57 protein-coding genes and 1 riboswitch (1 of these 58 cut by a window edge) are annotated in these 56797 nt (G+C 67.9%); of the genes, 26 read left to right on the forward strand and 31 right to left on the reverse strand.

The genetic code is table 11. The annotated features are described in order from the left end of the window. Positions 1–157 precede the first annotated feature (157 nt). The 7 genes from A5790_RS14805 to A5790_RS14835 form a co-directional block, all read right to left on the reverse strand. Positions 158–607 carry a septum formation family protein gene (locus A5790_RS14805; RefSeq protein WP_156656405.1) on the reverse strand — a complete coding sequence of 150 codons (450 nt, stop codon included), beginning with the start codon at positions 605–607 and terminating at the stop codon, positions 158–160. Further along, positions 597–1220: an alpha/beta family hydrolase gene (locus A5790_RS14810; RefSeq protein ID WP_066845532.1), complete on the reverse strand. Its 624-nt coding sequence runs from the start codon at positions 1218–1220 to the stop codon at positions 597–599. The genes A5790_RS14805 and A5790_RS14810 overlap by 11 nt, the downstream gene beginning before the upstream one ends. Next, a complete protein-coding gene (gene thiD, locus A5790_RS14815) occupies positions 1217–2053 on the reverse strand; it encodes a bifunctional hydroxymethylpyrimidine kinase/phosphomethylpyrimidine kinase (RefSeq protein WP_066845535.1) in 837 nt (278 codons plus the stop codon). The genes A5790_RS14810 and thiD overlap by 4 nt, the downstream gene beginning before the upstream one ends. Beyond that, positions 2050–3693 (reverse strand): phosphomethylpyrimidine synthase ThiC, encoded by a 1644-nt coding sequence (gene thiC / locus A5790_RS14820; RefSeq protein ID WP_066845538.1) that lies wholly within the window; start codon positions 3691–3693, stop codon positions 2050–2052. Before thiC ends, thiD begins: the two co-directional genes overlap by 4 nt. After that, a riboswitch (TPP riboswitch) is annotated at positions 3687–3795 on the reverse strand. Its footprint overlaps the gene before it by 7 nt. Before the next feature lie 73 nt (positions 3796–3868). Further along, the gene (locus A5790_RS14825; RefSeq protein WP_066845541.1) at positions 3869–4684 is read right to left on the reverse strand and encodes an exodeoxyribonuclease III; all 816 of its coding nucleotides are present in this window, start codon (positions 4682–4684) and stop codon (positions 3869–3871) included. A gap of 3 nt (positions 4685–4687) precedes the next feature. Beyond that, on the reverse strand, positions 4688–5581 hold the full coding sequence (locus A5790_RS14830; RefSeq protein WP_066845544.1) for a GNAT family N-acetyltransferase: 894 nt from the start codon (positions 5579–5581) through the stop codon (positions 4688–4690). Positions 5582–5583: 2 nt separating this feature from the next. Continuing rightward, positions 5584–6177, reverse strand: coding sequence for a peptide deformylase (locus A5790_RS14835; RefSeq protein ID WP_066845546.1), 594 nt, complete (start codon positions 6175–6177; stop codon positions 5584–5586). Between the two features lie 137 nt (positions 6178–6314). On the opposite strand from A5790_RS14835, the gene A5790_RS14840 reads away from it, so the two are divergent. The 5 genes from A5790_RS14840 to A5790_RS14860 are packed head-to-tail and all read left to right on the forward strand — an operon-like array spanning position 6315 to position 9619. Next, entirely contained in the window at positions 6315–6623 is a 309-nt protein-coding gene (locus tag A5790_RS14840) for a DUF3263 domain-containing protein (RefSeq protein ID WP_064351385.1), read from the forward strand. 40 nt (positions 6624–6663) lie between these two features. Continuing rightward, a complete protein-coding gene (locus A5790_RS14845; protein ID WP_066845548.1) occupies positions 6664–7122 on the forward strand; it encodes a LytR C-terminal domain-containing protein in 459 nt (152 codons plus the stop codon). A gap of 10 nt (positions 7123–7132) precedes the next feature. Beyond that, complete coding sequence (locus A5790_RS14850; protein WP_066845551.1) at positions 7133–7867, forward strand: superoxide dismutase family protein; 735 nt, start codon at positions 7133–7135, stop codon at positions 7865–7867. Beyond that, positions 7848–8981: a glutamate--cysteine ligase gene (locus A5790_RS14855; RefSeq protein ID WP_066845685.1), complete on the forward strand. Its 1134-nt coding sequence runs from the start codon at positions 7848–7850 to the stop codon at positions 8979–8981. The genes A5790_RS14850 and A5790_RS14855 overlap by 20 nt, the downstream gene beginning before the upstream one ends. Before the next feature lie 2 nt (positions 8982–8983). After that, positions 8984–9619, forward strand: a complete 636-nt coding sequence (locus A5790_RS14860) for an LON peptidase substrate-binding domain-containing protein (protein WP_156656406.1) — start codon at positions 8984–8986, stop codon at positions 9617–9619. 47 nt (positions 9620–9666) lie between these two features. Here A5790_RS14860 and A5790_RS14865 read toward each other — a convergent pair whose 3' ends face one another. The 10 genes from A5790_RS14865 to A5790_RS14910 all read right to left on the reverse strand — a co-directional run bounded on the left by A5790_RS14865 (position 9667) and on the right by A5790_RS14910 (position 18991). Continuing rightward, the gene (locus A5790_RS14865) at positions 9667–10572 is read right to left on the reverse strand and encodes an SAM-dependent methyltransferase (protein ID WP_066845555.1); all 906 of its coding nucleotides are present in this window, start codon (positions 10570–10572) and stop codon (positions 9667–9669) included. Next, entirely contained in the window at positions 10559–10921 is a 363-nt protein-coding gene (gene mnhG, locus A5790_RS14870) for a monovalent cation/H(+) antiporter subunit G (RefSeq protein ID WP_064399765.1), read from the reverse strand. Before mnhG ends, A5790_RS14865 begins: the two co-directional genes overlap by 14 nt. Then, positions 10918–11205: a monovalent cation/H+ antiporter complex subunit F gene (locus A5790_RS14875; protein ID WP_064399764.1), complete on the reverse strand. Its 288-nt coding sequence runs from the start codon at positions 11203–11205 to the stop codon at positions 10918–10920. The genes mnhG and A5790_RS14875 overlap by 4 nt, the downstream gene beginning before the upstream one ends. A gap of 31 nt (positions 11206–11236) precedes the next feature. Then, positions 11237–11773, reverse strand: a complete 537-nt coding sequence (locus A5790_RS14880; RefSeq protein WP_066845558.1) for a Na+/H+ antiporter subunit E — start codon at positions 11771–11773, stop codon at positions 11237–11239. 60 nt (positions 11774–11833) lie between these two features. Beyond that, positions 11834–13429 carry a Na+/H+ antiporter subunit D gene (locus tag A5790_RS14885; protein ID WP_066845560.1) on the reverse strand — a complete coding sequence of 532 codons (1596 nt, stop codon included), beginning with the start codon at positions 13427–13429 and terminating at the stop codon, positions 11834–11836. 31 nt (positions 13430–13460) lie between these two features. Further along, positions 13461–13931, reverse strand: a complete 471-nt coding sequence (locus A5790_RS14890; RefSeq protein ID WP_064425396.1) for a Na(+)/H(+) antiporter subunit C — start codon at positions 13929–13931, stop codon at positions 13461–13463. Beyond that, positions 13928–16816, reverse strand: coding sequence for a Na+/H+ antiporter subunit A (locus A5790_RS14895; protein ID WP_066845690.1), 2889 nt, complete (start codon positions 16814–16816; stop codon positions 13928–13930). Before A5790_RS14895 ends, A5790_RS14890 begins: the two co-directional genes overlap by 4 nt. 178 nt (positions 16817–16994) lie before the next feature. After that, positions 16995–18281 (reverse strand): SLC13 family permease, encoded by a 1287-nt coding sequence (locus A5790_RS14900; protein ID WP_066845562.1) that lies wholly within the window; start codon positions 18279–18281, stop codon positions 16995–16997. Between the two features lie 12 nt (positions 18282–18293). Beyond that, positions 18294–18797, reverse strand: a complete 504-nt coding sequence (locus A5790_RS14905; protein WP_231984696.1) for a CBS domain-containing protein — start codon at positions 18795–18797, stop codon at positions 18294–18296. Then, on the reverse strand, positions 18794–18991 hold the full coding sequence (locus A5790_RS14910) for a hypothetical protein (protein WP_066845564.1): 198 nt from the start codon (positions 18989–18991) through the stop codon (positions 18794–18796). The genes A5790_RS14905 and A5790_RS14910 overlap by 4 nt, the downstream gene beginning before the upstream one ends. Positions 18992–19152: 161 nt before the next feature. Here A5790_RS14910 and A5790_RS14915 point away from each other — a divergent pair, with 161 nt between their 5' ends. Next, positions 19153–20124 carry a histidine kinase gene (locus A5790_RS14915; RefSeq protein ID WP_066845566.1) on the forward strand — a complete coding sequence of 324 codons (972 nt, stop codon included), beginning with the start codon at positions 19153–19155 and terminating at the stop codon, positions 20122–20124. After that, positions 20124–20780, forward strand: coding sequence for a response regulator transcription factor (locus A5790_RS14920; protein WP_066845695.1), 657 nt, complete (start codon positions 20124–20126; stop codon positions 20778–20780). The genes A5790_RS14915 and A5790_RS14920 overlap by 1 nt, the downstream gene beginning before the upstream one ends. Here the strand turns inward: A5790_RS14920 and A5790_RS14925 are convergent. The 6 genes from A5790_RS14925 to A5790_RS14950 form a co-directional block, all read right to left on the reverse strand. Next, entirely contained in the window at positions 20747–21214 is a 468-nt protein-coding gene (locus A5790_RS14925; protein ID WP_066845569.1) for a DUF1707 domain-containing protein, read from the reverse strand. The two genes, A5790_RS14920 and A5790_RS14925, sit on opposite strands and share 34 nt — an antisense overlap. Before the next feature lie 292 nt (positions 21215–21506). Then, on the reverse strand, positions 21507–23723 hold the full coding sequence (locus A5790_RS14930; RefSeq protein ID WP_066845572.1) for an AAA family ATPase: 2217 nt from the start codon (positions 23721–23723) through the stop codon (positions 21507–21509). Further along, positions 23716–24576, reverse strand: coding sequence for a phosphatidylcholine/phosphatidylserine synthase (locus A5790_RS14935; RefSeq protein WP_066845574.1), 861 nt, complete (start codon positions 24574–24576; stop codon positions 23716–23718). Before A5790_RS14935 ends, A5790_RS14930 begins: the two co-directional genes overlap by 8 nt. Next, complete coding sequence (locus A5790_RS14940; RefSeq protein WP_066845577.1) at positions 24573–25301, reverse strand: phosphatidylserine decarboxylase; 729 nt, start codon at positions 25299–25301, stop codon at positions 24573–24575. Before A5790_RS14940 ends, A5790_RS14935 begins: the two co-directional genes overlap by 4 nt. A gap of 172 nt (positions 25302–25473) precedes the next feature. Beyond that, the gene (glp, locus tag A5790_RS14945; RefSeq protein WP_066845583.1) at positions 25474–26727 is read right to left on the reverse strand and encodes a gephyrin-like molybdotransferase Glp; all 1254 of its coding nucleotides are present in this window, start codon (positions 26725–26727) and stop codon (positions 25474–25476) included. Next, positions 26727–27638 carry an SDR family NAD(P)-dependent oxidoreductase gene (locus A5790_RS14950; protein ID WP_066845698.1) on the reverse strand — a complete coding sequence of 304 codons (912 nt, stop codon included), beginning with the start codon at positions 27636–27638 and terminating at the stop codon, positions 26727–26729. Before A5790_RS14950 ends, glp begins: the two co-directional genes overlap by 1 nt. A 56-nt stretch (positions 27639–27694) precedes the next feature. On the opposite strand from A5790_RS14950, the gene A5790_RS14955 reads away from it, so the two are divergent. Next, positions 27695–28189, forward strand: coding sequence for a PH domain-containing protein (locus tag A5790_RS14955; protein ID WP_066845586.1), 495 nt, complete (start codon positions 27695–27697; stop codon positions 28187–28189). A gap of 56 nt (positions 28190–28245) precedes the next feature. Next, entirely contained in the window at positions 28246–29649 is a 1404-nt protein-coding gene (locus tag A5790_RS14960; protein WP_082961730.1) for a PH domain-containing protein, read from the forward strand. Here the strand turns inward: A5790_RS14960 and A5790_RS14965 are convergent. Then, positions 29559–30986, reverse strand: a complete 1428-nt coding sequence (locus tag A5790_RS14965; protein WP_156656407.1) for an NAD(P)/FAD-dependent oxidoreductase — start codon at positions 30984–30986, stop codon at positions 29559–29561. The genes A5790_RS14960 and A5790_RS14965 overlap by 91 nt on opposite strands. 154 nt (positions 30987–31140) lie before the next feature. On the opposite strand from A5790_RS14965, the gene A5790_RS14970 reads away from it, so the two are divergent. From A5790_RS14970 to A5790_RS14980, 3 genes are read left to right on the forward strand one after another with little or no spacing between them, the layout of a single operon-like run. Beyond that, the gene (locus A5790_RS14970) at positions 31141–31956 is read left to right on the forward strand and encodes an HAD-IIA family hydrolase (protein ID WP_066845595.1); all 816 of its coding nucleotides are present in this window, start codon (positions 31141–31143) and stop codon (positions 31954–31956) included. Positions 31957–31965: 9 nt separating this feature from the next. After that, positions 31966–32232 carry an addiction module protein gene (locus A5790_RS14975; RefSeq protein WP_066845598.1) on the forward strand — a complete coding sequence of 89 codons (267 nt, stop codon included), beginning with the start codon at positions 31966–31968 and terminating at the stop codon, positions 32230–32232. Positions 32233–32268: 36 nt separating this feature from the next. Next, complete coding sequence (locus tag A5790_RS14980; protein WP_066845601.1) at positions 32269–32775, forward strand: polyketide cyclase; 507 nt, start codon at positions 32269–32271, stop codon at positions 32773–32775. Here A5790_RS14980 and A5790_RS14985 read toward each other — a convergent pair. Continuing rightward, complete coding sequence (locus A5790_RS14985) at positions 32772–34469, reverse strand: DEAD/DEAH box helicase (protein ID WP_066845604.1); 1698 nt, start codon at positions 34467–34469, stop codon at positions 32772–32774. The two genes, A5790_RS14980 and A5790_RS14985, sit on opposite strands and share 4 nt — an antisense overlap. A gap of 220 nt (positions 34470–34689) precedes the next feature. Between A5790_RS14985 and A5790_RS14990 the strand changes: the two genes are divergently transcribed. From A5790_RS14990 to groL, 3 genes are all read left to right on the forward strand, one after another. After that, positions 34690–37227, forward strand: coding sequence for an excinuclease ABC subunit UvrA (locus A5790_RS14990; protein WP_066845608.1), 2538 nt, complete (start codon positions 34690–34692; stop codon positions 37225–37227). A gap of 101 nt (positions 37228–37328) precedes the next feature. Next, a complete protein-coding gene (locus A5790_RS14995) occupies positions 37329–37892 on the forward strand; it encodes a TetR/AcrR family transcriptional regulator (RefSeq protein ID WP_066845700.1) in 564 nt (187 codons plus the stop codon). Between the two features lie 190 nt (positions 37893–38082). Next, positions 38083–39708, forward strand: coding sequence for a chaperonin GroEL (groL, locus tag A5790_RS15000; protein ID WP_066845611.1), 1626 nt, complete (start codon positions 38083–38085; stop codon positions 39706–39708). Between the two features lie 138 nt (positions 39709–39846). Here groL and A5790_RS15005 read toward each other — a convergent pair whose 3' ends face one another. After that, positions 39847–40221: a hypothetical protein gene (locus tag A5790_RS15005; protein ID WP_066845614.1), complete on the reverse strand. Its 375-nt coding sequence runs from the start codon at positions 40219–40221 to the stop codon at positions 39847–39849. Positions 40222–40264: 43 nt separating this feature from the next. Here A5790_RS15005 and A5790_RS15010 point away from each other — a divergent pair, with 43 nt between their 5' ends. Then, entirely contained in the window at positions 40265–41089 is an 825-nt protein-coding gene (locus A5790_RS15010; protein WP_066845617.1) for an SDR family oxidoreductase, read from the forward strand. Here A5790_RS15010 and A5790_RS15015 read toward each other — a convergent pair. Next, entirely contained in the window at positions 41078–41635 is a 558-nt protein-coding gene (locus A5790_RS15015) for a carboxymuconolactone decarboxylase family protein (RefSeq protein WP_066845620.1), read from the reverse strand. The two genes, A5790_RS15010 and A5790_RS15015, sit on opposite strands and share 12 nt — an antisense overlap. Continuing rightward, positions 41632–43356: an amidohydrolase family protein gene (locus tag A5790_RS15020; protein ID WP_066845623.1), complete on the reverse strand. Its 1725-nt coding sequence runs from the start codon at positions 43354–43356 to the stop codon at positions 41632–41634. Before A5790_RS15020 ends, A5790_RS15015 begins: the two co-directional genes overlap by 4 nt. Positions 43357–43378: 22 nt before the next feature. On the opposite strand from A5790_RS15020, the gene A5790_RS15025 reads away from it, so the two are divergent. The 7 genes from A5790_RS15025 to A5790_RS15055 all read left to right on the forward strand — a co-directional run bounded on the left by A5790_RS15025 (position 43379) and on the right by A5790_RS15055 (position 49006). After that, on the forward strand, positions 43379–43768 hold the full coding sequence (locus A5790_RS15025; RefSeq protein ID WP_066845626.1) for a VOC family protein: 390 nt from the start codon (positions 43379–43381) through the stop codon (positions 43766–43768). 17 nt (positions 43769–43785) lie between these two features. Beyond that, on the forward strand, positions 43786–44301 hold the full coding sequence (locus A5790_RS15030) for a mycothiol transferase (protein WP_066845629.1): 516 nt from the start codon (positions 43786–43788) through the stop codon (positions 44299–44301). Then, the gene (locus A5790_RS15035; RefSeq protein ID WP_082961731.1) at positions 44298–44858 is read left to right on the forward strand and encodes a phosphoesterase PA-phosphatase; all 561 of its coding nucleotides are present in this window, start codon (positions 44298–44300) and stop codon (positions 44856–44858) included. The genes A5790_RS15030 and A5790_RS15035 overlap by 4 nt, the downstream gene beginning before the upstream one ends. A gap of 25 nt (positions 44859–44883) precedes the next feature. Continuing rightward, positions 44884–45462, forward strand: coding sequence for a TetR family transcriptional regulator (locus A5790_RS15040; protein ID WP_066845631.1), 579 nt, complete (start codon positions 44884–44886; stop codon positions 45460–45462). A gap of 69 nt (positions 45463–45531) precedes the next feature. Then, complete coding sequence (locus A5790_RS15045) at positions 45532–47049, forward strand: aldehyde dehydrogenase family protein (RefSeq protein ID WP_066845634.1); 1518 nt, start codon at positions 45532–45534, stop codon at positions 47047–47049. Positions 47050–47139: 90 nt separating this feature from the next. Next, the gene (locus A5790_RS15050) at positions 47140–47985 is read left to right on the forward strand and encodes a hypothetical protein (RefSeq protein ID WP_066845704.1); all 846 of its coding nucleotides are present in this window, start codon (positions 47140–47142) and stop codon (positions 47983–47985) included. Positions 47986–48013: 28 nt separating this feature from the next. Beyond that, entirely contained in the window at positions 48014–49006 is a 993-nt protein-coding gene (locus A5790_RS15055) for a DUF2889 domain-containing protein (protein ID WP_066845636.1), read from the forward strand. Here A5790_RS15055 and A5790_RS15060 read toward each other — a convergent pair. Next, complete coding sequence (locus tag A5790_RS15060) at positions 48986–49900, reverse strand: crotonase/enoyl-CoA hydratase family protein (protein ID WP_066845640.1); 915 nt, start codon at positions 49898–49900, stop codon at positions 48986–48988. The two genes, A5790_RS15055 and A5790_RS15060, sit on opposite strands and share 21 nt — an antisense overlap. 155 nt (positions 49901–50055) lie before the next feature. On the opposite strand from A5790_RS15060, the gene A5790_RS15065 reads away from it, so the two are divergent. Then, on the forward strand, positions 50056–50988 hold the full coding sequence (locus tag A5790_RS15065; protein ID WP_066845643.1) for an EfeM/EfeO family lipoprotein: 933 nt from the start codon (positions 50056–50058) through the stop codon (positions 50986–50988). Continuing rightward, entirely contained in the window at positions 50985–52241 is a 1257-nt protein-coding gene (locus A5790_RS15070) for a Dyp-type peroxidase (RefSeq protein ID WP_066845646.1), read from the forward strand. Before A5790_RS15065 ends, A5790_RS15070 begins: the two co-directional genes overlap by 4 nt. Here A5790_RS15070 and A5790_RS15075 read toward each other — a convergent pair. After that, positions 52234–54240: a prolyl oligopeptidase family protein gene (locus A5790_RS15075; protein WP_066845649.1), complete on the reverse strand. Its 2007-nt coding sequence runs from the start codon at positions 54238–54240 to the stop codon at positions 52234–52236. The genes A5790_RS15070 and A5790_RS15075 overlap by 8 nt on opposite strands. A gap of 236 nt (positions 54241–54476) precedes the next feature. On the opposite strand from A5790_RS15075, the gene A5790_RS15080 reads away from it, so the two are divergent. Further along, positions 54477–55352, forward strand: a complete 876-nt coding sequence (locus tag A5790_RS15080) for a phytanoyl-CoA dioxygenase family protein (RefSeq protein WP_066845652.1) — start codon at positions 54477–54479, stop codon at positions 55350–55352. Here A5790_RS15080 and A5790_RS15085 read toward each other — a convergent pair. Then, positions 55342–56797, reverse strand: partial view of an MFS transporter gene (locus A5790_RS15085; RefSeq protein WP_197696797.1) — the 3' portion only. It continues 35 nt past the right edge of the window; 1456 of the gene's 1491 nt are visible here — the last part of the coding sequence; the start codon falls outside the window, past its right edge — the gene reads right to left on this strand; the stop codon is at positions 55342–55344. The genes A5790_RS15080 and A5790_RS15085 overlap by 11 nt on opposite strands.

Genomic DNA, 56797 nt, shown 5'->3' on the forward strand with positions numbered 1-56797 from the left:
AAGAGACAGGGTGGGGGGGGGTGGCGGCGGCGGGTACGCGGACCCCGGCGGCGGATACGGATCGGGCGGCTGCCCGCCGTAGGACGGCGGTGGTCCGTACGGCGGGGGAGGACCCGGCGGCGTTGTCACGCGGCAACCGTATCGCGGTCACCGCCTTCTAGCTGCGGATCGAACCCCAGCGCTCGTTCTTGGCCATCGCGACGCAGACCACCGACCGCGCCCCCTCCGACCATGCCTGCGCACTCGGATAACCGATCGCGAGCCGAAAGGTCGGCCCCTCGGGGATATTCGGCGCGTAGTCGAAGAACTTCCCACTGCACTGATCGCCGATCCTTCTCAAGGCGTCCTCGCCGGGATACTCCGGCGCATCGGGCGCGCGCAGGACCGCGAACACCTCCCCGTAGTGGGGACCGTCGCAGTCCACTCGCTTTACTTCCTGCGGCAGAACGTCGGACTCACGCGTGCGCACACAATCTCCGAGCCGTAGGAGATCGGCGCGCACCGTCGTCGTCATGCGTGGTTCGACGATATAGAACCAACCGATCGCCGCCAGGGCCCCGACGCCGATCACGACAACCGCGACGATCACCCAGTGCCTAGGACGCACCCGTCAACCGTAATGCCGCATCCACAGCCAGCGCAGGCACATTGAGTGTCTTGGAGGCCAGATCGTGGCGGGCGCCGGTGATCTCGACGACCTCGGCGGGCGCGCCGATCAGGGCGGCGGCGGACCGGAGTTCGTCGATCGATCCGAACGGGTCGGCGGTGCCGTGCGTGAACACCGTCGGTACGTCGATGCGCGGAAGATGTTCGGTGCGTGCGCGTTCCGGCTTTCCGGGCGGATGAAGTGGATACGAGAACAGTGTCAGAACGTCGATGCCGGCCGCCCCGTCGGCCACCGCCATTGATGTCATCCGCCCACCGTAGGAGTGCCCGCCCGCGATGACGGGGCCGTCGGCGAGCATGCGGGCGACGTCGATGGCTTCGATCACTCCCTCCTGGTCGACCTTGGCGGATCCAGACGGCGGGCCCTTGGGCCGGCGGCGCCGGTAGGGCAGGTTGTAGCGCACCGCAAGCCAACCGCGACCCGCCCACTCGTCACAGAGCCTCTTGAGTAGCGGCGCGTCCCTGCTGCCGCCGGCGCCGTGGGTGAGGACGACGACACCGGCGGGGTCGGCGTCGGGTTCGTGGGCAACACCCGCGATCGGTTCGAGGTTCACTCGGTGAGCCTGAACAGCGCCGACACCGGGCCGTGACCGCGTCCCAACGGGTAAGCGGCACGCAGACATTCGGTGACCCAGCGTTTACCGAACGCGACCGCGTCGGGTACCGAATAGCCGTGCGCCAGCGCGCTGGCGATGGCCGCGGCCAACGTGTCACCGGCGCCGTGGTCGTGGCCGGTGTCGATACGCGAGGCGTCGAATTCGTGGAACTCGGTGCCGTCGAACAGCAGATCGGGACTCTGCGCCGACGCCCGCAGGTGGCCTCCCTTGACCAGTGCCCACTGCGGCCCGAGGGCGTGCAGCGCGCGGGCCGCCTCCCGCTGGGATGAGGGGTCGATGACCTCGATATCGGTGAGCAGGCGCACCTCGTCGAGGTTCGGTGTCACCAATGTCGCCAACGGGAACAGTTGTGCCCGCAGTGAATCCAGCGCACTGGGATGCAAAAGGGGATCACCGTGCATGGAGGCGCACACAGGGTCGACGACCAAGGGCACCGAACCGGCCATGCCCTGCGCGCGCCAGGTTTCGGCGACGGTGTCGATGATCTGCGACGACGCCAGCATCCCCGTCTTGGCCGCCTGCACGCCGATGTCGGAGGCCACCGCTTCGATCTGCCCCGCGATGACGTCGAGGGGAATCTCGTGAAAACCCTTGACCCCGACCGAGTTCTGAACCGTGACGGCGGTGACCGCAACCAGGCCGTGAACCCCGAGCAGAGCGAACGTGCGCATGTCGGCCTGGATTCCCGCGCCTCCGCCAGAATCGGATCCGGCGATCGTCATCACCCGCACCGGGGTGGTACGAGGAGGCGGCAGTGGTAGGTAGCTCATGCCAGCGGCAGGTACACGCGGTTGCCGTGTTCGGCGAATTCGCGTGACTTCTCGGCCATCCCCATCTCCATCGCGGCTTCGATCGCCTCCTCGCTGTCGAGCCCGTGCTTGGCAGCATAGTCGCGGACGTCCTGCGTGATGCGCATGGAACAGAACTTCGGCCCGCACATCGAGCAGAAGTGTGCGGTCTTGGCCGGTTCGGCGGGCAGCGTCTCGTCGTGGAACGCGCGCGCGGTGTCGGGATCCAGCGACAGTGCGAACTGGTCGTGCCAGCGGAACTCGAAGCGTGCGCGGGACAGCGCGTCATCGCGTTCCTGAGCGTGGGGGTGGCCCTTGGCGAGATCAGCGGCGTGCGCGGCGATCTTGTAGGCGATGACGCCATCCTTGACATCTTTGCGGTCGGGTAGGCCGAGGTGTTCCTTCGGCGTCACGTAACAGAGCATCGCGGTGCCGGCCTGCGCGATGATCGCCGCGCCGATGGCGCTGGTGATGTGGTCATAGGCCGGTGCGATGTCGGTCGCCAGCGGACCCAGCGTGTAGAACGGCGCCTCCTCGCACCACTCCTCCTCGAGCCGGACATTCTCGACGATCTTGTGCAGCGGTACGTGGCCCGGCCCCTCGATCATCACCTGTACACCATGCGATTTCGCGATCTTCGTGAGCTCACCGAGCGTACGCAGCTCGGCGAACTGGGCGGCGTCGTTGGCGTCGGCGATCGAACCGGGCCGCAGGCCGTCGCCGAGTGAGAACGTCACGTCGTAGCGCTGCAGGATCTCGCACAGCTCATCGAAGTGGGTGTACAGGAACGATTCCCGGTGGTGCGCCAGGCACCACGCGGCCATGATGGAACCGCCGCGACTGACGATTCCGGTAACACGCTTGGCCGTCAGCGGAACGTAACGCAGCAGTACGCCGGCATGCACGGTCATGTAGTCCACACCCTGCTCGCACTGTTCGATCACGGTGTCGCGGTACAGTTCCCACGTCAGAGCGGCCGGGTCGCCGTTGACCTTCTCCAGGGCCTGGTAGATCGGAACCGTGCCGACCGGCACCGGCGAGTTGCGCAGGATCCACTCCCGAGTCGTGTGAATGTCGCGGCCGGTGGACAGGTCCATGATCGTGTCGGCGCCCCACCGGGTGGCCCACACCATCTTGTCGACCTCCTCGGCGATGGAGCTGGTGACGGCCGAATTGCCGATGTTGGCATTGACTTTCACCGCGAACGCCTTGCCGATGATCATCGGCTCGGTCTCGGGGTGATTGTGGTTCGCGGGTATGACGGCCCTGCCCGCCGCGACCTCGTCGCGGACCAGCTCGCCAGGAACTCGCTCACGTGCGGCGATGAACGCCATCTCGGCGGTGATCTCGCCGGCACGGGCCCGCTGCAGCTGCGTCCCGCGGTCGCGGACGACGCCCGGCCGCGCAGGCAAGCCCGCCTGCAGATCGAGGGTCGCCGTCGGGTCGGTATACGGACCCGACGTGTCGTAGAGGTCGAGGTGCTCACCGTTGGTCAGGTGCACCCGGCGCGACGGCACCTTGGCGCCGGGCACCTCGTCGAGCTCTCGATACACCTTCGTGCTGCCCTGGATCGGGCCGGTGGTCACGGACGGATTGACAGGACTGTTCGCGACATGCGTCATTCGAGCTATCTCCCTACGCCGGCATTACCCGGTCAGGTTCGTACGGTCGACGGGCCCACCCGTCCTCTCAGCGCGCTGGTGCGCGCTCCCGTGTGTGGACGCCTGCCACGCTAGCGCAGACGCGGAGGAATCGGGAAGGGGCGACGAGAGAATCGTCGGAACTGGACCGTCGCGGTCACCCCAGTTCGATCAACACCGGGGCGTGATCGCTGGGCGCTCCGATGCGGTCCTTGCCGCTCTTGCGTTCATCGCGGACGATCTCGGCGTGCGTGACGCGGTCGGCGAGCGCGGGTGAGCCGAGGATGAAATCGATGCGCATACCGCGGTTCTTCGGGAACCGCAGCTGTGTGTAGTCCCAATAGGTGTAGACCCCCGGTCCGGGAGTGAACGGCCGCACCACATCGGCGAAACCCGCTTCCACCACCGCGTTGAACGCCTCACGTTCTGGCGCGGTGACGTGGGTGCTGCCCTGGTAGAACTCGACGCTCCAGACGTCCTCGTCGGTCGGCGCGATGTTCCAGTCCCCGACGAGCGCGATCTGCGCGGCTGGGTCATCGGACAACCACTTCTGTGCCGTATTGCGGAGCGCAGCAAGCCATTCCAGCTTGTACGCGTAGTGCGGTGAGCCGACGAACCGGCCGTTCGGCACGTACAGGCTCCACACCCGGACTCCGTTGCAGGTGGCGCCGAGGGCGCGGGCTTCGGCGGCCGCCTCCACGTCGGGCTTGTCGCTCCAGGTCGGCTGATCGTCGAAGCCCACCTGCACGTCCTCGATCCCGACGCGGGACGCGATCGCCACGCCGTTCCACTGGTTGAAGCCGCAGTGGGTCACCTCATAGCCGGCGGCCAGGAAAGGCATGACCGGGAATTGCTCGTCGTTGCACTTGGTCTCCTGCATCGCCAGCACGTCGACCTCGGCTCGCTCGAGCCAGTCGGTGACCCGTTCGACCCGAGCCCGAATCGAGTTGACGTTCCAGGTCGCGATCCGCATGGCTTACAGGCTACGAGCGTCGACATAGCGGCTGCGGTGCTGCGTCTGGAAACCCATCGACCTGTAGAGGCCGAGGGCCACCGCGTTGTCGACCAGCACCTGCGCGTAGCCGCCGGTCGCACCCCGCTGGGTCCCCCACCCCAACAGCGTCGAACACAGTGCGCGCGCCAGACCCTCACCGCGGGTCCGCTCGTCGACCCGCACCGCCGACAGCCCGACCCAGCGCCGGCCGCACGGGGCCGTGGTCACCGCGGCCCTGCCGACGGCCGCACCGGGGATCGTCGCGAATGCGACCTCACCGTCGATGACGGCGGTCAGCACGTCGACAGGCACGGAGCGGCGGTACAGGTGCAGCCATCCGGCGTCGGGCGCCTCGGTCACCGTCACGCGTTCGTCGACCACCTGGTCGCTCAAATCGCTTGTCATGAACTCGGTCTCGAGGTGCGGCGGCTTTTCGATCGGATGGAGCAGCCGATCGGGTATGGAAAGCCACGGCGTCAGTCCCCGCTCGCCGTACCAGCTGACGATCGCCGGAACGGCCCTGGCGTCGGCGTCAAAGCCCAGTGGGACAGCGGAATTGCCGCGGTGTGTGTGGCCTCCCGCGGCGCGCAGCAGCCAACCGCCCAGCCATTCCTGTTCGACACCCGGCCACGCCAGTGCCGCCGCGTGTTCGACGTTGCGGATGTCGGCGGTACGTACGGGTGCCGCGGGCAGCTCCTTGATGGCGACGACATCGTCGACGTCGACCCGTACGACGACCCCCCGTTTCGTCCGAATCTCCAGTGCGGCACCGCTGTCGACGACGTGGCCGACCACGTCGGTCAGCGGCGGTGTCGAACCGGCCGGCCGCCGGTAGCGCACCGTCACGCGCGTGCCGATCGCGGGCAGCCCGGGCACGTTCAGTGACCGAACGGATCGGGGTCCTTACCGGGCATCCACGACAACCCCGGCACCCCCCAGCCGTGCGACTTCAGCGCACGCTTGGCGCTGCGCGCATGCCTGCCGACCAGGCGGTCCAGGTAAAGGAAGCCGTCGAGGTGACCCGTTTCGTGCTGCAGCATCCGGGCGAACAGGTCGGTGCCCTCGAGGATGATCGGATTGCCTTCGGCGTCCAGCCCAGTGACCCTCGCCCAGTCGGCCCGCCCCGTCGGGAACGACTCGCCGGGCACCGAAAGGCAACCCTCGTCGTCGTCGTCCGGATCGGGCATGGTCTCGGGAACCTCGGAGGTCTCCAACACCGGGTTGACGACCACACCGCGGCGGCGGGTGATGCGGCCGCGCACCTCGGCGCAGTCGTAGACGAACACCCGCTTGGACACGCCGATCTGGTTCGCGGCCAAGCCAACCCCGTTCGCCGCGTCCATCGTGTCGAACAGGTCGGCGATCAACTCCGCGAGATCGGCGGGCAGCGAACCGTCCTCGCCGACCGGCACCGGCTCGGTGGCTGTGTGCAGGACGGGATCTCCCACGATGCGGATCGGAACGACTGCCATGGTCGAAAATCTTAGGTCGGCAATCCTTGCTGCCCGACTCGCGGGCATGTCGAACCGCTCATCAGCCCATCACGTGGTTGAATGAGCGCCGAACCACAGCGATGTCATTCAAGTTGTCGGAAGGGTCCAAGAGCCAGATGGACGGCGCGATCGCGCGGACTGAACAATCCGGAGACAACTCTGAACTCTCCGACGGGCTGACTCGGCGCGAGCACGACATTCTCGCGTTCGAGCGGCAGTGGTGGAAATACGCGGGCTCCAAGGAAGACGCCATCAAGGAGTTGTTCTCCATGTCGGCCACCCGCTACTACCAGGTGCTGAACGCGCTCGTCGACCGACCTGAGGCGCTCGCCGCCGATCCGATGCTGGTCAAACGGTTGCGGCGACTGAGGGCCAGCAGGCAGAAGGCGCGGGCGGCACGCCGTCTCGGCTTCGACGTCACCTGAGTTTCCCGGGCCGCGGGGCCCGCTCGATAAGGTGGGCGCAATGAACCAGCGAGATTCGTCGGGGCTGCCCCTGCGCGCCATGGTGATGGTGCTGCTCTTCCTGGGCGTCGTTTTCCTATTGGTGGCGTTCCAGGCAATGGGTTCTGACAGCGACGAGGAGGACGCGCCGCCGCTGGCGACCGCGACCACGACCACCGCGACCACGACGTCGCAGGCACCGGCACCCGCCGATGCCGAGGTCCGGGTCTTCAACATCTCCACCGTTGCGGGCGCGGCCGAGGGGACTGCCGGACGGTTGCGCGAGGCCGGCTGGAACGTCACCGAGACCGGCAACCTCGAACTGGCGGACGTGGCGGCCACCACCGTGTACTTCAGCGACGCGCCCGGCGAGCAGGAGGCCGCAGAAGAGGTGGGACGTCTCCTGGAGGCACCCGTCGAACCGCGATTGCCCGCACTCGCCGAACAACCGCCCGGCGTCATTGTGGTGGTCACCGGTTAGGCTCGTGCACATGTTCAAGACCGTCGCCGCCGCTGCCTTGTTCGCCGTTCCCGCACTCGCCTTGAGCGCCTGCGCGGCGCCCGAGGAGCCCAGCAACGTGCAGGGCACCCCGCCATCCGTCTGGACCGGATCTCCGCCTCCCTCGGCCCCGCCCGGTGAGGGCGGTGGTCACGGCGGTGGGCAGACAGAAGGCCAAGGCCAAGGTCAAGGCGAAGGGCAGGGCGCAGGCGAGACGCTCACCGCCGAATTGAAGCTCGCGGACGGCACACCGGTGGCGACCGCCGACATCCAGTTCAGTGGCGGCTACGCGACGATCAGCGTCGAGACCACCACGCCCGGGAGGCTGACGCCCGGCTTCCATGGCATGCACATCCATCAGGTCGGCAAGTGCGAGGCCAACTCGGTCGCGCCCACCGGTGGCGCGCCGGGCAACTTCAACTCGGCGGGCGGACACTTCCAGGTGCCCGGCCACAGCGGGCATCCCGCGAGCGGTGACCTGACGTCGCTGCAGGTCCGCGAGGACGGTTCGGCCAGGGTCCTGACGACGACCGACGCGTTCACCGCCGAAGAACTCACGTCGGGCGCGGGCACCGCGATCATCATCCACGAGAAGGCGGACAACTTCGCCAACATTCCGCCGGAGCGCTACCAGCAGGTCAACGGTGACCCGCCGCCGGATGCGACCACTCTGGCGACCGGTGACGCCGGATCGCGGGTGGCATGCGGTGTTATCCGTACCGGCTAACAGCCACATCGATTTCGTCGGCTCGCCCCGACCGACGGTCGGGGTCGAGTGGGAGTTCGCGCTTGTCGACGCGACGACGCGGGACCTGAGCAACGAGGCCACCGCGGTCATCGAGGAGCTCGGCGAGAACAACCCGCGAGTGCACAAGGAGCTGCTGCGCAACACCGTAGAGATCGTCACGGGCATCTGCGATTCGGTGCCCGAGGCGATGAACGATCTGCGTTCGACGCTGGTGACCGCCCGCGAGATCGTCCGGGGTCGCGGGATGGAGTTGTTCTGCGCGGGCACGCACCCGTTCGCGAAGTGGTCGCCGGGCAGCCTGACCGACGCCCCCCGCTATGCCGAGCTGATCAAGCGCACCCAGTGGTGGGGCAGGCAGATGCTGATCTGGGGTGTGCACGTGCACGTCGGGGTCCGCTCCGCGCACAAGGTGATGCCGATCAACACCTCGCTGCTCAACCACTACCCGCATCTGTTGGCCCTGTCGGCGTCGTCCCCGTTCTGGGACGGTGAGGACACCGGCTATGCGTCCAACCGGGCGATGATGTTTCAGCAGCTGCCGACTGCCGGGCTGCCGTTCCACTTTCAGTCGTGGGCGGAGTGGGAGCGTTTCGTCTACGACCAGAAGAAGACCGGCATCATCGACCACATGAACGAAATCCGTTGGGATGTCCGGCCTTCGCCGCATATCGGGACGGTGGAGATCCGGATATTCGACGGTGTCTCCAATCTGCGCGAGTTGGGTGCGCTGGTGGCGTTGACACATTGTCTGGTCGTCGACCTCGACCGGCGGCTCGACGCCGGTGAGTCGCTGCCCACCATGCCGCCGTGGCACGTGCAGGAGAACAAGTGGCGCGCTGCGCGTTACGGCCTCGACGCCATCATCATCCAGGATGCCAACAGCAACGAACGGTTGGTGACCGAGGACCTCGACGAGCTGCTCAACCGTCTCGAACCGGTGGCCGCGTCGCTGCACTGTGCCGACGAACTACGGCACGTCGCCGACATCTACGGGGGCGGCGGGTCGTATCAACGTCAACGCCGCGTCGCCGAGGAGCACGACGGCGACCTGCGCGCCGTCGTCGACGCCCTGGTCGCCGAACTGGAGCTGTAGACGTGGCGGCCATCCCGATGTTCCCGCTGCAGGTGGCGATGCTGCCCGGCGAGGAGCTTCCGTTGCGGATCTTCGAACCTCGTTACAGCGCACTGGTTTCGGATTGTCTGGCCACCGAGGACCCGGCGTTCGGCGTCGTGTTGATCACGGCGGGCAGGGAAGTGGGCGGTGGGGACGTCCGCAGCGACGTCGGCGCGCTGGCACACATCGGCGAGGTCGCCGATTTCGGTGACGGCCGCTACCGCCTCAAATGCGCGGTTGGCGAACGTATTCGGGTCATCGAGTGGCAGCCCGACGATCCGTATCCACGCGCAGCGGTAGAACCGTGGCCCGATCAGCCGGGTGAGCCCGTCGAGGCGGACGCGATCCGCGACGTGGAGGACCGCATGGTCGCGCTGTTCGAACGCATCGCCGCCGCACGCGGGGCCGAGGTCAACGGCCGCGAATTCGTGGCGGGTGCGGACGCGTCCGGCGATGCCGGTAAGTGGTTGTACACGTTGACCTCTCGCCTGCCGATGGGGCAGGCCGACCGCTACGCGGTGCTGGCTGCGCCGACCGTCGCCGAGCGGCTGGCTGCGCTGAGCGACGCCGTCGAGACCGTGACCGCAATGGTCGAGTTCCAGCTGTCGGGGGAGTAGCGGGATCCGGGTCCGAAAGATCGGCTCACGTCCGGCGACAGCGGTTGTCAGCAGGTCCGTTGTCCCTCGACGAATACCGTCCGCGGAGTTGTGTCGTCGGGTTCGCCCGCGGCGCACCGGCCGTAGCGTTCCATCAGGTCCGCGGCAGCGATCGAGGCGACGTCCCAACCGTGGTCGGTGAGCCAGTCGGTCACCTCGGTGCGTTCCTCGGTGTACCAGAGGTCCTGTACGTCGAACGCGTCGTCGCTACCGTCGTTGCCGGCCTGCCTGCGGTACTCGGCCAGTTTCTCGCGGCGACTGGCCAGGTACTCCGGATCGAAGAAGTCCGCCCCGAACGACTCGACGGCGATGCGGCTGCCTTGCGCGCTGAGCTTGTGGATCCGTTCGAACAACACGTCTTGTCCGCGTGCGGGCAGATAGGGGAGAAGCCCCTCGGCGGCCCACGCGGTCGGCTCGCTCGCGTCGAACCCCGCGTCCCGCAGAGCCCGCGGCCAATCCTCGCGCAAGTCGATCGGCACCGGGATGTACTCGGCGGCCGGCTGAACTTCGTGTCGACGCAACGTGTCGACCTTGAACGTCAGCACCCGGGGCTGGTCGATCTCGTAGACGACGGTGCCACCGATCCACGGCAAGCGCCAGGCCCGCGCGTCGAGCCCGGCCGCCAGAATCACCACCTGGTCGATGCCGTTGGCGCCCGCGGCGATGAAGAACTCGTCGAACCATTTGGTGCGCGACGCCGCGTAGCCGCCGATCGAGCGGATGCGTTCGGCCATGTGGGCAGAGGGCGGTTGCCAACCCTGTTCCACTGCCGCGTCGACGAACATCTGGGCGTACGGATCGGTGAACAGCGGGCAGTCGGTGTTCTGCTCCAGCGCACGAGACCAGGCCACCCCGAGCGCCGTCGCGCCCACACTCTCGGTGATGCCCCAGCTGTCGTCGTCAGTCCTGGCCATCGGCGCCGCTTTCCGTGTGGTCGGCGAACTCGTCAATCTCGTCCGCGGTCAACAGATCGTCTCGGACGTTCTGTTCCCGATACGCGAGCTGACCAACCCGGTTCGCCACCACCGGTGCGGTGATCACCGTGAACAAGCCGGTGAGTACGAGCATGCCGATATCGGCGTTGCCGCGCAGCCGTATCCCGGCGCCGATGATCACCAGCAGGAGCCCGAGTACCTGCGGCTTGGACGCCGCGTGCATGCGCGTTAACGTGTCAGGGAAGCGGACGATGCCGATCGCGGCGGTCAGCGCGAGCGACGAGCCGCCCAGCACCAGCACGCTCGTGAGGATGTCGAGTCCCGTCATCCTCGCCCTCCGATGGTGCGGGACTTGTCGACGTCGGGGACGCGGAATCGGGCGACGCTGACCGTGCCGACGAAGCTGATCAAAGCCAATGCGGCCATGCCGTAGGTGACGGTGCTGTCCAGGCTGTAGGCGCTCCAGATGCCGATTCCGCACATCGCCACGGCGATGAGCGTGTCGACGGCGACCAGGCGGTCCAGTGTGCTCGGCCCGGCAAGGAGACGGAACATCGTGATCGCGGCGGCGGCGGTCATCATCACCGCGGCGATGACCCAGACGGTGATCATGCGCGCTCCGCCTTCGTATTTCGCTGGGGGCTCATGCTTCGTGCTCCTCGTGCTCGTGCGCGGGGCGCCAGTCCTCGGGACGCTCGAATGTCGCGACCAGCAGCCGTTCGATCACAGCCACCTGGTGGTAGAACGCTTGCAGTGCGCGGTCGGAGCCGACATCGATGACATGCATGTAGAGCAGCCGGCGGGTCTGGTCGATCTCGAGCACGATCGATCCGGGAATCAGGTTGAAGATGACGACCGCCAGCGACAGCACGAGGTCCGACTTCACCGAAAGCTGCGCGCGCAGCACCGCTGACAGTGGTGGTCGGGGTTTCAACGACAGCACCGCGACCTGGACCGAGGACAGCACCAAACGGTAGGCGACCGTGAGGATGAGGCGGATCAGCGACAGCACGTGCACCTTGCCTTCGACCGGCACGGCGGGCAGGGGCAGCAGCCATGTGATCAACGCCGCAACGGCCGCTCCCGAGAGCACATTCGCCGCGGAGAAGTTGCCCCACAGCAGGATCCAGACGAACACCAGCCAGCAGAAGATCCAGACGCGCAGCGCAACGCTTCTCATCGGTGTCCTCTGCTCTTCGCGCAAGCGCTCATCGGTGTTCTCTGCTCTTCGCGCAAGCGCTCATCGCGGCCCCACCACGGCAGTGATGTACTCGCTCCGGTCGAGCACCTCGTTGGAAGCCCTTTCGCTGTAAGCGAATATCGGTCCGGCGAGCACCGTCAGCGCGAGCCCGGCCGCGATCAGCGCACCCGTGGGCCCGACCATCCCCGCCGGCATGTGGCCGACGTGGTCGCGGTCGACGAACTGGATGTCCTCGGGTTCGTCGAGCAACGCCGACGGCAGCGCCGCGGACAGATGCCCTTCGGGCGCGTCCTCGCGCGAGCGCCAGAACGCCTTCGTCCACACCCGCACGACCACGTACAGCGTCAGCAAGCTCGTCACCACACCGCCGGCCACCAGCGTCCAGGCCAGTACCGAGCCGTCCTGCGCGCCGGCCTCGAGCAGCGCGACCTTGCCGATGAAACCGGAGAACGGTGGTATGCCACCGAGATTGAGCGCGGGGATGACGAACACGAAGGCGAGCAGCGGACTGGCTGCCGCCAAACCGCCCAAGCGGTCCATGGTCGACGCCCCGGCCTGGCGTTCGATCAACCCGACGACCAGGAACAGTGTGGTCTGCACCAGAATATGGTGCGCCACATAGTAAATGGCACCGGACATGCCAAGCTGGTTGGACAACGCGATGCCGAACACCATGTAGCCGATGTGGCTCACCAGCGTGAACGACAGCAGTCGTTTGATGTCGCTCTGCGCGATCGCACCGAGGATGCCGATCAGCATCGTCAACAACGCGGCGACCAACAGCACCGGGTCGAGCCCTCCCTCGGGGAACAACAGCGAGTGCGCCCGAATGATCGAATAGACGCCGACCTTCGTGAGCAGGCCGGCGAACACGGCGGTGACCGGTGCGGGTGCGGTCGGATAGGAGTCGGGCAGCCAGGCCGAGAGCGGGAACACCGCGGCCTTGATGCCGAACGCCACCAGCAGCACGGCGAACATCGCCGAACGGACTCCGCCCGACACCTCCTCGAGTCGCACGGAGAGTTCCGCCAAGTTCAGTGTCCCGGTGGCGCCGTAGACGAGGGCGAGGCCGAACAGGAAGATCAGCGACCCGACCATCGACACCATCACATACGAGATGCCTGCGCGGACACGGTCCTTGCTGGCTCCGACCGTCAGCAGCACGAAGCTCGCGGCCAGCAGCACCTCGAAACCGACGAAAAGGTTGAACAGGTCACCGGCGAGGAACGCCATGCAGACGCCGGCCGACAACACCAGGTAGGTGGGCATGAAGATCGACACCGGTTGGCGTTCGTCACCGTCGCGGACACCCTGTCCGATGGCGTAGAACACCACGGCCAGCAACACGATCGCCGAGACGACGAGCATCAGCGCCGACAACCGGTCCACCACCAGCGTGATGCCCAGCGGACCCATCCCGGGCACCGACTGTCCCCAGCCGCCGACGTGGAGCACGAGCGTGCCGTCCCTGTCGGCGAGGTAGAGCAGCGCGCCACACACCGCGACGACGACAGACAACACGACGAGGGTGAGGAGCCGCTGCAGTCGTGGCCGCCGGCCCGCGATCAGCGTTGCCGCCGCGCCCAGCGTCGGGAGCAGGACGGGCAGGGGTATCAAGGTGGCCGCCAACGTCATGCGCAGTCCGCCTTCACTAATCGCCCCCGCATCACTTCGATCCTTCGTAACCGGGCAGGGCGTCCAACTCGTCGGGTGCATCGGTGTCGCGGGCGGCTTCAGGCTGGGGTCGGTCCTCTTCGACGGCGGCGATGTCCTTCGAGGCCAACTCGGAGACCTTGGCATCCTCGGGGTCGTCGCCCACTTCCTCGGCGGTGGTCAACCGATAGGTCCGGTAGGCCATCGCCAGCACGAACGCCGCGACGCCCATCGTGATGACGATCGCGGTCAGGATCATGCCCTGGGCCAACGGATCCGCGGTGGTGGTGTGCTCGTCGCTGCCCCGGCCCCAGATTGGGGGCTTACCGGCCGGGCCGCCGGCGATGAGGATCAGCAGGTTGATTGCATTGCTGATGAGCAACAGCCCCAGCAACATTCGGGTCAGGTTGCGCTCGAGCAGTAGGTAAACGCCTGCACTGGTGAGCCCGCCGAGCAGGATGAGGGGCACGAGCGAGGTGGTCATTGCGTAGTCACCACCGTCTTCTGCTCCTGGCCCAACTCCACGTCGATGCGGGCACCGAGGCTACGCAACACGTCGAGCACCAGACCCACGACGATGAGGTACACCCCGAGGTCGAAGAACAACGCGGTGACGAACTTGACAGTGCCCAACACCGGCACGTCGATCTCGATCAGCGCCGACGACAGCGCGGGCGCCCCCACCAGCAGCGAGGCCAACGCGGTACCGGCACACAAAGTGAGGCCCGCGCCCAGGATCTTGCCCGCGTCCAGCGGCAGTGTCTCACCGAGTTCGTAGCGACCGCCGGCCAGATACCGCAGCACCAGCGCGAGCCCGGCGGTCAATCCACCGGCGAATCCGCCGCCTGGAGTGTTGTGTCCCGCGAAGAAGAAGTACGCCGACAGGACCATGATCAGCGGGAAGATGACGCGGGTGGCGACCTCGAGGATCAACGACCGGTGCCGCGGGTCACGCAGTTCGCTGCCGCGCAGCCAGGTGATGTCGCCGGCCGCCGGGCTGGTGTTCACGATTGCCGGTAGCCGGCCGATGTCGGGCTGACCCGCATCCGAGACCCGCGGCGGTGCCCCGAACCTCCTGTGCCGGAACACCATCGAGGCGACGCCGGTCGCCGCGACCACGAGCACCATGACTTCGCCCATGGTGTCCCAGGCCCGGATGTCGACCAGTAGCACGTTGACGGCGTTGGCGCCGTGGCCGCGGTAGTACGCCGCCTCGGGGATCAACGAGGCGATCGGAGTTCCGGTGCGCGCGGCCATCGCGTACACCGCCAAGGTGGTCACGGTCGCACCGACCGCCAGTGCCAGCGCCGCCCGCGGCCACCGGTATCTGCGGATGTGGACCCGGTCGGCTTCGGCGGGCAACGTGCGCAGCACCAGGACGAACACCACGAGGGTCAACGTCTCGACCAGGAACTGGGTCAGGGCCAGATCCGGTGCGCCGTGCAGCGCGAAGATCACCCCGCACCCGTATCCGGTCACGCCGACGAGCAGCACCGCCGCCAGGCGGTTGCGCATCACCAGAGCGCCGAGCGCGGCGGCCAGGATGATCAGACCGATCACCACCTGAAGCGGTGAACCCCACAGCCTGAACTGCGGGTGGTCGCGCGCACCCACCGCGAGCGCGATGGTGGGCACCAGCACCAGCGTCGACAGGATCGCGGCCTGGGTGGCCGGGATGGAACCGCGCTGGGTGACAGCGGTGAGTTCCACCGCCCACAGGTCGAGCCGGCGTATCACGGCGTCGTACACGTGGTCGGCGTTGCCGAGTGGTTCGCGCATCGTGCGGAACCGGCGCAACCGTTCGCGGCCGACGAAGGCCGCCACGCCGGTGGCGATCACCAGCACCGACAACAGCAGCGGCACGTTCACGCCGTGCCACAGCGCGAGGTGGTACTCGTTGTTGCCGCCGGGCACCGTGTCGGCGTAATCCCCCAGCACATCGCCGACCCCGACGGGCCAGATCCCGAAGGCCAGGCCCGCGGCCGCGAGGATGCCCGGCGCGATCATGAACGTGCGCTCGGGCCGGTGCATCTCGGCGACGCGGGTGCTCGGCTCGGGGCGCCCCTTGCGGCCGAACGCACCGAACAGGAAGCGCAGGCTGTAGATGGTCGTGAACACCGAGCCGATCACGACGCCGACCAGCACCACCGGGGCGAAGACCCCGAGGGTGGGGGTATGCAGCACGGTGGCCAGGTCGGTTTCCTTGGCGACGAAACCGAAGAACGGGGGCAGCGCCGCCATGCTGGCCGATGCGCCGACGGCGATGACGAACAGCGGCCGCGCCTTGGCGCCGAGCCAGGCCAGTCTGCGGATGTCGCGGGTGCCGGTGGCGTGGTCGATGATGCCGACGACCATGAACAGCGCCGCCTTGAACATGGCGTGTGCCACCAGCATCGCCAGTCCGCCGAGCATCATGTCGCTGCCGCCGGTGCCGACCATGACCGTGATCAGCCCCAGCTGACTGACCGTGCCGAAAGCCAGGATCAACTTCAGGTCGTACTCGCGCACCGCGCGCCAACCGGCCAGCATCATGGTCAACAGGCCGAGCGAGACCACTATGGGCCGCCACACCGGGGAGTCGGCGAAACTGGGGCTCATGCGCGCGATCAGATAGACGCCGGCCTTGACCATCGCCGCGGCGTGCAGGTACGCGCTCACCGGGGTCGGTGCGGCCATCGCGCCCGGCAGCCAGAAGTGCAGCGGCACGATCGCCGACTTCGACAGCGCGCCGACGAGGATGAGCACCAGCCCGACCGACGCCGCCACCCCCGTCGGCGGGGATTCAAGGAGTTCGGAGAGCAGGTAGGTGCCCGCCATGTTGCCGAGCACGATGATGCCGACCAGCATGGCCAGGCCACCGAACGTCGTGACCAACAACGCCTGGGTTGCCGCCCGCCTGCTGGTCAGGCGTTCGGCGTAGTGGCCGACCAGAAGGAACGACAGCACCGAGGTGATCTCCCAGAACACGTAGAGCATCAGCAGGTTGTCGCTGGTGACCAGCCCGAACATCGCGCCGGAGAACGCGACCAGTTCGGCGGCGAAACTCGGCAACCGGTTCTCGATGCGGCCGTCGTGGTGGTGGAAGTAGTCGGCGCAGTAGAAAAGGACCAGCGCGCCGATGCCGAGAACCAGCACGCTCATGATCGCGGCGAGCGTGTCGAAGCGCAGCGTGATGTTCATCGACAGCTCGGGCACCCACGGCACGTCGACGGTGCTCGACCCCCCCGCGGACGGCCAGTTCTGCGCCACCCACACCAGGGACAGAAGCGGCACCATCGCCAGCGGATAGAAGGCCTTGCGCCCCCACTTGTGGACAAGCAGGGGCGCCAGCGCGGCGGCGACCGCGTGTGCGAGCAGGACGGCGAGCAGGGCACTCCGATCGGTTGTGTTGGTCAGCACGCGGCCGCCAACCGGAGAACTTATGGTCGGGGTGTCAGCCGAGTAAGGCTTCGGATTGCATTCTACGTGGGCCGATCGGGGCTACTATGCCCCGTCGTTGACACCACCGACCTCGCGGTGGTCGGTGCCTGCCGGACCGCACCGGAGCTCAGAAGTACCGCAGCCACACATATACCCAGGCCAGCAGGGTGCTGAGCAGCGTGACGACGATGCCGTAGCGGGAAAACTGCCAGAAGCTGATTCGGTGGCCGGCACGCTGGGCGATGCCGATCGCCACGACGTTCGCGCTTGCCGCGATCGCGGTGCCGTTGCCGGAGAAGCAGGCCCCCAGAGCGAACGCCCACCACAGCGCCCGCCCGGTCGCGGCATCGGGCGCCTGTGCCGCCATGTCCTCGACCACCGGCGCCATCGTGGCCGTGTACGGGATGTTGTCGACGAACGCGCCCAGGACGGCGGAACCGAACAGCAGGCCGGTGGCGGCAAGGAAGAAATCGTCGCCGAACAGATTGACCGCCGCATCGCCGATCCAGCCGATCACCCCGGTGTGCACGAGGCCGGCGACCATGACGAAGAGCCCCATGAAGAACACCAGGGTCGGCCACTCCACCTCGGGCAGAACCTCGTTGACGTCGACCTTGGTGACCAGCAGCATGATGCCCGCGCCCAGAAGCGCGACGATCGACGGTGCCACGTGCAGCACCGAGTGAAAACTGAACCCGACGATGACCAGCGCGAGCACCGCCATCGACCGCACCAGAAGGCGAAAGTCCTTGATGGCCCGTCGTTCCTGCAGCGCCATCACCTTGTCGACGCGCATCTCGCTGGCGCGCAACTCCGTCCGGAACAGCACCTTGGTGAACAGCACGAACAGCACGAAAATGATCGCCACGATCGGTGCCATGTGGATCAGGAAGTCGTTGAAGGTCAACCCCGCCCGGCTGCCGATGATGATGTTGGGCGGATCGCCGATCAGCGTCGCCGCACCGCCGATGTTGGACGCCAGCACCTCGGCGATGATGAACGGCTGCGCGGCGATCTCCAACCGGTCGCAGATGACGAGCGTCACCGGGGCGACGAGCATGATGATCGTCACGTTGTCCAGCACGGGCGAGGCCACCCCGGTGATCACCATCAGCATCACCATGAGCCGAAAAGGTTTGCCCCTGGCGCGTTTTGCGGCCCAGATGGCCAGGAAGTCGAAAATGCCGGTCTGTTTCACGACTCCGACGATGACCATCATGCCCAGCAGCAGGAAGATGACGTTCCAGTCGATGCCTTCGTGTTCGGAGTAGAACACCTCCTCGCCGGGCGCGAGACCCAGAAGGGTCATCAGCCCGCCGGCGACCAGAACCGTCGTGACCTTGTTGGCGCGTTCTGTGGCCAGAAACCAAAAGGCGACGACGAAGATCGCTAGCGCCAGAAGCGGAGCCAGCACCGAACCGACGGATCAGTCGCTGGGACCGGCCACGGCCAAGCTGGTGAGCAACCGCTCCAGGGTCACCGCGCCGACGAGCTTGCCGCCGCTGTCGACCACGGCGATCAGCGGGCTGCGCTTGGTCGCCATCACCGTGGCGATCTCGAGCAGGGTGGCATCGGGTGCGACGGTCACCGGTTTGGCCACCGGCGTCGGCAGGCAGTCACCGACCGTCAGCCTGCCCGGCCCGTGCCAGAACAGGTCGGCGTGGATCTCGTCCACGGTGCGCACCAGGGCGGGGTCGTCGCGGTAGGACTCCGGGATGGTGAGTCGCAGCACCTGGGTGCCCGGCAGCACCGCGACGGGGTTGCGGTCGTCGTCGACCACGACGAGTCCGGGCAGTCGGTTGACCACCATCAGCTGCACGGCCTTGGACACCGGATCATCCATGCGGACCGTGGGAGGGGTCACGGCGATCTCATGTGCTTGCATGACTTCGTTCCATCCGGTCCCGGGGGTGTCGGCGGTAAGTGTCATCGTCCTCGATCTCCGTTCAGTTCGTGGACTCTCCGACGTTGTGTGAGCATCTCGGCCAGCCGTTCGGCGTCATCCGGGTCGAGGACGAGCTCCCACCCGGGCGCGTCGAAGCCGCAGCTGTCGGCGACGAACAGGTGGCGGACGCCGTGGTCGTCGATGATCAGGCTCAGCTGCTCGCCGTGCCGGGTGGTCATCTGGTGTACTGCTCGGTCGGCCGGCTCCGCGGTTCGAGAGTCATGCATGGTGAGGAAAGTTTCTGCGCCCGACGGCGGGCGCACCATCAGGGCTGACACCCATTCGGCGGGGGCGGCGCAGTGTATGGACAAATCCCGATCGGACGGTCCACGCTGGGAGCATGAAACGGGCGCGCACGCCGGCGACCGCGCTGTTTCGGCGGGTTTTCCTGATCAACGGGCTGATCTTCGCGTTGGGCACGTTGGCCCTGGCGCTCTCACCCGCAACCGTGTCATCGCGCATCAAGCCGACCGAGGTTCCAGTGCTTCTCATCGGGTTGGCGGTGATCTTGACCGCCAACGCGCTGCTGTTGCGCTCGAGTCTCGCCCCGCTCGACCGGCTCGCGACCTCGATGCGCAGGGTCGACCCACCGCGCCGAAGCGACCGCGTCGACCACAGCGGCAACGGCGACCTGCGCCACCTGATCGCGTCGTTCAACACGATGCTGGACCGGCTCGAAACCGAACGCACCACGGCGAGCGCGTCGGCGTTGGCCGCGCAGGAGAACGAACGCCAGCGCATCGCGCGCGAGTTGCACGACGAGATCGGTCAGACGTTGACGGTCGCGCTGTTGCTCCTCAAGCGCGCGGTGGACCGTGCACCCGCCGAGATCCACGGTGAGCTTGCCGACACCCAAGACGCTGTGCGCGCAGGCCTCGACGAGGTCCGCAGCATCGCGCGGCGCCTGCGGCCCGAGGCTCTCGAAGACCTCGGCCTGCACAGCGCGCTCAACTCGCTGTGCACCGACTTCACGAACGCAACCGGTTTACCCGTCGTCAAACACATTGTGCTGCAAGCAGATCGGTTGAAACCCGACGTCGAGCTGGTGTGCTACCGCGTCGCTCAGGAGAGCCTGACCAACATCGCAAGGCACGCAGGTGCCACCAAGGCGTGGCTCGACCTGCACACCACCGCTGATCGGTTGACGATGCGCATCGCCGATGACGGCGTCGGCGGGGTGGTCAGTGAGGGGGCCGGGATCAACGGCATGCGTGAGCGCGCACTGCTGGTCGACGGCGACCTGACGATCACCTCACCGGCCGGTGAGGGCACCGAGGTGCTGCTGGCGATCCCGTCGCGGCGGTGCTGGTGATGCTCGCGCAACCGGCCCGCATCCTGCTGGCCGACGATCACGCTCTGGTGCGCAGCGGGTTGCGGATGATCCTCGACGCCGAGTCCGACCTGCAGGTGGTGGCCGAGGCGGCCGACGGTCACGAAGCGCTGGCGGTTCTCGAGAACACCCCGACCGACCTGGCCATTCTCGACATCGCGATGCCGCGCATGACGGGCCTGCAGGCGGCGCGGGAGATGAACCGGCTGCACCCGCACGTCCGGATCCTGATCCTGTCGATGTACGACAACGAGCAGTACTTCTTCGAGGCGCTCAAGGCCGGTGCATCCGGTTACGTGCTGAAATCGGTCGCCGACCGCGACCTGCTCGAGGCGTGCCGGGCCACCCTGCGCGGGGAGCCGTTCCTGTACGCGGGAGCGGTGACGGCGCTGATCCGGGACTACCTACACCGCGCACGGCAGGGCGACGGGCTGCCCGACACCATCCTCACGCCGCGAGAGGAGGAGGTGCTCAAACTCATCGCCGAGGGCTACTCCTCGCGCGACATCGCCAACACGTTGGGCATCAGCGCCAAGACCGTCGACCGGCACCGGACGAACCTGCTGGCCAAGCTCGACCTGCAGGATCGAGTTGCGTTGACCCGCTATGCGATTCGTGCCGGGTTGATCGAGCCGTGACGGCGTTGGCACGGCGCGGGCGCTAACCCGTACCGCACCGGAAGCGCGTGGCCCAACAACCCGACCCCCGCGCCGAGGATCGGCCAGACCGGCCAGAAGTACCACGCACCCGCGGTGAGGCCGACTGCCAACCACACCGTCAGCACGATCGCGACCATGGCCAGGTAGCCGGCCAGGTGGACCTGAACACTGCGACGGGCCAGCTGCCTGCGAGCCTCCCGGCGGCGGGGGTCGTTGCGCCTGAGGCGCTCGACGGGCAGATCGGCGGTGAGCTCGTGCAATTCCGGGCGGGTCGTGGCGGCAAAGGCGGCCTGCAGCCGCGCCTCGTACTCCGGCATCGCGAGGTAACCCTGCGCGAGGGCCTGGCCGAGTACGTCGGCCGTCTTCTCCCGGTCGGGGTCTCCGGCGCGGACGACCGGTGCGATGGCGGGCATGCCGACCTCCTCGATCTTGACAATGACAAGTTATCTCGACTATGCCGCATGAACTTGCCATTGTCAAGATGCCTCCCCTTGTCCCGCGAACGTGGGTTACCCGCACGCGTCCGGGGCGTTTGACGTGCGTCAAGCCCACTCTCGGGGAGGGATGCGCGCGCGTCGGGTGCGCGCCGGTCGAGCACGCGGCGGCGGAAGTAACTGCGGCGGCGAAAGGAACTGCGGCGGCGAAAGGAGCCGCTCGCGGGCGAAAGGGCCAGCGGGCGGAAAGGAGCCGCTCGCGGGTGAAAGGTCAGCGAGCGGCCGAGAACGCCCGCAGCGATTCGACCTGCGCCGCGTCCAGCGATGGGCGCACCGCCTCGCGTGCGGCCGCGACGTCCTCGGCGGTGACGTCTGCGGCGTCGATCGAGCGCCGCATCGCGGTCAGCGCCGCCTCGCGCAACAACGCGACGCAGTCGGCGGCGCTGTAGCCCTCGAGTTCCCCGGCCAGGGCGCCGAGATCGACATCGTCGGCGAGCGGGACGGACTTGCCCGCCGTGCGCAGGATCTCGCGACGGGCCTCGGCGTCGGGCGGTTCGACGAACACCAGCTTCTCCAGCCGGCCGGGTCGCAGAAGCGCCGGGTCGATCAGATCGGGCCGGTTCGTCGCACCGACCACCACCACGTCGCGCAGCGGTTCGATGCCGTCGAGTTCGGTCAGCAGCGCCGCCACCACGCGGTCGGTCACACCAGAGTCGAAGCTCTGCCCGCGCCGCGGCGCCAGCGCGTCGATCTCGTCGAGGAACACCAGCGACGGGGCCGAGTCGCGGGCACGCCGGAACAGTTCGCGCACAGCCTTTTCCGAAGAGCCGACCCATTTGTCCATCAGCTCAGCGCCCTTGACGGCGTGCACCGACAACCGCCCCGAACTGGCCAGCGCCCGCACCACGAACGTCTTGCCGCAACCGGGTGGGCCGTAGAGCAGCACCCCGCGCGGCGGCGCCACGCCGAGACGCTGAAACGTGTCGGGGTGCTGCAGCGGCCACAGCACCGCCTCGGTGAGCGCCTGTTTGGTGTCGGCCATGTCGCCGACGTCGTCGAGCGTCACCGAGCCGACCGACACCTCTTCGGTGGCCGAGCGTGACAGCGGGCGGATGACGGTCGTCGCGCCCAGCGCATCGTCCTGGATCAGGGCGGGCGGCTCACCGTCGGCGCTGGCGCGCGCCGCCGCGCGCAGCGCCGCCTCGCGGACCAGCGCGGCCAGGTCGGCGACCACGAATCCCGGTGTGCGCTCGGCAATCTCGTCGAGGTCGAGGTCCTTGGCGGGCACCTCGCGCAACAGCACCTCGAGCAGCTGCTTGCGGATCGCGCCGTCGGGCAGGCTCAGCCCGAGTTCGCGGTCGCACAGGTCGGGCGCGCGTAACCGGGCGTCGACGTTGTCTGGCTGCTGCGACGTCGCGACGAACGCCACACCGCGGGTGGCGACCGCGTTGCGGAGTTCGGTGAGGATCAACGTGGCCACCGGTTCGGCGGTGGCCGGCAGCAGCGCGTCGATGTCGGTGATCAACAACACGCCGCCGCCGTCGCGGACTGTCGCCACCGCCGACACCACCCTTGCGATCCGGTCCTCGGCGCGTAGCGAGCCGACCTCCGGTCCGTCGAGTTCGACCAGTCGCCGGTCGGCGCAGACCGCGCGCACCAACGCTGCCTTGCCAACACCGGCCGGGCCCGACACCAGGACACCCAGATTGGCTGTGGCACCGAGGGTTTCAAGAAGTTCGGGGCGGTCGAGCGCGAGCTTGAGCCATTCGGTCAGGCGCTGCGCTTCGGCCTGAGAACCCTTGAGGTCGTCGACGCTCAGCGCCGGCTGCGATGTCTCCGGTGCGGTCACCACTGCCTGACCGATCGCAGCGTCCGAAGCGGGTGCGACGGATCCGCCCGGAGAGCCGTCGGCCCAGCAGACCGCCGAATTAGGTTGCACGCTCACGGGTCCCGCGGGATCGGTGCCGGTCACCGTCAACAGTTCGGAGGTCCAGGTGATGCCGACCGACGAGGCAAGCGCCGCGGTCGCGCGCGAGGATGGGATGTCGGGTCCCAGCTCCCGCGGCAGCAGCGACACCGTGTCACCGACCGTCATCACCTTGCCCAGCAACGCTTGTCGCAGCGTGGCCTGCGAGATCGACTGACTGGCCAGCCGCGAGCCCGACAGCGTCACCGATCGGGCGCCGTAGACGGTCACGGGCGCGACGAGCACGGTGGTGTCCTCGCGCAGCCCGGCATTGGACAGCGTGACGTCGTCGAGCAGCGCGGTGCCGGCGGGAACACCGGTGGGTGCCTCGGCGGCCACCGCGGCGGTGGTGCGCGAACCGGTCAGCGACACCGCATCCCATTCGCGGATGCCCAGCGCGGCAATGGCTTCCGGATGCAGGCGCACTACACCCCTGCGCGAGTCGAGCGCCGAGGTGTTCAGCCGCGCGGTCAGCGTGAGGTGCGCCCGGGGGGCCGGGCGGTCGGACTGCAGTTCAGTCATGTCGGGAGCCGGGTCTGCGCAGTCCCAGTCGCATCACCGACCGGCGGTGCGGCTGGGCCCGGCGGATGGCCCGCCGGGCGGCACGCTGCTGGCGTGGTTTGTCGTCCCAGACTTCGGGGTGCGCTGCCAGGAACCGGCGGGTGCGGATGGCGAACGGGATGTGTAGGACGTAGGCGGCGATGATGATCAGGATCACCAGGTAGCCATAGAGGATCGCGGCGGCCACGCCGATCGCCACGAACGCCAGCAGCGGCGCGACCATGTTGGGCGGCACCGAGAACGTGTGGATCTTGCGCATCGGGATCGTGCTGACCACCAGCGCCGAGACGCCGAGCATCCAGATGACGACGGCGGGTTCGGAGGTCCACCAGCCGTCGCCGAACTGCATCTTGGCGGCCAGCGGACCGATCGCGCCGATCGCACCTGCCGGCGCGGGCATACCCACGAAGTACTTCTTCTCGTAGTCCGGTTTGTCGACGTCGAGCATCGCGTTGAACCTGGCCAGGCGCAGCACGATGCACACCGCGTACACCAGCACCACGATCCAGCCGACCTCCGACTTCGACAGCAGCGTGCCGTACACGATGAAAGCCGGTGCGACGCCGAAGTTTACGGCGTCGGCGAGTGAATCGATCTCCTCGCCCATCTTCGACGTCGCCTTCAGGGCGCGCGCGATGCGGCCGTCGAGCGCGTCGAGTATCGCGGCGACCGCCAGAAACGCCATCGCCTCGGTCGGCCGGTCGTCCAGCGCCATCTTGACCGCACTCAGCCCCAGGCAGATCGCGGCAACCGTCATCGCGCTGGGCAGGATGCGCAGGCTGACGACGGAGCGCTTGATGCGGGGCCGGATCATGCCGGAGCCATCCGGCCGGCGACATCGGACTCCAGTTCGGCCAACACCGTCTCACCCGCCAGCGCGCGCTGTCCCACCGTCACCAGGATGCGCGATCCGGCGGGCAGGTACGTGTCCAACCGCGAGCCGTAGCGGATCAGCCCGTAGGTCTCGCCGATCGCCAGTTCGTCGCCCACCTTGGCCTCACACACGATGCGCCGCGCCACCAGGCCGGCGATCTGTACGGCAATCACCTCGACGCCGCCGGCGGTGCGGATCAGCACGCTGTTGCGCTCGTTGTCCTCGCTGGCCGCTTCCAGTTCGGCCGAGCCGAACAAGCCCGGTCGGTGCTCGACCGCGACGACCTCACCGCTGATCGGGGCGCGCTGCACATGCGCGTCGAACACCGACAGGAAGATGCTGATGCGGGGCAATGGTGTTGGGGGCAAACCGAGTTCGGCCGGTGGCGCAGCCTCCTCGATCAGGCAGATCAAGCCGTCGGCGGGGGCGACGACCAGACCGGGCCGGGTGGGCGGTACGCGCGGCGGGTGGCGGAAGAACGCGGCGTTGGCGGCGGCCGATGCCAGCCCGGCACCGCGCAGCCACGGGTTCCGGCGCCCGAGCGCGGCCAGCGTCAGGCTCGCGCCGACGAACGGCAGCCCCGCCGGATGCATCGGGGGGATCGTGGTACGGGCCAGCGCCAAGAGCCGCGCGGGGCCGGATTTCAGGTCGGGGCGTCTGGCCATCGTCCCGCGATTCTACGGGCCGGGTGCGCGACGCGGCATGCGCCGCCTAACCTCCCTGCTCCCCGAACTGCTGGCGAAACTGAAGATGTGTGCGACGAAACGCCGCAATTTCGTGCAGAGCCTCAGTTTCGGCGCGGAAAGACGGAAGCCGGAAAAGGAAACTCAGGTCAGCTCAGGTCAGGTCCCACACCTGGACCGGTGACCCGGCCGAGAGGGCGTCGACATCCTCGGCGATCTCGAGCAGACAGTTCGCCGAGGCCAGCCACCGCAGGTGGTGTGAGGCCGGCGGTCCGTAGCTGGTCACCGTCCCGGCGGCCGCATCCAGCACGCCGCGACGGAACTGGCGCTTTCCGCGCGGCGAGGTGAGGTTCTCGGTCAGCACGGCGTCCCGGCGTGGCCGGGTGGGGTTCGGCAGCCCCATCGCGGAGCGCAGCGGCGCGCGCAGGAACACCTCGAAGGAGACCAGCGCGCTGACCGGGTTGCCGGGCAGCGTGACGATCGGGACGTCCCGCCGCGGTGATGCGGGCGAGCCCGCGGCGGTGATGACGCCGCAGCCCTGCGGCATGCCCGGTTGCATCGCGACCTTGACGAAGTCCACCGACCCGCCGTGGCCCGATGTCGCAGGCGTCGGAGCTCCGAGCGCATCCTTGACGACCTCGTACGCGCCCGCGCTCACCCCACCCGTCGTGATGATCAGGTCGGCGTCACCGGTGTGCTCCGCAAGGGCGGCGCGGAACGATTCGACGTCGTCGCCGGTCATGGGGGAGGCCACCACGTCGGCGCCGGCGTCGCGCAGCGCCGCGGCGAGCATCACCGCGTTCGATTCGTAGATCTGACCGGGTGCCAGGGGTGTGCCGGGTGCGACGAGCTCGGTGCCGGTCGACATCACCAGCACGCGCTGGCGCGGTATCACCGTCAACTCGGCAAGACCCAGTGCGGCGGCCAACCCGAGCGCGGCCGGTGTGACGAGCTGGCCCGCGCGCAGCACGGCAGTACCGGCCGTGACGTCCTCACCCGCGCGCCGGATGTGCTGGCCGTCTCTGGCGGCTGCGCGGATCTCCACGGTGTCGGTCGCCGCGTTCGTCGCCTCCACCGGCACCACCGCAGTCGCGCCGGTGGGAAGCATCGCTCCGGTCATGATCCGGTGCGCCGCACCGGGGTTCAGCGTCAGAAGGTCAGTACGGCCGGCGGGGATATCCTCGGCGACGGGCAACCGGACCGGGTTCTCGGGCGTGGCCGAAGCGACGTCGTCGACCACGACGGCGTAGCCGTCCATCGCGGAGTTGTCGAAGCCGGGCAGCGACATCGGCGCGACGACGTCCTCGGCCAGCACCAAGCCCAGCGCGTCGGCGATAGGAACGCTGACCGCTGGACGGGCGGTGATCAACGCGGCGACGACGCGCTGATGCTCTTCGACGGTCCGCATCAGACGGGGTACGTGACGCCGGTCAGTTCCTCGGACATGGTCCACAACCGGCGCTGTATGTCTTCGTCGTGCGATTGTGCGCTCGAGGCAACGAGTTTCGGATGACCCTTCACCTCGCCGATACCGTCGGGGCCGTAGTACTGCCCGCCCTGCACGCGCGGGTCGGTGGCGGCGCGAAGCGTGGGCAGCGCACCCTTGTCCGCGGGTTGGGTGAAGATCTTCCACACGATGTCCGGAACGAAAACCGGTATGTAACGCATCAATTCGGTGTCCGAGAAGCCGGGGTGGGCAGCGACCGCGAGGGTTGGCGAGCCGCCGGCTGCCAGACGCCGCTGCAGTTCGTAGGTGAACAGCAGGTTGGCCAGCTTGGACTGTCCATAGGCCTGAACCCGGTTGTATCCGGTCTCGAAGTGCGGGTCCTCGAAGCGGATTCGAGCCATGATCCGGTGGCCGACGCTGCTGACCGTCACGGTGCGCGACCCGTCGACGCTGCGCAGGTTGTCGAGCAGCAGGCCCGTCAACGCGAAGTGGCCGAGGTGGTTGGTGCCGAACTGCATCTCGAAACCGTCTTTGGTGGTCTCGCGGCTCGGCAGGTACATCACGCCTGCGTTGTTGATCAGCAGATCGATGCGCGGGTGTGCGGCGCGCAGCTCGTCGGCGGCCCTGCGGACGCTGTCCAGCGAGGAGAGGTCGAGTTCCTGCAGGCTGACCACGGCGTCGGGACTCGACTTGTTGATGCGGTCGACCGCTTCCTTGCCTTTGTCGAGGTTGCGCACCGCAAGCACCACCGCAGCGCCCGCGCCTGCCAGGGCGGCCGCGGTGTCATAACCGAGCCCGCTGTTGGCGCCTGTCACGATCGCCGTCCGCCCGGACTGGTCCGGCATGTCGGCCACGGTCCATTTGCTGCCCATGACGATCAACATACTCAGCGGCCGATGGACTCGCGGTTACCTAGGCTGGACGCCTGATGACCGAAGTCGTGGAATTCTTGGACCCCGCGAACAAGCCGAGCCGCAAGGCGCCACTGGTGTGGGCGATCGGGGCGGCGATCCCGTGGTCGTTCGCGGTGCTCGGACAACTGGTGTGGTTCGCGGTGGACCCGCGGCCCTGGTGGGTGCATGCGCTCGCGGCGCTGGGCACGCTGCTCGGCATCGTGACGTTCGTCGTCGTCGTTCCGTGGTGGCGGTACCGGGTGCACCGGTGGGACATCGATCCGCGGGCGGTGTACACCCGCACCGGTTGGTGGACCCAGGAGCGCCGCATCGCGCCGATCTCGCGCGTGCAGACCGTCGACACCGAACGCGGTCCGCTGGACCGGTTGTTCGGGCTCGCGAATGTGACGGTGACGACGGCGTCGTCGGCGGGCGCAGTCCGCATCGTTGCGCTGGACACCGACGTGGCCGACACGGTCGTCGCCCGTCTCACCGACATCGCCGCGCTGGGAACCGAGGACGCGACGTGACAGTCACCGGGTGGCAGCAGCCAGCTGGCGAGGAGTGGCAGCGCCTGAGCCCCCGGATGTTGTTGGTGCACCCCGTGCACGAGGTGATCCGTCAGATCCCGGTGCTCGTCGGCACGCTGGTGCTCGGCTCGGCGACCGGTAACCCGCTTCTGGCTGTCGCGGTGCTGGGCATCACCGTCGCGATCGGCTTGGCGCGCTGGTTCACCACCACATTCCGCGTCGGGCCGAGCGATGTGCAGCTGCGAACCGGTGTGTTGCAGCGCAAGGAACTCTCGGTGCCGCGCAACAGGATACGGTCGGTGTCCACCGACGCCCGCCTGCTGCACCGGTTACTGGGGCTTACGGTGCTGAGGGTCAGCACCGGCCAGGAGGCCAGGGGTGACGCAGAGTTCGCGCTCGACGCCGTGCCCACCGAGCAGGTCGGCAGGCTGCGCGCGGTGTTGCTGGCCGAATGCCTTGCGGTGGAGGAGGACAAGCCGTCGGAACCCGGTCGCGTGCTCGCGCGGTGGACGCCGTCGTGGTTGCGCTACAGCCCGCTGAGCTTCACCGGCCTGGCGATGATCGCCGCCGCGGTCGGCGTGGCGTATCAGGTGGGCGTCGACAGCGGCGTGCACGAATCGGGCCTTGCCCGATCGTGGCTCGACACGGCCAGGAGCCTCGGCGTGGCGGCCGGCATCGCGCTCGGCGTGGCGGTGCTTGTGCTGGCCTCCGTCGTCCTCTCGGTGCTGCAATCGTTGTTGACCTACGGCAACCTCGAACTGCGAAGGGACTTCGAGGTGCTGCATCTGAAATACGGGCTGATCCGCGTCCGCGAAAACACCTTCGACATGCGCCGTCTGCGCGGCGGCACGCTTCGGGAACCGTTGCTGGTGAGGCTGTTCGGCGGCGCACGCCTCGACGCGGTGATGACCGGTGTCGGCGGAGAGGGTGAGTCGTCGCTGTTGTTGCCGCCGTGCCCCAAGCGCACCGCCGACGAGGTGTTGACGAATCTGATCGAATGCCCCGACGCGGTGACCGGGCCGCTTCGTGCACACGGCCCCGTCGCCACGCGCAGGCGCTGGAGCCGGGCGATGGTGCTGCCCGCCGCGGCGGCGGTGGCGCTGTTGGTGGCGCCGACGCCGATATGGGCGTGGGTGCTCTGGGTTCTGTTCTCCGGGTGCTGCGCGCTGCTGGCGTTCGACCGCGCACGGTCGTTGGGGCATCGCGTGGGAGACGGTTGGTTGGTCGCGCGTACGGGAAGCCTGCAGCGCCGCCGCGACTGCATCGACGCCTCGGGCATCATCGGCTGGACCGTGCGCCAGACGTGGATGCAGCGGCGCGTCGGGGTGGCGACACTGGTGGCCGCGACGGCCGCCGGGGTCAAGCACTATCAGGTGATCGACGTACCCGCGGCGCTGGCGTGGTCGATTGCGGCGCAGGCGTCGCCGTGGGTGGCCGACACAGCATGGGCGCGCCGATAGCCGGACCCCAGGGTTCGCAGCACCCTCCACATGAACGCGGGTGAGAAGAGTTTCGCCGGCGGATCCACCATCCCTAGAACGCGCAGGAACCGCAGCGTGACCGCCGCATCTGTTTCGCAGGCCGTCAACACGCGGTCCAGGTAGGCGTTGCTCAGCCGGATCGACAGTGGCACAGTTCCTTCGACTTCGGGCAACGCCAGATCCGATCCGACGGCGGTCTGCCACGCGATGCGGATCGTCTTGGCGCTGGACCGGAAGAAGCGGCGGGCCAGATTCCTGTCGCCGCGGCGCAGGCAGTCGCGTAGCACGGTCGCCTCGACGGCCGCGACAGTCATGCCCTGTCCGTAGATGGGGTTGAAGCTGCACACCGCGTCCCCGAGCACCAGCAGCCCGTCCGGCAGCCGGCGCATCTTGTCGTAGCGGCGCCACCGGTTGGACGGCACACGGTAATTCACCACCGGCCCGAGCGGTTCGGCGTCCGCGAGGGCGGCCAACACATCTGGCGGCACGAAATCATCGACGAAATCCAGCATTTCAGCGGCCGTATCCGGTACCTGGTGGCCGGCCATGGCTCCGATCGCGAACATCGTCGCGTCGTTCTCGTAGCACGCGGTCGCGAACATTCTGGGCCTGCCGTGCTCCGGCATGATCGCGATGAAGTGCTCGGCGATCCTGCCGGGTCTGATGCGCACCGGCTGGCAGGCGTACGCCAACTGCACGACCACCTCGTCTACCGGCGGGCGGTCATAGCCCAGTTGTTCGAGGAACAGCGGTGTCCGGGAACCGCGCCCGGTCGCATCGACGACGAGGTCGCCGTCCAGCATTCTCACCTCGCGGGTGTCACGGTCGATCACGTCGACGCCCGTCACCCGGCTGCGGTCGGTTGTCGCCCGCAGCGAGACCACGTCGTGCCGCTCCAGAATCGTCACGTTGGGAACCTCGCGCATGCGCCGCAACACATGCCAATCGAGAAACGGTCGGCTCTGGAAGTAGAAGGGCATCGAGTCGGGGGAGGGGCATCGGCCCGATTGCACGAGCCGGTGGCCGCCGGGCGAGAAGCAGAGCTTGGAGTAGTCGCCGTCCCATTTGACGGCGCCGTCCGCGACGAGTTCGTCGAGGATGCCCGGCAACAACTCCTCGAGCACCTGGGCCCCACGCGCGAGCAGGGCGTGGATCAGCTTGCCCTGCGGGACTCCGCGCCTGGGCGTCGGCCCGGTGGGCAGCGCGTCGCGCTCCACCACGGTGACCGTCCGATAGCTGTCCGCGAGAACCCTGGCGGTGAGCAATCCCGCCATACTCGCGCCGAGAACGACCGCTCGTTCGCCTACGATTGGCATCGCCCACCCCTCACCTCGAGATCCGTGGTCCGGTATCGACCCTGGTAAGGAACAGTTTTCGGCGTCCAGCGAAGGCGCACTAGCGTAGGCCACTACTCGAATCCGTCAGACCTCCACGATTTGCGCGCACGCTTAGGCCGTTTACTGTCGGGCCATGGCTATCGGTGGGGTGCTGTTCGACATCGATGGCGTGTTGGTGACCTCGTGGCGTCCGATCGAAGGCGCGGCACAGACGGTCCGTTCGTTGACCGACAACCAGGTCGCCTGTGCGTACCTGACCAACACGACGACCAAGACCCGCGTGCAGATCGCCGAACTGCTCTCCAAAGCGGGGATGGCGGTCCGGCCCGACGAGGTCATCACCGCGGCGGTGCTGACCGCGCAATACGTGCGCGACCGGTATCCGGATGCGCGTTGCTTCCTGGTCAACAGCGGACAGATCGCCGAGGACATGCCCGGCATCGACATCGTCTACTCGCACGAGTACAGCGGTCCCCGCGCACCGGAGACCCCGGACGTCATCCTGCTCGGCGGTGCGGGTCCGGAGTACAGCCACCTGACGTTGTCGTGGGTCTACGACTGGATGGCCCAGGGCGTGCCGGTGGTCGCGATGCACCGCAGCACCGCATGGACGACGACCGACGGGTTGCGCGTGGACACCGGCATGTACCTGCTCGGCATGGAGGAGACCTCCGGACGCAAAGCCACCGCGGTCGGCAAGCCCGCCCCCGAGGGCTTCCTCGCCGCGGCGAGTCGGCTCGGGGTAGAAGCCGACGAGATGTACATGGTCGGCGACGATCTCAACAACGACGTGTTGGCGGCGCAGGTTGTCGGTATGACCGGCGTGTTGGTGCGCACGGGCAAGTTTCGGCAGGATACGTTGGATCGTTGGGCGGCAGATGAATTCGCGATGCAACCGAATCATGTGATCGACTCCGTGGCCGACCTGCCGCAGCTTCTCGGACTGTAGGGGACATCGATGTGGGAGCGGGTGCAGCAGCTGTTGCTGCAGCGGGGTATCAACACCTACCTGGAGCTGGCGCTGTGGATCACGCTGGTCTACATCGTGATCGGAGTCGGTTACGCGATGTTCCACATCGAGCTGATCGGCCAGCTCGAGGCGGCGCTGTCCGGCGACTTCACGATCTTCGCCAACATCGCGGCTCTGGTCGTGGCCGTCGCTCTCTGGCCGCTGCTGTTGATCAGCTCGTGGGCGTGCGGGGTGGCCGGGTGCGGGGTTTTCTGACGATGACTTTCCGTGCCCGCCGCGGTCTGTATCGACATGACAGAACAACGCATCCACGCGACCACCACCGTCAACGCCCCGATCGAGACCGTGTTCGAGGTGCTCGCCGACCCGTCGACGCACCAGGCGATCGACGGCACCGGATGGGTCCGCGAGCCGCTCGACGGTGAATTCCTGACCGAGGTCGGCCAAGTCTTCCGGATGGGCATGTACCACGACAACCATCCCGAGAAGTACTACGAGATGGCCAACCGGGTCGAGGTTCTCGACCGGCCGCGCGCCATCGGGTGGCTGCCAGGCCAGGGTCCCGAGCAGCGCGGCTATCTGATGAACGGCACCGAACTCCAATGGGGCGGATGGCTCTGGCGATACGACCTCGACGCGGTGGCCGAAAACCGGACGGCGGTCACGTTGACCTACGACTGGTCGAACGTGGCGCCGGACATGCGCGACATCGAGTTCCCGCCGTTCGAACCGCAGCACCTCGACAACTCGCTGAAGAACCTGGCCTTGCTCGCCGAGTCGCGCGGGCAGGACCGCTAGGACTGCAGGGTGCGTACCGCCTCGATGCGGGCGCGGAGCTGATCGGTCGTCGCCGCCGCGACCGCCGGGCCGCCGCAGAGCCGGCGCAGCTCCTTGTGGATCCAGCCGTGTGGTTTACCGGTGCGGTGGTGGGCGATGGACACCAGCGTGTTGAGTTCCTTGCGCAGTTCGCGCAGTTGGCCGTGGGTGGAGACCCGCGGCACCTCCCCGGAGGCGGTCTGGCGGGTGAGTTGTTCTTCTTGCCTGCGTCGCAACAGGTCCCGCATCTGGTCGGGGGCGAGCAGGCCGGGGATGCCGAGGTAGTCGGCCTCGTCCTCGCTGCCGACGGCCGCTGCCGTACCGAACGACGAGCCGTCGAAGATCACCTGGTCGAGCTCGGCGTCGGCGCCCAACATTTCGAAGCCGTTGTCGGTCTCGCCCGGCTCGTCCTTCGTCTTGTTGGCGTCCTCGAGGGCCGCGTCGTCCCACTCGCCCTGCGACTCGCGGTGCGGCTTGCCGAGCACGTGGTCGCGCTGTGCTTCCATCTCGCTGGCCAGGTCGAGCAGCGCGGGCACCGACGGCAGGAAGATGCTCGCGGTCTCGCCGGGGCGCCGGGAGCGGACGTAGCGTCCGATCGCCTGGGCGAAGAACAGCGGGGTCGACGCGGACGTCGCATACACGCCGACGGCGAGTCGCGGCACGTCGACACCCTCGGAGACCATGCGCACCGCGACCAGCCAACGAGTCGTGCCTGTCGCGTATTCGGCGATGCGGTCGGAGGAGCCGGGGTCGTCGGACAGAACGAGCGTCGGCGCCTCCCCGGTCAGCGTCGTCAGCACGTTGGCGTAGGCGCGGGCGGCTTTCTGGTCCGAGGCGATCACCATCGCGCCCGCGTCGGGCACTCCGCCGTTGCGCAGCTGGGACAGCCGGGTGTCGGCGGCCTGCAGCACCGCCGGAATCCACTCGCCGTTCGGGTCGAGCACCGTGCGCCAGGCCCGCGCGGTCTGCTCGGCGTTGAGCGGTTCGCCGAGGCGCGCCGAAAACTCCTCGCCCGCACTGGTGCGCCAGCGTGCCTCACCGGAGTACGCCATGAACACCACGGGCCGCACCACCCCGTCGGCCAGCGCGTCGGAGTACCCGTAGATGTGATCGGCCCGCGACCGCATCACGCCGGTGCCGTCGGGCTCATAGGTGACGAAGGGGATCGGGCTGTCGTCACTGCGGAACGGTGTACCAGTCAGCGCCAGCCGGCGGGTGGCGTCGTTGAACGCCTCGCGCATGGCCTCGCCCCAGCTCTTCGCATCGCCGCCATGGTGGATCTCGTCGAAGATGACCAGCGTGCGGTAGTTCTCGGTGCGCACCCGGTGCCGGGTGGGGTGGCTGGCCACCTGGGCATAGGTCACGACGACGCCGTGGTACTCCGACGAGTGGTGCGCGGCGCTGTTGGAGAACTTCGGGTCCAGCGACAGGCCGAGCCTGGCGGCCGCCAGCGCCCACTGGATCTTGAGATGCTCGGTCGGCACGACGACGGTGACGCGCTCGACGGTGCCGTCGGCCAACAGCTCGCCGGCCACGCGCAGGGCAAACGTCGTCTTACCCGCGCCGGGGGTGGCGACGGCGAGGAAATCGCGCGGTTTGGCGCCAAGATACCGCACCAATGCCCGACGCTGCCAGCCTCGCAAAGCCTGGGTGTCGGGCGCCGTGTCTGCCCGCACCCAAAGACTCCTCACTGATCGGACAGCAGCCTAGCGCAACGGATTACGGCCGCGCATCTCTGCTTGGCGTGTCGCCGGACCGCCGGTGTGTCGAACATGACCGGCGGCTGCAAACCACCGCTGAGCGCCTAGCGGCCGACACTGCGAGGCGACCCTCGTGGAACTGCGCGCAGCAAACACGGTGCTTGTCCTGGCGCGAGGTGGGTACTCTGCGCCAACCATGTCGCCAACCCCCACTACCCGCAGCGACGACATCGACCCGTGCGTCCGTGTCTTCGGTACCCGCGTACACAACTTACGGGGCGTCGACGTCGCCGCCCCGCGCGACGCGCTGGTGGCGTTCACCGGCATCTCCGGTTCCGGCAAATCGTCGCTGGCATTCGGCACGGTCTACGCCGAGGCGCAGCGCAGGTACTTCGAGTCGGTGTCTCCGTACGCGCGGCGCCTGCTGCTGCCGACCGGCGCGCCCAAGGTGGACGACATCACCGGGCTGCCCCCAGCCGTGGCGTTGCAGCAGCGCAGGGGGGCGGCCACCTCACGGTCCACGGTCGGCACCGTCACGACGCTGTCCAACCTGCTGAGGATGCTGTTCTCCCGGGCCGGGACGTACCCGCGCGGCGCCACCGAACGACTCGACTCCGACGCGTTCTCCCCGAACACGGCCGTCGGCGCCTGCCCGAAGTGTCACGGTCTCGGCCGGATCCATGAGGTGACCGAGCAGACGCTCGTCCCAGACCCCTCGCTGACCATCCGCGAGGGCGCCGTCGCGGCGTGGCCGGGCGCCTGGCAGGGCCAGAACCTGCGCGACATCCTCATCACGCTGGGGTTCGACATCGACAAGCCCTGGCGGAAATTACCCAAGCGGCAACGTGATTGGATATTGTTCACCGACGAGCAGCCCACCGTCGAGATCGATCCGAGTCAGCATCCGGTCACGGCTGACTACTACTACAACGGAACCTTCTCCAGCGCCGAACGCCACGTCCGGCACACGCTGGCGAACTCGCAGAGCGCGATGATGCGCCGACGCGTCCTGCAGTTCGTCGACAGCGTCGAATGCGGGGTGTGTCACGGATCGGGGCTGCGACCCGAGGCGCTGAAGGTCACCTTCGCGGGTCGCACCATCGCCGACTACGTGGCGATGCCGTTGGCCGAACTCGCCGATGCGCTGCGGCCGACCGCGGCCCGCAAGGACGCCGCCCCGGCGTTCGAGTCGACCGCATCCGGTGAGTTCACCGAGGTCGCCACGATGATCGCCGCCGACCTGGTCGCCCGCATCCAGGTGCTCATCGACCTCGGACTCGGCTATCTGACGCTGAACCGCCGCACGCCCACCGTGTCACCGGGTGAACTGCAGCGGCTGCGGCTGGCCACGCAGCTGCGAGCCGGATTGTTCGGGGTGCTGTACGTGCTGGACGAGCCGTCGGCCGGCCTGCATCCCGCCGATGCCGAGCCGTTGCTCGATGTGCTCGATCGCCTTCGGCGAGCGGGCAATTCGCTGTTCATCGTCGAGCACGACATGGATGTCGTGCGCCGGGCCGACTGGATCGTCGACGTCGGCCCCGGCGCGGGGGAGCACGGAGGGCGGGTGCTCTACAGCGGACCCGTCTCCGGGCTGAAGGACGCTGACGAGTCGATCACCCGTCGGTACCTGTTCGGTGACCAGGCGGCCGAACCGCGGACCCCGCGCGAGCCGTCGTCCCGGCTGCGATTGCGCGGCATCTGTTTTCACAATCTGCGCGACGTGGATGTCGACCTGCCACTCGGCGTCTACACCGCGGTCACCGGTGTGTCCGGTTCAGGCAAGTCGACGCTCGTCGTCAAGGTTCTCGGTGATGTGGTGAACCGCCATCTGGGCCGTGCCGTGGGTATGGCCGAAAGCGACAGCGACACCGACGATTCCGACGCCGAGATCGTCGACCTCGATCACGACGCCAGCATCGGGGTCAGGGCCGAGGGCGTCGAGGGGATCGACCGACTGGTCGCCGTCGACCAGCGGCCGATCGGGCGCACCCCGCGTTCGACGCTGGCCACCTACACCGGCCTGTTCGACGCGGTCCGACGGGTATTCGCCGCGACGCCGGCCGCACGCCGCCGGGGCTGGACGGCGGGCCGGTTCTCGTTCAATGTCGCAGAAGGCCGATGCGAGACCTGCCAGGGGGAGGGCTTCGTATCGGTCGAACTGCTGTTCCTGCCGGGCACCTACGCCACCTGCCCGACGTGCGGGGGCGCCCGCTACAACGAAGCCACGCTGCGGGTGCGCTACCGCGACCACACCATCGCCGACGTCCTGGCCATGACCGTCGACGAGGCCGCACAGTTCCTCGAAGACATCCCAGGTGCCTCGCGCAGCCTGACGACGCTGCGTGAGGTCGGGCTGGGATATCTGCGTCTCGGTCAGCCCGCCACCGAACTGTCCGGAGGGGAGGCCCAACGCATCAAGCTGGCGTCGGAACTGCAGCGGCCCCGTCGCGGCCATACGCTCTACGTCCTCGACGAACCGACGACGGGACTGCATCCGGCGGATGTGGATCTCCTCGACGCCCAACTGCATCGCCTCGTCGACGCGGGCAACACGGTGGTGGTGGCCGAACACGACATGCGGATGGTCGCCGGGGTGGATTGGGTGATCGACCTCGGACCGGGCGCGGGCCACGACGGCGGCCGCGTCGTCGCGGCGGGCACACCGCAGAAGGTGAGCCGGGCGAAGGGCAGTCGCACGGCGCCGTATCTGGCCGCGCGGCTGGTCACTCGATGAAGAAGTTGTCGTTGGTAGAGCGTGAAACGGAGCGAGCGCCCCGGTCTCTTGCGAATATACGGAACGTAGGTCCCGTCAGTATGTTCTCTCGAGGTGACGACGTGAGTGTGACCGGTCGAGCGCCGCGTGCCGACGCCCTGCGCAATCGCGCCCGCGTGTTGGAGGTCGCTTACGACGCGTTCGCGACCGACGGCCTCGCGGTGCCTATCGACGAGATCGCGAGGCGCGCGGGTGTCGGCGCGGGCACGGTGCACCGCCACTTCCCGGCCAAGGTGTACCTGTACCGCGCGGTCGTCGAGAACCGCATCGACAGCCTCGTCGCCGAGGGTCGCGCCCTGACCGAGGATGTACCGCCGGGGGAGGCACTGTTCGTCCTGCTGCGCTCCCTGGTCCTGCATTGGGGAGCGGCCGATCGCGGCCTGAAGGACGCCCTGGCGGGAGAGGGCATCGACGTCGCAGCGGCCATCCCGGAGACCGAGCGGGCCTTCCTCGACCTCCTCGGCGGCCTGCTCGAGGCGGCTCAGGATGCCGGGACCGCCCGGCGCGATGTCGACGTGCTCGACGTGAAGGCGATCCTTGCCGGCTGCTTCGCGATCCAGGACGCCAATCCCGAAGAAGCCGAGCGGCTCACCGAGGTGGTACTGGACGGCCTGCGAGCGGCCTGAATGGGTCGCATGCGATCTTGCACTCGCCATGCCCGAGTGCTAGAAAGGCAATTGGCACTCGCGACCGGTGAGTGCTAGGTCGGGACGGTGAGGCAACGGGCCGCATCTGCGGAGCACACCCGAGCCGTCCGTCGCGGGCACTGCACCCGACCGCAGACGTGCCATCCCCAATCCGGAGGAACACTTCGCAATGGCCAAGACAATTGCGTATGACGAAGAGGCCCGCCGCGGCCTCGAGCGGGGCCTCAACAGCCTCGCCGACGCGGTAAAGGTGACGTTGGGGCCCAAGGGTCGCAACGTCGTCCTGGAGAAGAAGTGGGGCGCCCCCACGATCACCAACGATGGTGTGTCCATCGCCAAGGAGATCGAGCTGGAGGACCCATACGAGAAGATCGGCGCTGAGCTGGTCAAGGAAGTCGCCAAGAAGACCGACGACGTCGCCGGCGACGGCACCACCACCGCCACCGTGCTGGCCCAGGCGCTCGTGCGCGAGGGTCTGCGCAACGTCGCGGCCGGCGCCAACCCGCTCGGCCTCAAGCGCGGCATCGAGAAGGCCGTCGAGAAGATCACCGAGACGCTGCTGAAGTCGGCCAAGGAGGTCGAGACCAAGGACCAGATCGCCGCCACCGCTGCGATCTCGGCCGGCGACACCCAGATCGGTGAGCTGATCGCCGAGGCCATGGACAAGGTCGGCAACGAGGGTGTCATCACCGTCGAGGAGAGCAACACCTTCGGCCTGCAGCTCGAGCTCACCGAGGGTATGCGCTTCGACAAGGGCTACATCTCGGGTTATTTCGTAACCGACGCCGAGCGTCAGGAAGCGGTCCTTGAGGATCCGTACATCCTGCTCGTGTCGTCCAAGGTGTCGACCGTCAAGGATCTGCTCCCGCTGCTGGAGAAGGTCATCCAGGCCGGCAAGCCGCTGCTGATCATCGCCGAGGACGTCGAGGGCGAGGCCCTGTCGACCCTGGTGGTCAACAAGATCCGCGGCACCTTCAAGTCCGTCGCCGTCAAGGCCCCGGGCTTCGGTGACCGCCGCAAGGCGATGCTGCAGGACATGGCCATCCTCACCGGTGGTCAGGTCGTCAGCGAAGAGGTCGGCCTCTCGCTCGAGACCGCCGACATCTCGCTGCTGGGCCAGGCCCGCAAGGTCGTCGTGACCAAGGACGAGACCACCATCGTCGAGGGCGCCGGTGACTCCGACGCCATCGCCGGCCGGGTGGCCCAGATCCGCGCCGAGATCGAGAACAGCGACAGCGACTACGACCGCGAGAAGCTGCAGGAGCGCCTGGCCAAGCTGGCCGGCGGTGTTGCGGTGATCAAGGCCGGCGCTGCCACCGAGGTCGAGCTCAAGGAGCGCAAGCACCGCATCGAGGACGCCGTGCGCAACGCCAAGGCGGCCGTCGAGGAGGGCATCGTCGCCGGCGGTGGCGTGGCCCTGCTGCAGGCCTCCCCGGCGCTGGACGAGCTCAAGCTGGAGGGCGACGAGTCCACCGGCGCGAACATCGTGCGCGTGGCGCTCGAGGCTCCGCTGAAGCAGATCGCCTTCAACGGCGGCCTGGAGCCCGGCGTGGTGGCCGAGAAGGTCCGCAACTCGGACAAGGGCGTCGGCCTCAACGCCGCGACCGGCGAGTACGAGGACCTGCTCAAGGCCGGCGTCGCCGACCCGGTCAAGGTGACGCGTTCGGCGCTGCAGAACGCGGCGTCCATCGCGGCGCTGTTCCTGACCACGGAGGCTGTCGTCGCCGACAAGCCGGAGAAGGCGGCCGCTGGTCCGGCCGACCCGACCGGCGGCATGGGCGGCATGGACTTCTAAGTCTGGAAACCCGTTCTACTGGGAAAGCCCGGCTCCTCTCGAGAGGCCGGGCTTTTTCATGTCCGCTCGTATCGCCGAACGTGGGTTACCCGCACGCGTATTCGCGCAGACCGTGACACAACCCCACTCTCGGCGGAACTACTTCTTCAGCGGGACGCAGTCGTGCAGGCAGTCCGGGCTCGTCGACGGCGACTCCGCGGTGGCCTTGCGGTGCAGAACCGCGCGCGACGGTTGGACCGACAACGACTCGCCCGCCTGATGCGCCTGACCGTCGACGATCAACGAATATCCACCGGCCTCACTCGGCGGCCACACGATGGTGACGTCGCCGTGGCGGGCGGTGTTCTCCCGCGTGTGCCGACCGACGGTCCCGACGTCGAGCCTGCCGTCGCGCAACACCGGGTCGACGGCGACGGTGTGGGCGCGGTAGTCGTCGCCCACGGAGATCAGATAGGCGAAGCCGAAGTCGGCCAGCACGTCGGTCAACCGGTCGAGATCCACCTTCACGCTCATAGGGCGAGGATACGTCTGCGCAGCGGCGCGTTAGATTTTTTGTATGCCCTTACCGCAGCCATCGTCTACCACCACCGCCGTCGTCACCGGAGCGTCGGCGGGCATCGGCGCCGACATCGCCCGCGAGCTCGCCGCGCGCGGTCACGGCGTCACGCTCGTCGCTCGTCGCGAAGAGCGGCTGCGCGATTTGGCCGCCGAGCTCGGCGACGGCGTCCGCACCGAGACCATCGCGTGCGACGTCGCCGACCCTGAGGCCCGCGCGGCCCTGTTCGACCAGGTCGCCGAGCGCGGCCTCACCGTCGATATCCTCGTCAACAACGCCGGGATCGGCACGATCGGGTCGGTGACGAAATCGCCTGTGGCCGACGAGATCGCGCAGGTGCGCGTGAATGTCGAGGCCGTCATCGACCTCACCACCCGCGCGGTCCAGCAGATGGTGCCGCGTGGTCGCGGTGCGATCCTCAACGTGGGGTCAACCGCCGGCTATCACCCGTTCCCCGGCCAGTCCGGCTACGCGGGAACCAAGGCGTTCGTCAAGACCTACACCGAGGGCGTGCGGGCCGAGCTGGCGGGCACCGGCGTCACCGTCGCGATGCTCGCTCCGGGGCCGGTGCGCACCGAGTTCCTCCGGGCGGCGGGCATGGACGAGCGCGCGTTCGCCGCGGCATTCCCCAAGTTCATGTGGGTGCCGTCGCGCGAGGTGGCCAGGATCGGTGTCGACGCGCTCGAACACGACCGCGGCACCGTGATCGCAGGACGCCAGAACGTGCTGAGTACCCGCCTGCTGCAAGCGCTTCCGCGCGCTGTTCTGCTCAGGACGCTGCGCAGTCAGCATCCCGGGCTGCGCCGCGACCGCTCAGCGGTCTGACAGCGGCCAGCGCCGCATCCAACCCTCGACCGGCAAGGCCATGCCGTTGCACAGCGTGCAGATGGTGCGATACCAACCGACCGCGACCAGCAACTCCATCCGCTGCTCGTCATCGAGCTCGTCGCCAAGGGCGTGCCACGTCTGATCCGACCAGGTGCCGGTTCTCTCGACCTCGTCCACGGCGGCGATCAGTATCCGCTCGAAGTCGCTGAAGCCGGGGTCGTCGTCGAGAACCAGTGCGTCACATTCGCGTTCGCTGACCCCGGCGATGGGACCCCAGAACGCGGCCTGGCCGCCCCATTCGTACTCGCACCGCAGCAATGCGCAGACCCGCAGGATCGCGATCGTGCGCAACCGCGGCGGCAGACGCGCGTCGACGTAGAGCGACTCGCCCAGTTTGCGAAGCCGCGCAGCCAGATTCGGGTGCCTTTGCAGGCAGCGCACCAGCAGCAGCGGCTCGTAGGTGCGGGCGGGATGTCCCCAGCCGTCGATGGCTGCGGCGTCGTCCTCGCTCCACGGGGGAGCCAGCGGCGCGACCCTGCTCACGCAGTGGGCGCGGGTCGGCGGCCGCGGATCAACTCGCCCGGACGCGCGGCGGTGGGAGTGCCGTTCTCGGCGATGATCTCGCCGGACACGACGGTCGCGACGTACCCCTCTGCGCTCTGGTCCAGGCGCCGGCCGCCGGCGGGAAGGTCATAGGCGATCACCGGGCGGTGCAGGCGCAGCCCGTCGTGGTCGATGACGTTGAGGTCAGCCTTGTACCCGACGGCGATCCGGCCGCGGTCAGCCAGGCCGGCAACCCGGGCGGGCACCGAGGTCAGTTCGCGCACCGCCTCGGCCACCGACAGTCGCCCCGCCGCGCGGTCACGTGACCAGTGCGTCAGCATGTACGTGGGAAAACTTGCGTCGCAGATCATTCCGTAATGCGCCCCACCGTCGCCGAGTCCGAGCACCACATCGTCGCGACGGATCAGCTCCGCGACCGTGTCCAGGGTGCCGTCACGGAAGTTGGCCAGGGTCACCAGAAGGATGGCGTGACCGTCGTCGTCGAGCAGCCGGTCGTAGGCCTCCTCGAGCGGGCTGACGCCGCGGGCACGGGCGCGACTCGCGATGCTCTCGGACCGCGGGGGTTCGTAGTTCGGGGGATCACCGAGCGGGAACATCCATTCGAACGCCTGCGCCGCGAACATCAGCGGATGACCTTCGCCGACCGGTTGGTCCGACAGAATCCGTTGCCGCACTTCGGGTTTGCGCATCTCGGTGACGCGTTCGGCCAGCGGCAGGGAGGCCAGTTCCTGATAGCTGGGGTACATCACGAACGGGTTGCCCGACAACTCGAGGCCGAGCACCAGCCCGATCGGCCGCGGGAAGATCTGCGCGGTGATCTCGCCGCCGTCAATGTTGGCCTTCTCGACCATCGTCAGCGCGTCGAGGAAGAACGGGTCGCCGGCGTTGCCGATCGCCAAGGTGAACGTCACCGGCAGGCCGACCTCGGCGGCGACCTCGAACACCGTTCGCAGCACGGGCTCGTAGTCGCCGGCCACCAGGTCGGGCACGAACTGGATCAGCCCGCCACCGGCGTCATCGATTCCGCGGGCGATCGCCTCGATCTCGGCGCGGTCGGCGTCGTAACTGGGGATCGGCCGCCCGCTCTCGGTCTTGTGCAACGTGAACCGCGACGACGCGAAGCCCAGCGCGCCGGCCTGTACGGCTTCGGCGGCGAGTTTGCGCATCATCGCAAGGTCGTCGGCGGTGGCCGGTTCGCGGTCGACACCGCGCTGTCCCATCACGTACACCCGCAGCGGTGAGTGGGGCAGCAGCGCCGCGACGTCGATGTCCCGGCGTCGCTCCTCGAGCGCGTCGAGGAACTCTGGGAACGTCTCCCAGTGCCACGGCAACCCGTCGACCATCACCACACCGGGGATGTCCTCGACGCCGGCCATCACGTCGACGAGGACGTCGTGGTCCTCCGGGCGGCAGGGCGCGAACCCCACCCCGCAGTTGCCCATCACCACGGTTGTCACACCGTGCGCCGACGACGGCGTCAGGCGGTCCGACCAGATCGCCTGGCCGTCGTAGTGGGTGTGCAGGTCCACGAACCCGGGGGTGACCAGGAGGCCCGTCGCGTCGATCTCCCGCGCGCCGGGCTCATCGACCCGTCCGACGGCCGCGATGACTCCTGCCGAAACCGCCACGTCACCGACGTAGGGTTCCCCGCCGAGGCCGTCGACGATGGTGCCGCCTCTGATCACGAGTTCATATGTCATACGTTGAATCTACGATGAGGCAGTGATCGACCACTTCGGAATCAACTGCGCGGACTTCCAAAGGTCGAAGGCGTTCTACGACACGGTCCTGGGCGTGCTCGGCTACACCCGCCAACTCGACTATCAGGTCGCCATCGGTTACGGCAGGGACGGCAAGCCCGCCTTCTGGATCGCGGACCTGAATGCCGGCGACGCGGCGGGCCCCAACCGCGAGGTGCACTTCGCGTTCGAGGCCGCCGACACCGATGCCGTGCAAGCGTTCTACGACGCTGCGATCCAGGCCGGCGCGGAGTCGCTGCACGCCCCGCGGCTGTGGCCGGAGTACCACCCCGGTTACTACGGCGCCTTCGTCCGCGATCCGGACGGCAACAACATCGAGGCCGTCTTTCACGGGGCGCGACCACCGGACTGACGTATACCGTCGAGGTCATGGCTGACTCAGGCGTGGCAGTGGCCCGCGAAATCCTGCGCGACGCGTTCACCCGGCTCAGCGAGCACGTGGAGAACCTCACCGACGGGCTGACCGACGAGACCGCGTTCTTCCGTCCCACCCCGACCGCCAACAGCATCGCGTGGCTGGTGTGGCACAGCGCCCGTCAGCAAGACGTCCAGCTCGCCGACCTCGCGGGCACCGAGCAGGTTTGGTTGCGCGATGGGTGGGTCGACCGGTTCGGGTTCGACCTGCCCCGCGAAGACATGGGTTACGGGCACAGCCCCGAGGAGGTGGGCCGCGTCCGCGCCCCTGCGGATCTGCTCGCCGGCTACGCGCACGCCGTGCACAAGGCGACGCTGGAGTACATCGCGTCGATCACCGCAGAGGAACTCAGCCGCGTCGTCGACGAGAACTGGGATCCACCGGTAACGGCGAGCCTGCGGCTGGTGAGCATCATCGACGACGGCGCCCAACACCTCGGCCAGGCGGCCTACATCCGCGGAATCACGTGACCCGATGGTGGCCGGCGCTCGCGCTGGTGGCGATGCTGCTGCTCGGCTCGGCCGTCGGCAAATCCTCGACGCCGGTCGACGACTGGTTCCAGGGTTTCGGCGATACCCCGGTGCGGCGCCTGGCCGTGATCGCCGATGCCCGCGTGGTGCTCGCACTGGCTGTCGCGGTGTTGGCCGCCGCGTGCCTGCAACGGCGTTGGTGGCTGGCGCTGATGACAGTCGTCGCGCCGGTGGTCGGAATCGCGGCCGTCCGGGCGCTCAAACCGATCTTCGACCGCCAGAAGGGAGGCGGGCTCGCCTATCCGAGCGGACATCTCACCGCGACCACCGTCGTGTGGGGGCTGGCCGTCCTCGTGGCGGGTGCGGCGTGGTGGGTCGTGGTGACCGCGGTACTCGCCGTGGCGTTGGCGATGCTCGGAGTCGCCGCGACCTTTCACTACTTCACCGACGTGGTGGGCGGTCTGCTGTTCGGTTCGGCGGTCGTGTGGGCCGCCGCGGTCATCGCCCGACGCGACCGCAGCGGGGGCCGCGATTCCCCGGCGGCCTCGGCTGGCTAACTCGACGCGGTGCGACAATTGGCTGATGGCGTTGTCCGATAAGACTCTGGGCTTGCGCGAGCGAAAGAAGCTGCGAACTCGTGCGACTATCCGGCGGGAAGCGTTTCGCCTGATCCAGGAGCGGGGCTATCAGGCCACCACCGTCGAGCAGATCTCCGCAGCCGCCGACATCTCACCGCGAACCTTCTCCCGCTACTTCCCGACCAAAGAGGCGGTGCTGATCTCCGACGATCACATCCCGCCGATCATCGACGCGTTCGTCGCCGCGCCCGCCGACATGTCGGTCATCGACGCCTACCGGCACGCCGTCGAGACCACGTTCAATTCGCTGACCCCCGAGCAGCGCGAAGAGGCCGTGATCGGGCAGCGGTTGATGTACACCGTGCCCGAGGTGGCCGGCCTGCTCTACGCCGAATATGTCCGGCTGATCGGCCTGATCGAAGACGCGCTGACGCAACGTCCCGGCGCGCCGGCCGACCCCCGCGAGCGGCGCGTGCTGGCAGGGGCGATCGTCGGGGTGCTGATCGGCGCCTCGCACGGCACCCCACTGCCCGGCGACCCGATCTCGGACAGCTTGCAGGTGCTCGACCGGCTCATGAAGTAGGCGCTTGCGAACTTGACACCTGTCAACCCTGCTGCGATCTAGATCACATGCGACCGCTAGCATGGGGACATGACTGCGACGTCCGACGTTGAGCTGCCCGATACCAGCACCATCCGCAATCCCGCGACCGGAGCCGTCGCGGGCACCGTGCGATGGACCGACCCCGCCGACGTGCCGCGCATCGCGGCCGGCCTGCGCCAGGCCCAGCGCCAGTGGGAGGCCCGCGGCGCCAAGGCCCGGGCCAAGGTGCTGGCCCGCTACGCCGTCTGGCTCGGCGACCACCGCGAGGAGATCGAGTCGCTGCTGGTCAAGGAGACCGGCAAGTCGGCCGTCGACGCAGCGCAGGAAGTGCCGCTGCTGATCATGATCGCGTCGTACTACATCAAGACCATGGAGAAGGCGCTGGCGCCCGAGAAGCGTCCTGCGCCGCTGCCGTTCCTGTCCATCAAGAAGATCGAGGTGCACTACCGGCCCCGTCCCGTCGTCGGCATCATCGCGCCGTGGAACTACCCGGTGGCCAACGCGCTGATGGACGCCATCGGTGCACTGGCGGCGGGCTGCGCGGTGCTGCTCAAGCCGTCGGAGCGCACGCCGCTGACGGCCGAGCTGCTGCTGCGCGGCTGGCTGGACTCGGGTGCACCGGAGGTGCTGGCGCTGGCCCAGGGCGCCCGCGAGGTATCCGAGGCCGTCATCGACAACGCCGACTTCATCCAGTTCACCGGCTCCAGCGCGACGGGTGCGAAGGTCATGGAGCGCGCCGCTCGCCGGCTCACCCCGGTCAGCCTCGAGCTCGGCGGTAAGGACCCGATGATCGTGCTCGAGGACGCCGACATCGACCTCGCCGCGCACGCCGCGGTGTGGGGTGCGTTCTTCAACGCCGGGCAGACGTGCGTGTCGGTGGAGCGGGTCTACGTGCTCGAATCCGTTTACGACAAGTTCGTCGACGCGGTGGTGCGCGACGTCGAGAAGCTGAAGATGGGTGCGGGCGACGGCTTCGACTTCGGCTCGCTGATCGACGAGACGCAGGTGGCCGTCACCGCCCGCCACGTCGAGGACGCGCTCGCCAAGGGCGCGCGGGCGTTGACCGGCGGTAAGCGCCCCGAAAGCGAGGGCAACTTCTACCCGCCCACGGTCCTCGTCGAAGTCGACCACTCGATGCTCTGCATGACGGAGGAGACGTTCGGGCCGACGCTGCCGATCATGAAGGTCGCCAGTGTGGACGAGGCGATCCGGCTGGCCAACGACAGCCCGTACGGGTTGAGTGCCGCGGTGTTCTCCAAGGACATCGATCGGGCCAACGACGTTGCGGTCGAACTGGATTGCGGTGCGGTCAACATCAACGACGTGATTTCGAACTTGATGTGCACGACCGCTCCGATGGGCGGCTGGAAGACCTCGGGGCTGGGTGCACGGTTCGGCGGGGCGGACGGCTTGCGCAAGTACTGCCGCCAGGAAGTGGTGGTCGCGCCGCGCACCAACGTCGGCGCCGGCGGCAACTACTACAACAACTCGCCCAAGGCGCTGAAGCGGATGAACACGTTGATGACGAAGCTGGCGCTGATCACCCCGAAGCGGGCCGCCAAGTAGCGGCCTCCTCGCCGCCGCGTCGAGACTAGCTTCTGAGGCGGTTGCTCGCGGTTCGTGTCAGAAACCGCGGTTTCGGGTAGGAGGATGCGCGTGCGCGTGGTGGTGACGGTCTTCTTGTGGGTCGTCACGACGGTGCTGCTGGCCGTCGCCGTCCCCACCATGTGGGCGCAGCGCAACGTGGTCGACGAGGGCGGATACGCCGCGCTGGCGGAGTCGGCCGCCGAGGACCCGCAACTGCAGAAGGCGATGGCGGGGGTGCTGGCCACCGAAGTCGCGTCGTACATGGGCGACAACGGCTACGACGTCGACAGCACGGTCATCAGCGGGGTGGCCTCGGCCTACACCGCGAACCCGACGTTCCCCGAACAGTTCGCCCTGGCCAATACCGTCGGTCACCGCTGGATGTTCACCGACGCGGCCCAGCAGGTCGAGGGCACCGACGAGTGGATTCTCGACCTCGGCCCGATGCTCGCCGACGAGTCGTTCCGCAGGACGCTGGGTAACGTCGGCGTCGCCACCCCGGAGTCGCTGCCGGTCTCCGTATCGATCACCGACACCTGGCGGCCCGGTCAACTCAAACGGGTGTCGACGTGGGGGCCGTGGGTCAGCATCGGCGCGAGCATCCTCACCGCGGTGTTCGCCCTGTTGACGCTTGCTGCGGCCCGCAGTCGCGGCAGAGCCCTTGCCGCCCTTGGTGTTTCCGCGCTCATCGTCGGCGCGGCCGGGTGGGCGGGCCTCGAGGTGGCGCGCCGCTCCGTCAACGACGCGTTGAACCGGCTGTCGGGGGACCTGCGAGTGGTCGCCGACGTGCTGGTGGCCCACGCCGAGGACAGCCTGCACCACTGGCTGAACCTCACACTGGCCGCAGGCGGAGTGCTGGTGCTGTTCGGCGTGCTCGTGGCGATGCTCGGCGGGTTACGGCGACGCGACGTTTAGCCGACCTCGGTATTGCTACCGTCAAGCCATGCCGTTCGTCACCGACATCGTGGGCCCGCAGCGACCCGTCGAGACGTGGCCACCCCTGGTGGCGGGCGCACTGCGGCGGACCAGCACCATCGACACCCATCCCGATGGCGCCGCCGATTCCGATGTCGACCTGAGGGCGCGTGACGTCGTCGTCCGGCGCGGTGCGGTGGATGTGCTCGACGAGATCGCCGTGCGCGCCCACCTGGTCGACCGGGCCATCGAGACGATCGAGGCGGTCCCGGGCGACGACCGGCTCGGTCGCCTCGTCGGTAAGCGGGTAGGTCCCGGCTTCCGCAACACGGTCGGTGAACTGCTGCCCTCGGAGGTCCGTGGCTCGACCCTGCTGCACCTGCTGCTCGACGACTGGGTCGGTGCGGCGCTGGTCTCCGGTTACGCGCTGCAGCACGCGACGATCATCGCCGGTGCCGAGGAGAAGTTGCCGCCCGGCACCGCCGATCGCATGGCCGGTATATGCGCGGGTTTCGCACCTGAGGCGTCGCTCGTGGGATACGCGCGACGCCTCGGCACCATCCCCTCGGTGCACGGACCGCAGGCACCTTCGATCGACATCGACGGCGTGCACGCCGTCGAAACCCTTGGTGCACACGGCATGCGGCGGTTGCGGCGACTCGACCTGCACCCGTCGGAGCAGGGTGCGTCACGCTTCGACGCGCACTTCCGCGACTCCCATGTCGACGGCGACGGGGTCGAGACGATCGTGCACGAGTACACGCTCGCCGGCACAGTCGACGTCGCGACGCGGACGATCACCACGATCAACGCGGACGTGCGTGTGCTGCCGTGGCAGGAATGCCCGGGCGCCATCGGAAGCGCGCAACGTGTGCAGGGGATGAGACTCGCCGAGGTTCGCGACCGCGTCCGGCGAGAGTTCGTCGGCACCAGCACGTGCACCCATCTCAACGACACGCTGCGTGCGATCGCCGATCTCGACGCGCTCTTCGAGCTGCGTTCAGGGCTCGATGACGTGTGACGGGTCGGGGCGCTTCTCCGGCGGCGCCTGGCTGTAGTCGCCCCATGGACCGTCGCGCTGTTCGACAGCGGCCCGAACCCCCTGCGCGGCAGCGGTTTCGATGAAGGCCAGGGCATCGGGGGTATTGCGCATCAGCCCGTCGAGGATGCCGCCGAGGGTCTGGGTGGAGGCCAGGCCCATGTTCTCGTAAGCCTGGTTGACAATCAGCTTCTGCGCTTGAAGCTGCGACAGCGGAATCGCGGCCAGCTTGCGTGCGACCTCTTTGACGCGGGCCTCGAGGTTCTCGAACGGCACCGACTCGTTGATGAGTTCGACTGCAGCGGCTTCCTTTCCGGTCAGCGGCTCACCGGTCAACGAGTGCCACTTCACCTTCGCCAGGCTCAGCCGGTACAGCCACATGCCGGTGAGGTAGGCGCCCCACATGCGGGCGTAAGGAGTGCCGATCACCGCGTCGTCGCTTGCGATCACGATGTCGGCGCACAGCGCGTAGTCGCTCGCGCCGCCCACACACCAGCCGTGCACCTGGGCGATCACCGGCTTGGACGCCCGCCAGATCGCCATGAACTTCTGCGTGGGACCGGTTTCGCGTGCGCTGACCATGGCGAAGTCCTTGCCCGGGTCCCAACGGCCGTCGGTGTTCATCGCATCGCCCCAGTGCGCGAAGCCGCCGCCGAAGTCGTACCCGCCGGAGAATGCGCGGCCGGCGCCACGCAGCACGATCACCTTGACGGCGGGATCACGCTCGGCCACACCGATGGCCGTCTCGATCTCGTCGGGCATCGGCGGGACGATGGTGTTGAGGTGGTCGGGGCGGTTCAGGGTGATGGTGGCGACGGGTGGCTCGGCGGTATAAAGCAAGGTCTCGAACTGCGGCCCGGATTCTCGCGGCGTCATGGCCCAAGTTTGACAGAGAGGGCGCTCGCGCCGATTCTCGCGCCGAGGCGGTTCGCGCTTGATGGTGCACCCGCCTCGCAACCCCGATTCACGCGTGCCTCCCCTCTGGCCAGGTAGAGGTGCTATGTTCAGCCTCTCCTAACTTCGAGGTGCTAATGAACCGGTGTCTTGCCTGGGCAACTCCCATCGCCGTCGTCGGCCTGATCCTGTCCGGATGCTCGAATGAGAGCTCGTCTTCCGGCAGCGAGACGACGTCGGCCACTGGAACCGCGAGCGAGACGACGGGCGCCGCTCCCGCAGTCGATCTCGCGGTACTCGACAAGGCGGCCGCCGACTATAAGGCGTACGCGCAGAGCAACATCGACGAACTTCAGCGCGTGGTCAAGGTCTTCACCGATGCGGTGCGCGCCGGAGATCTCAAGGCCGCCCAGGACGCCTATGCGCCGTCCCGCCAGCCGTGGGAACGCATCGAGCCGATCGCCGGCCTGGTCGAGGAGATCGACGTCAAGATCGACGCCCGCGTGGACGACTTCGCGGGCGTTGACGACCCGAAGTTCACCGGCTGGCACCGCCTGGAATACCTGCTGTTCGAGAAGAACACCACCGAGGGCGGGGCACCATTCGCCGACCAACTCGACAAGGACGTCGCCGACCTGAAGGCACAGTTCCCGGCGGTGGAGGTGAAGCCGATCGACGTGTCCAACGGCGCGGCGGAGCTCATCGAAGAGGTGTCCGAGGGCAAGATCACCGGCGAGGAGGACCGCTACTCCAAGACCGACCTCTGGGACTTCGACGCGAACCTCCAGGGCTCGCGCGACGCCGTGAACACGTTGAGTGCTGCTCTGGTACAAGCCGATCCGGCCTTGCTGGGCAAGATCGAAGCGGGGCTCAACTCGGTGTTCGACACGATGCGGCCGTTGCGCCGCGGTGACGGCTGGGTGTTGTTCTGCACCGAGAACGACCCCTACCCGTCGCCGCGCTGTCCCGAGGTCACCGTGACACCGGACGTCATCGACAAGCTCAAGGCCGAACTCGCCGGGCTGTCGGAGAACCTGTCGCAGGTGTCGGGAGTGCTGAAACTGAAGTGAGCGAAGGCGGCTCGGGTCTGTCGCGCCGGGGCTTCATCACCGGCGCGCTGGGCACGGGTGCCGCGGTGGGCGCCGGTGCCGCCCTCGCCGGATGCTCGAAGGATGAAGCCTCTCCGCCTCCTGCGTCCGCGGGGGCGCTCGTCCCGTTCGAGGGCGCCCACCAGACCGGCATCACCGCGCTGCCCATCCCCGAACAGGGATTGATCGCCTCGTTCAACGTGCTGTCGAAGGATCGCGACGGCCTCAAGCGGGCCCTCCAGGAACTCACCGAAGAGATCCGCGGACTGATGGCGGGCAAGCCGCCCGAGGTTCGCGACCCGGAATACCCGCCCGTCGACTCGGGCATCCTCGGCGAGCAGCCGCCAGCGGACAACCTGTCGGTGGTGGTCGGTGTGGGCGCCTCGTTGTTCGACGACCGGTTCGGGCTGGCCGATCGCAAGCCCAAGGAACTGGTCACGATGCCGTTTCTGGCCAACGACCGGCTGGATCCCAAACTGTCGCACGGTGATCTGTCGATCGTGATCGAGGCCGGGCACAACGACACGGTCATCTTCGCGCTGCGCCAGCTGATGCGCCGCACGCGCAGCGATCTGGTGATGCGGTGGATGATCGACGGATACGCCAGGGGCATCGGCGCCGGGCAGGCGTCGGAGGCGGCGACTCCGCGAAACCTGTTGGGCTTCAAGGATGGGACGTCCAATCTCGATGTCGACGACGGCGCCGTCATGGACCGCCACGTCTGGGTCGGCCCGCAGGACGGCGAACCGGAGTGGGCGGTCGGCGGCTCCTACCAGGCGATCCGCATCATCCGCATGTTCGTCGAGTTCTGGGACCGCACCCAACTCGTCGAGCAGGAAGCGCTGATCGGACGCAGCAAGGTCAGCGGTGCACCGCTCGGGCTCAGTGGTGAGTTCACCGACCCCGATTACCCGGAAGACCCCGACGGCAAGCGAATTCCGCTCACGGCCCACATCCGGTTGGCCAACCCGCGCACGCCGGAGACGGACGAGAACCTGATCCTGCGGAGGGGCTTCAACTACTCCCGGGGTTTCGACGGCGCGGGCCGCCTGGACCAGGGTCTGGCCTTCATCGCGTATCAGCGCAGCCTGGAGAAGGGGTTCCTGACGGTGCAGCGCCGCCTCGCCGGGGAACCGCTCGAGGAGTACATCCTCCCGGTCGGCGGCGGCTTCTTCTTTATCCTGCCGGGCGTCACCGGTCCCAACCGGTACCTCGGCGATCAGCTGTTCAGCTGAGCATCGACCACAGAAACTCGAAGATCAGCGCCGAGCGGAATGCGGTCTGGGCGTTGTCGGCCGCGCCCGCGTGACCGCCCTCGATGTTCTCGTAGTAGTGGACAGGATGGCCCGCATCCTCCAGGGCCGCGGTCATCTTTCGGGCGTGGCCCGGATGCACGCGGTCGTCGCGCGTCGACGTGGTGACCAGCACGGGCGGATACCGGCGGTCTGCCGAAATATTCTGATACGGGGAGTATTTCGAGATGAACTCCCAATCGTCGGGATCGTCGGGGTCCCCGTACTCGGCCATCCAGGAGGCCCCCGCGAGCAGCAGGTGGAACCGTCGCATGTCCAGTAGCGGCACACTGCACACCAACGCGCCGAACAGTTCCGGGTACCGCGTCAGCATCACGCCCATCAACAGGCCGCCGTTGCTTCCGCCCTGCGCACCGAGCTGCTCGACGGTGGTGATACCGCGCGCCACCAAATCGCGTGCCACGGCGGCGAAGTCCTCGTAGACGAGATGCCGGTTCTCACGCATCGCCTGCGTGTGCCACGTCGGCCCGTACTCCCCTCCACCGCGGATGTTCGCCAACACATACGTGCCGCCGCGGCTCAACCACAACCGGCCCAACACGCCGGCGTAGCTTGGCGTGTTGGCCACCTCGAAGCCGCCGTATCCGCCCAACAATGTGGGGCCCGGCGCCTGGATGTGGCGGTGCCTTACAACGAAATACGGGATCATGGTGCCGTCGTCGGAGGCCACGAAGAACTGTTCGATTTGAAGGTCGGCGGCGTCGAAGAACGACGGCGCGCGTTTGACCTCCGCGACGGTGCCACCGGCCACGCCCCATAACAGCCGCGACGGGGTGTCGAAACCGCTGGAGTCGACGAAGATCTCGTCACCGTATTCGTCGGCGTCGACCAATACCGTGTTGGTGTTCGGCGGGATTCCCGGAATCTCGGCTCGCCGCCATGCTCCCGGTGTCACGACCTCGACGTGGCTGATCACATCGACGAGCGTGACGAGGATCAGTCGGTCACGCGTCCACGCGTAGTCGTCGAGGCTGGAGTGCTCGTCGGGTTCGAACACCACATGTAGATCCCGTGCGCCGTCTAGATATTCGAGGTATTTCGCGGCAAGCAGGGAACCGGCGCGATACGTCGTCGAGCCCACCGTCCAATCCGTGCGCGGCCGGATCAACAGCCACTCGCGGTGCACGGAGATCCCGGCGTCGGTGGGCACGTCGATGGGTATCAGCGTTTCGCCGCGCAACTCGTAACGCTCGCGGTTGAAGAAGTCGAAGGCCCGCGTGATCAGCAACCGTTCGAATCCCGGCGTCGCGTCATAGCCGCATCCCACGCTGACGTCGGCGATCTCACCCTCGAACAGGGTCTGCGCCTCGGCGAGCGGTTGCCCGCGCCGCCAGCGCTTCACGATCCGGGGATAGCCGGAGTCGGTCAACGAACCCGCGCCGAAGTCGGTGCCGACCAGCACGGTGTCGCGGTCCTGCCAGGTGACGCTTGATTTGGCCTCGGGAAGCGCGAAACCGTCCGCGACGAACTGCCGTGTGGCCATGTCGAATTCGCGAACGATGGTGGCGTCGGCACCGCCGCGGGACAGTTCGACGAGCGCGAGGGAGAAGTCCGGTTCGAGCACGTCGGCGCCGGCCCACACCCAGTTCTCGTCGTCTTGGTCGGCGAGCGCGTCGACATCGATCAGTACGTCCCACTCCGGCTGCTCGCTGCGGTAGCTGTCCAGCGTCGTGCGCCGCCACAGACCCCGCGGGTGGTCCGCGTCGCGCCAGAAGTTGTACAGGTGATCGCCCCGCCTGCGGACGTAGGGGATACGGGCGTCGGTGTCGAGTACCTCCAGCGCCTCTCGCCGCATCTGCTCGAACCTCTCACCGCCGAAGCGCGTGATCGTCGGTTCGTTGTGCTTGCGCACCCAGTCCAACGCAACATCACCGGTGATGTCCTCGAGCCACAGATACGGGTCCTCATCCACGCGACCCATTGTCGCGGTCCGGTGCCCGACCGGCTCAGCCGGTGTGCCGTACTGGGAGCTACGCCTTTGCGGAAGAGTCAATTTTCTGCCGGAATGCCCCGCGCGAGCGCCCATGGTGAGTGATCATGACCTGGTCATCTTTTTGTCCTAGTGAAGGAGATCGTCATGGCTGACCCACAGATCGTCGACACCGACGAGGTTCGAGAAGAAGAGGTTCAGCAGGAAATCGACCTGCTGCCGTCCTGATGACTGACGACTCATCGACGGCTCGGCGCGTCGGTGAGATCGAAGAACTCGGCTACACCGTCGTCAAGGGAGTCCTCGACCACGAGGCGATCGACGGCTACCTGAGCGATACGCGTCGGCTCGAGCGTGAACTGCCGACGGTGATCGCCAACTCGAACACCGTCGTCAAAGGTTTTCCCCGCCCGGGACAGAAGGCGCTCAACGGCGCCGATCACGACTGGGTGCGGATCGACAACCTGCTGCTACACGGTGCCCGATACGAGGCGCTCCCGACCAACCCACGGTTGTTGCCGATCATCGAGGGGGTGCTCGGTCGGGACTGTCTGCTGTCCTGGTTCATGACGAGCAACCAGCTGCCGGGGGCGGTCGAGCAACGCTTGCATTGCGACGACGAGATGTATCCGATTCCGCGGCCACACCAACCGCTGCTCTGCAACGCGTTGATCGCGCTCTGCGACTTCACCGACGAGAACGGCGCAACCCGCGTTGTGCCGGGCACCCACCGGCTGGCAGCGATGCCGTCGGAACCCTACCCACCGAGCACCCCGGTGGAGATGGCCGCAGGTGACGCGCTGGTGTGGAACGGCAGCCTGTGGCATACGGCCGGCGCCAACCGGACGAACAAGCCGCGTCCCGCCCTCACCGTCAACTACTGCGCGGGGTTCCTGCGCCAACAGATCAACCAGCAGCTCAGCATTCCCCGCGAGTTGGTGCGACGGCTGGACCCACGACTCCGCGAACTGATCGGCTACGGCTTGTTCGCGGGAAAGATGGGCCGGATCGATTGGCGCCCGCCCGCCGACTACCTGGGTTCCGAAGAGCATCCGTTCCTCGACTCGGTCCGCGACCGCTTGGAGCGGCCGCTCACGATCTGACGGTCGGCTGTTCGGGCAGCCGCAATACGATGATCAGCGCGACGGCCGTGATGGCGGCGGCGACCGCGATGGTCGCCTGCGCCCCTGTCGAGAGTGCCGTCGCGAGCGCGGATATATCGGCCGAGGGCGTCAGTCGCGAATGCGACGGCACCGCCGCGTCCAGCGCCGACCGGCCGGCTACACCGCTGAAGACTGCCGTGAGAATCCCGGCACCGAGGGCACCGGCCAGAAGCCGCAGCGCACTCTGAACGCCACCGGCAACCGCTGAGTCCTGTTCCGGCACTTCGTAATAGGATATGTTCACCAGTCGCGCGTAGGCGACACCCCAGGCCACGCCGTAGGCGACCAGCACCGCTCCCACAGCGGCCAGCGGTGTCTTCCAGGAGAGCAGGGCGATCAGGCCGAGCAGCAGCAGCGGCAGTGCCGCAAGGGCGTATCGGGCCACCGTGCGGTCGTCGAGTCGGCGAGCAAGGGCAGCCGCCGCCGGGCCGCTGAGCACCGCGCCCGCGCCGTAGCAGGCCAGCACGACGCCGACCCCCAATTGGCCCACGCCGAGGACGAACCCCAGGACCAGCGGGAGGGCCAGTTGGAATCCGGTGTCGCCGATGGACATGAACGCGGAGCTGAATGTGGCCAACCGAAAAGTCCGGTACCGAAAGAGGTGTGGCGGGGCGATGGTTTCTCGTCGCCGACGGATCCGCCTGCGCTGCACCGCGGCGAAAGCGGCGACGGCCGCGATGGTGACACCGAAAAGGCCGACGGCCGTGCGCACTTGGTCGTCGTAGCCGCCGCCTCCGAGGTCCACGGCCAGGGCAAGGCTGCCCGCACTTGCCGCCAACAGGAGCGCACCCCAGACGTCGATGTCGGCGAGACGCTTGCGGGGGTTCTCGGCCAAGGTCGTGGCGATGCCCACCGCGGCCAGCACGCCAAGTAGCGCCGACCCGAAAAAGGCCCAGCGCCAACTGATCGCGGTGGCCGCCGCCGCGCCCCCGACAAGAGGTCCTATCACCGCCGCCAGCCCGATCGCCGCCGCCCACAAGCCGAAGGCGCGCTCACGCTGCGGCCCACGTTGCGCGAACAGCGTGTTGAGCACGCCGAGACCGTTCGGCAGAGTCGCCGCCAACGCCAACCCGGACAGCACGCGGCCGGCGAAAAAGGAGGGCAGATCCCAGGCGATGCCGCTGAGCACGCTTCCCGCGATGAACAGGGCGGTGGAGACGAGCAGCACGAAGCGGCGTCCGAGGACGTCACCGAGCCTGCCGAACAGGACCATGAATGCCGCCGCTGCGGCGAAGTATGCCGTGAACGCCAGGCCCAGATCGGCCACGGACAAACCGAGATCCCGTACCAGTGACGGGATGACGGCGTCGGCGATCGTGAAGTCGCTGATCGCCAACGTCACCGCCAGCAACACGAACCCGTAACTTGTCGAGGGCCGCGAACCG

The organism is Mycobacterium sp. 852002-51152_SCH6134967 (assembly GCF_001667105.1).
GTDB lineage: Bacteria > Actinomycetota > Actinomycetes > Mycobacteriales > Mycobacteriaceae > Mycobacterium > Mycobacterium neumannii_A.

Coding starts and splice junctions, on each gene's coding strand:
- thiD (WP_066845535.1), bottom strand. CDS start 2,053: ATGAGCTACCTACCACTGCCGCCTCCTCGTACCACCCCGGTGCGGGTG.
- thiC (WP_066845538.1), bottom strand. CDS start 3,693: ATGACGCATGTCGCGAACAGTCCTGTCAATCCGTCCGTGACCACCGGC.
- A5790_RS14825 (WP_066845541.1), bottom strand. CDS start 4,684: ATGCGGATCGCGACCTGGAACGTCAACTCGATTCGGGCTCGGGTCGAA.
- A5790_RS14835 (WP_066845546.1), bottom strand. CDS start 6,177: ATGGCAGTCGTTCCGATCCGCATCGTGGGAGATCCCGTCCTGCACACA.
- A5790_RS14840 (WP_064351385.1), top strand. CDS start 6,315: ATGGACGGCGCGATCGCGCGGACTGAACAATCCGGAGACAACTCTGAA.
- A5790_RS14845 (WP_066845548.1), top strand. CDS start 6,664: ATGAACCAGCGAGATTCGTCGGGGCTGCCCCTGCGCGCCATGGTGATG.
- A5790_RS14850 (WP_066845551.1), top strand. CDS start 7,133: ATGTTCAAGACCGTCGCCGCCGCTGCCTTGTTCGCCGTTCCCGCACTC.
- A5790_RS14865 (WP_066845555.1), bottom strand. CDS start 10,572: ATGGCCAGGACTGACGACGACAGCTGGGGCATCACCGAGAGTGTGGGC.
- mnhG (WP_064399765.1), bottom strand. CDS start 10,921: ATGACGGGACTCGACATCCTCACGAGCGTGCTGGTGCTGGGCGGCTCG.
- A5790_RS14875 (WP_064399764.1), bottom strand. CDS start 11,205: ATGATCACCGTCTGGGTCATCGCCGCGGTGATGATGACCGCCGCCGCC.
- A5790_RS14880 (WP_066845558.1), bottom strand. CDS start 11,773: ATGAGAAGCGTTGCGCTGCGCGTCTGGATCTTCTGCTGGCTGGTGTTC.
- A5790_RS14885 (WP_066845560.1), bottom strand. CDS start 13,429: ATGACGTTGGCGGCCACCTTGATACCCCTGCCCGTCCTGCTCCCGACG.
- A5790_RS14890 (WP_064425396.1), bottom strand. CDS start 13,931: ATGACCACCTCGCTCGTGCCCCTCATCCTGCTCGGCGGGCTCACCAGT.
- A5790_RS14905 (WP_231984696.1), bottom strand. CDS start 18,797: ATGACACTTACCGCCGACACCCCCGGGACCGGATGGAACGAAGTCATG.
- A5790_RS14910 (WP_066845564.1), bottom strand. CDS start 18,991: ATGACCACCCGGCACGGCGAGCAGCTGAGCCTGATCATCGACGACCAC.
- A5790_RS14915 (WP_066845566.1), top strand. CDS start 19,153: ATGAAACGGGCGCGCACGCCGGCGACCGCGCTGTTTCGGCGGGTTTTC.
- A5790_RS14920 (WP_066845695.1), top strand. CDS start 20,124: ATGCTCGCGCAACCGGCCCGCATCCTGCTGGCCGACGATCACGCTCTG.
- A5790_RS14925 (WP_066845569.1), bottom strand. CDS start 21,214: ATGCCCGCCATCGCACCGGTCGTCCGCGCCGGAGACCCCGACCGGGAG.
- A5790_RS14930 (WP_066845572.1), bottom strand. CDS start 23,723: ATGACTGAACTGCAGTCCGACCGCCCGGCCCCCCGGGCGCACCTCACG.
- A5790_RS14935 (WP_066845574.1), bottom strand. CDS start 24,576: ATGATCCGGCCCCGCATCAAGCGCTCCGTCGTCAGCCTGCGCATCCTG.
- A5790_RS14940 (WP_066845577.1), bottom strand. CDS start 25,301: ATGGCCAGACGCCCCGACCTGAAATCCGGCCCCGCGCGGCTCTTGGCG.
- glp (WP_066845583.1), bottom strand. CDS start 26,727: ATGCGGACCGTCGAAGAGCATCAGCGCGTCGTCGCCGCGTTGATCACC.
- A5790_RS14950 (WP_066845698.1), bottom strand. CDS start 27,638: ATGGGCAGCAAATGGACCGTGGCCGACATGCCGGACCAGTCCGGGCGG.
- A5790_RS14955 (WP_066845586.1), top strand. CDS start 27,695: ATGACCGAAGTCGTGGAATTCTTGGACCCCGCGAACAAGCCGAGCCGC.
- A5790_RS14960 (WP_082961730.1), top strand. CDS start 28,246: ATGTTGTTGGTGCACCCCGTGCACGAGGTGATCCGTCAGATCCCGGTG.
- A5790_RS14965 (WP_156656407.1), bottom strand. CDS start 30,986: ATGCCAATCGTAGGCGAACGAGCGGTCGTTCTCGGCGCGAGTATGGCG.
- A5790_RS14970 (WP_066845595.1), top strand. CDS start 31,141: ATGGCTATCGGTGGGGTGCTGTTCGACATCGATGGCGTGTTGGTGACC.
- A5790_RS14975 (WP_066845598.1), top strand. CDS start 31,966: ATGTGGGAGCGGGTGCAGCAGCTGTTGCTGCAGCGGGGTATCAACACC.
- A5790_RS14980 (WP_066845601.1), top strand. CDS start 32,269: ATGACAGAACAACGCATCCACGCGACCACCACCGTCAACGCCCCGATC.
- A5790_RS14990 (WP_066845608.1), top strand. CDS start 34,690: ATGTCGCCAACCCCCACTACCCGCAGCGACGACATCGACCCGTGCGTC.
- groL (WP_066845611.1), top strand. CDS start 38,083: ATGGCCAAGACAATTGCGTATGACGAAGAGGCCCGCCGCGGCCTCGAG.
- A5790_RS15005 (WP_066845614.1), bottom strand. CDS start 40,221: ATGAGCGTGAAGGTGGATCTCGACCGGTTGACCGACGTGCTGGCCGAC.
- A5790_RS15010 (WP_066845617.1), top strand. CDS start 40,265: ATGCCCTTACCGCAGCCATCGTCTACCACCACCGCCGTCGTCACCGGA.
- A5790_RS15020 (WP_066845623.1), bottom strand. CDS start 43,356: ATGACATATGAACTCGTGATCAGAGGCGGCACCATCGTCGACGGCCTC.
- A5790_RS15030 (WP_066845629.1), top strand. CDS start 43,786: ATGGCTGACTCAGGCGTGGCAGTGGCCCGCGAAATCCTGCGCGACGCG.
- A5790_RS15040 (WP_066845631.1), top strand. CDS start 44,884: ATGGCGTTGTCCGATAAGACTCTGGGCTTGCGCGAGCGAAAGAAGCTG.
- A5790_RS15045 (WP_066845634.1), top strand. CDS start 45,532: ATGACTGCGACGTCCGACGTTGAGCTGCCCGATACCAGCACCATCCGC.
- A5790_RS15055 (WP_066845636.1), top strand. CDS start 48,014: ATGCCGTTCGTCACCGACATCGTGGGCCCGCAGCGACCCGTCGAGACG.
- A5790_RS15060 (WP_066845640.1), bottom strand. CDS start 49,900: ATGACGCCGCGAGAATCCGGGCCGCAGTTCGAGACCTTGCTTTATACC.
- A5790_RS15065 (WP_066845643.1), top strand. CDS start 50,056: ATGAACCGGTGTCTTGCCTGGGCAACTCCCATCGCCGTCGTCGGCCTG.
- A5790_RS15075 (WP_066845649.1), bottom strand. CDS start 54,240: ATGGGTCGCGTGGATGAGGACCCGTATCTGTGGCTCGAGGACATCACC.
- A5790_RS15080 (WP_066845652.1), top strand. CDS start 54,477: ATGACTGACGACTCATCGACGGCTCGGCGCGTCGGTGAGATCGAAGAA.